Genomic DNA, 57,671 nt, shown 5'->3' with positions numbered 1-57,671 from the left:
GGACTCTTTTCGGGTGGTCAATGCCGAGGGCGACGGGCTGCCCGGCTTGATCGTGGACAAGTATGCGGATTTTCTGGTGGTGCAACTCGGCACGCTGGGCATGGCGGCGCGGCGCGAGCTGTTGTGCGAAGTGTTGCAGGAGGTGATTGCGCCACGCGGCATTTTCGAGAAGAGCGCCGGCCCGGCGCTGCTGGAGGAAGGCCTGGCGCCGACGGTGCAGGTGGTGCGCGGCGAGGCCCCGCCGGAGACCATCGTGATTCGCGAAAACAATTTGTGGTTTGAAGTGAATGTCAGCAGCGGGCAGAAAACGGGGTTCTTTTTGGATCAACGCGACAATCGCGCCTGGGTGGCGCGGCTGAGCGCGGGCCGCAGCGTGCTGAATGGTTTCGGTTACACCGGGGCGTTCTCCGTCTATGCCGCCAAAGCCGGCGCCCGCAGCGTCGTGACCGTGGATTCCTCCTCGGCCGCCGTGACGCTGGCAAAGGAGAATTTCCGGCGCAATAGCCTGGCGGTGCTGCCGGAAAATTTCGTCACCGCCGATCTTTTTCGCTACCTGCGCGAGACCACACAGCAATTCGATTTCATCATTCTTGATCCCCCCGCGTTCGCCCACCGCCAAAAAGAGGTTGACAACGCCGCCCGTGCCTACAAGGATATCAACCTGCAGGCGTTGAAGCTCATCGCGCCGGGCGGGTTGTTGCTCACCTGCTCCTGTTCGCAGCCGGTCTCACCCGAGCTGTTTCAAAAGATTCTTTTTGCGGCCGCGGTCGATGCCGGTCGCCGCGTGCGCATTCTCGGGCAAAGCGGACATGCCCCCGATCATCCCATCAGCCTGTATCATCCCGAAGGTCGTTATTTGCAGGCGGTGTTGCTGGCGGTGGATTGAAGGCCGGCGCAAAAGCAATCTGGAATTTTCCGTCGTGCTGCCTTCTGTTGGCGCATTGTCGGCAGGCCGCCTTTACCGGCTGCAACAACGGCCCGCCGGAAATCGGGAAGACGGTGAACCTGGCAGGGTTGGGTTTGCCCACTGGACAGCGTTAAGTTGGCACCTCCCCCCGCAATGTCATTCTGTAAGAATTTTTTTGAGTGTTTGGGATAATGTCAGAATAAGCATCGATCCCGGTACTCGGGAAGATTCCCACGAAAATACCGTAGCGCAGGCTTCCAGCCTGCTGCAGCCAAGAGGTCTGCGTTACATTTTCATTCCGATGGGTGTCCATACGGGCATGGCAAATTCCTCCGCAATGACAGTTTGGGGTTGCGGAGCGGATTTTAGAACTTAACGTTGTGGTATTACTTTCCAACCCGGACAAGCCGGGTCTCGCACTATTGCTCTCCCCAGGCGAAGGCCGGGGGGATTGTTCGGGCTGCATCGAAACCCCTGGCGTGACCTCCAGACCCCGCTTGGGCTGAAATGAAATCGCCTGGGTGACGAATGCCTGACTTTTTTCTCCCACGAAAATGAACTCCCCCGAAATGTTTTTCCGTGGGACTTCGCTTTCGTGGGAGATTTTTTACGTTTGATCCCGACACCGACATCCCTTCCCGCGCCGGAGACCGTCCGCAATGGGGCTTCGTGTGAAAGCGAGGGGCAACGCACCGGCGGAGCAGGCCGCTCAGAGGGGGTGAGAGGAGTGCAGCACGGTTGCGGGATAAACGGGGGTCGCGCGCGGGACTAATCGGCACTCTTCTTCAGGTGCGCGGCGAAAACAGCTCCAACGGCGCGAACGGTTCATCACGGCTCGACATTGCCGGGCCACGTGTGCAGTTGCAGCGCAGTCTCGCTGTCTTCCGGCTCCAGCCTGGTGAAGCGCTGGGTGTATTCGTACAGGGCTTCCTGTGAGCGTACCGGTTTGCCCTCGATTTTGCGGCGGAAGTTGGTGCCGTCGGGCAGGAGCACACGCGCTTTGACGTTGTCGGCCAGTTGCAGGTCGATGATGTCCTGCACCTGTTGCTGCAGCTCGGGGTCGAGCACCGGAAAGGCGACTTCCACGCGGCGGTCGAGGTTGCGTGTCATCCAGTCCCCGCTGGACAGAAAATATTCACGGTTGCCGTCATTCTCGAAGATGTAAACGCGCGCATGTTCCAGGAAGCGGTCGATGATGCTGATCGCCGAAATGTTGTCACTCAGGCCGGGGACGCCCGGTTTCAGGCTGCAGATGCCGCGCACCAGCAGCCGAATCGGCACGCCGGCGGCACTGGCGGCATAGAGTTCGTTGATCATGTCGGCATCCACCAGCGCGTTCATTTTGGCGATGATGCCGGCCTTTTTGCCGGCGCGGGCATTTTCGGCTTCGCGGCGGATGCGGCTGACGAAGGCACTGCGCAAATAATGCGGGGCGACGAGCAGATATTTGAAGGGTCGCGGCGTGAGGTCGCCGGTGAGCATGTCGAAAACGGTGGCGACTTCCTGAGTGATCTCCTCGCGCGCGGTGAGCATGCCGAGATCGCCGTAGATTTGCGCGGTCTTGTCATTGTAATTGCCGGTGCTGAGGTGGCAATACAGGCGGATCGCCCCCGCTTCCTTGCGCGCGACCATCGCCAGCTTGCAGTGGGTCTTCAAACGCGGCACGCCGTAGATGACGTGCACGCCGTGCTTTTCGAGTTTCTTGGCCCAGGAGATGTTGACCTCCTCGTCGAAGCGCGCCTTGATCTCGACGATGGCGGTGACGTGCTTGCCCTTTTTGGCCGCCCGCGCCAGCGCCCGGGCGATTTCTGATTTGGCGGAGATGCGGTAGAGCGTGATCTTGATGGACACCACGTTGGGGTCATCCGCCGCGCGCTTCAGGAATTTTTCGACGTAGGTGAACCGCTGGTAGGGGTGGTGCAGCAGCACCTCGCGCCTGCGGATGACGGCGAAGAGATCGCGGGTCCTTTCCAGCACCGCCACCGGCAGCGGCGGCAGCGGGGGATATTGCAGGTGCGGCGCGCTGAAACCGGGAAACTGCATGAAATCGGAGAAGGAATGATAGCGGCCGCCGGGAAACAGGTTGCTGGGGGAGAGCTTCAACTCATGCACGAAAGTTGCCAGCATGCGCTGGGGCATCGCCGGATCATACAGGAAGCGGGTGGCGGGAGCCTTGCGGCGCTGAATCAGGCTTTTCTCGATGGTCGCGAGCAGATCGTCGGCCTCCTCCTCCACGAAATCCAGTTCGGCGTCGCGCACGACTTTGACGGCATAGCAGCCCAGCACCTGCTCGCCCGGAAAAATCTCGTTGAGATTCAGGCGAATGATGTCATCCAGCCGGATCAGGTACTTCTTGTCGTTGTCCGAGGGCAGTTGCACGAACCGGCCCAGCGCCTGCGAGGGAATCAGCACCAGCGCCAGGCGCAGGGAGAGTTTTTTCTTGGATTTTTTGCGATGCGCCAGCTCCACGCAAAAATAAAGCGTCTTGTTGTGCAGGCTGGGAAAGGGATGGGTGTAGTCGATGGTGAGCGGCGTAAGCAGCGGCTTCACATTGGTTTGGAAATATTTGCCGGCAAACGCCACCTGTTTGGCGTTCGCACTTTGTTCATCGACCAGGATGATGCCGGCGCGGATGAGCTCCGGCATGATCTGGTCCCGGAAGCATTGACCCATGCGTTCGTGCGCCTGGTGCACACGTTCCGTGATCGCCGCCATCACCTGCGCCGGGGTCAGACCGTCCGGGCCGGGTGCCGTGACGCCCGCTTCAATCTGCCGCCGGATGGTCGCCACGCGCACCATGAAAAACTCATCGAGGTTGGAGGCAAAAATGGCGAGAAATTTCAGGCGTTCGAGAATCGGCACGCTTTCATCGCGCGCCTCCTCCAGCACGCGCTCGTTGAACTCCAGCCAGCTCAAGTCACGATTGTTCATGCGCGCTGGCGCCGGCAGCGTCGCGCTGACCGTGCTGGCGAGTTGGCCATTGTCCGCGGCCGCCGGCAACTTCGCGGCCACCGGCATGCTGTCGTCGTGCAGTTCAGTCCGTGATGAAGGGTTCATGGCAAAGTCAGCTCCCAGCGATTCCAGCCCGTCATTTTCCGGCAGCGCAGCTCCATAAAAACCAATTTCACGCTGAAAAGCAACCGGAAATCTCGTGGCGCAATAATCCCCCGGCAACGGATGAAGCGCGGCTGAAACAGTTCGCTCCGCTGGAATATTTCCTGGCGCTGCTTCGTGATGAAAGGGAGGACAAGCAACAGTTCCGCTCGGGAGGGCCTGCTCCTAGCTGCGCTGAGATTCAACCTTTGCTTGAAAAGCAACCTCCCAAATCCGCCCACGAAAGCGAAATTCCGCGAAAAAGGCATTTTCGTGGGAGGGTATTTTCTTGGGAGAAAACAAGAGTTGGTTTCGGCAGCAACCCAAAATACTCCGCCCACGAAAGCAGCACTCCCACGGAAAAGGGATTTGAGGGGAGGCCATTTTCGTGGGAGGAAAAAGATAACGCCTTCGACAAACGGCGAATTTCGCAGTCAGGGCCCCTCCACATTCGAAGCCATTTGCTCTGCCGCAGGTGGCCGGGCGTCGCGATCAAATCGGCGTTCCCTGCTGATGGGATCCGTCTGGGCGCTGGATTCAGGCGAATAATGGCTTTCATGACAAGGTACCGTTCTTCACGGATGTGGCGCTGCGCGGTATCACCAGGCGTTTGGCCTTTCCCAAAATCAGCGCATGAGGCAAGTCTGCCTGCGCTCCTCCACACGCGACTGAGGGATTGCCTGGCGGAAAACACCGCCGGGCTTGTGTTGGCGGAAAAAATTTGCTACACTAACGGCCATTTTCAGCCCTGCGACGCCATCGGTCGCACTCGTGCCGAACCAACAGAGAGAGAGACGCCATGCCCCCCGCGCAAACCATCACCTGGCGCAACGGTTTCCAACCCGCCTTTTGGATTGCCAATGTTCTGGAGTTGTTCGAGCGTTTTGCCTTCTATGGTTCGAAGGCTGTGCTCGCCGTTTATCTCGCCAACACCATCGGCTTGGGGGCGCAAGCCGCCGGCAGCCTGGCCGGGCTGTATTCCGGTCTCATTTTCTCGCTGCCAATTATTGCGGGTACTTTTGTCGATCGTTACGGTTTCCGCCCTACGCTCATGGTCTGCTTCGCGATGTTCGCCCTCGGCTATTTTCTCATCGGCCTGGCCGGCATGCCCGCCGGCCAGGGGCTGGTGCAGGCATTCGGCAAAACCGGCTACCTCACCGCTGTGCTGATTCTCACCGCGATTGGCGGTTCGCTGATCAAACCCTGCATCGTCGGCACGGTCGCCAAAACTTCCCATCCCGAGGTGAAGGCATTGGGGTACTCGATCTACTACACCCTGGTGAACCTGGGCGGCGCGATTGGCCCGATTCTCGCCCTGCAGGTGCGCGAGGGCCTCGGCATTCAGTATGTGCTGGTGATGTCCTCCCTGACCTCCCTGCTGTTGCTGCTGGCGACCTTTCTCTTCTTCAAAGAGCCGGAGGCCGGCGAAGCCGGCGACAACCGCCGAACGCTCGGCCAGGTATTCCGTGACATGCTGCTGGTGTTCCGCAATTTTCGTTTCATCAGCTTCCTGGTTATCTTCTCCGGCTTTTGGATCATGTTCTGGCAGATCTTTTATTCCTTCCCGTTTTATGTCACGGAGGTGCTGCACTTCCCGCGCTTCGAATTGCTGGAAACCATCGACGCCTGGACCATCATTGTGGTGGGCGTGCCCATGACCGCGCTGGTGAAGAAGTGGCGGCCCATCACCGCCATGACCCTGGGCTTTGCCCTGGCCAGTTGCTGCTGGCTGATCATCGCAGGCTGGCCGACCGTGACCGCCGCCATCCTTGGCATCGCCCTGTTTGCCTTTGGGGAGGCGACACAGGCACCGCGCTTTTACGAATATGTCGCCGGCCTGGCGCCCCGGGAGCAGGTGGGCACGTTCATGGGCTTCGCCTTCCTGCCGGTGGCCATCGGCGCGTTTGTCGGCGGGCCGCTCGGCGGCTGGCTGGTGCAGCAGTATTTGCGCGATACGCTCAACCCGGCGATGATGTGGTACATGGTCGCGGCGGTGGGCTTCGTCGCCACGGCTTTGATGTTGCTCTACAACAAATTTTTTACCCCCAAAAATTGAGACGCATGTGTCGGAATCAAACCGGGAGTGGGTTCATGCCGCCATTGTTGTCTGTGCTGCGCCCAACGGGCGCGCTGCTGTTGTTTGCCTTGCTGCTGGGGACGGGATGCAAACGCCTTGAAAAAGACCTGCCGCCGGCGGTCACCGCGGCGATCCAGAGCGTGCAGGAAAAGCACTGTCCCGACCGGCGGCTGTGTGTCTTCAATGTGCAGGTCGTGATGCTGGGCGCCAATCTCAAGCTCACCGGCGAATTGTCCGACCCGCGGGTGCGCAATGAGCTGGTGGCAGCCGTGAAAGAAGCGGCGCCCAATTTCAAAGTCGAAGAGGAAATCCGGTTGTTGCCGGACGAGACGCTGGGCGGCCGGCGCTTTGCGATCGTGCGCACCGCGGTGGCCAACATGCGCAGCGCGCCGGAGCACCCCGCCGAGTTGTCCAACCAGCTTCTCATGGGCAGCCTGCTGTCCTTGCTCAAGAAGGAACGCGGCTGGTATTACGCGCAGGCGGAAGACGGCTATCTCGGCTGGCTGCCCTCCAGCTCGCTCAAAGTCGTGACGCAGGAAGGCCTCGATGCCTGGCTTGCCGGCGACCTGGTGGCATTCAATCGCCTTGATGGTGTGGTGCATCACGAACCCCGGGCCGGTGCCCTTCCCGTGTCCGCGCTGGTCTGGGGGTGCACACTGCGGCGGCTGGAAACCCTCGAAAGCAAGACCGGTGCAGGCAAACAGAAATGGGTCCGGGTGGAATTGCCGGATGGCCGTCAGGGTTTCGTGGAAGCTGAACTGCTGAGTGAACGTGACAAAGTTTTCCCGACCACTCCCGGCACCACTGCGGGCGTGGTGGCAACCGCGCAGAAGTTTCTCGGTGTGCCTTATCTCTGGGGTGGCACGTCACCCAACGGCTTTGACTGTTCCGGCTTCACCCAGATGGTGTTTCGGCTGAACGGTGTGGCACTGCTGCGCGATGCCAGCCAGCAGGCGCGCCAGGGTGATGCCGTCGATGCCGGTCGTAACTTTGAAAATTTGCAACCTGCGGATCTGCTCTTTTTCGGCGAGCAGGAAGACCGGATCAGCCATGTGGCGATCTCGCTGGGCGGACCGCGTTTCATTCACGCCTCGGATTTCGTCGAGATCAACAGTCTGGCGGAGGAAGACGAGGACTATTCCGCCTATCGTCGCGAGACCTTCCGGTTTGCGCGGCGGCATGCCGCACTCCAACCCTCGCCGGCGCCCGCCGCCGGCAGCGATTGAACCGTGGTTGCCCCGGTCGCCCGTCATCTCATCCGGGGCGGTCGCGCCTGCGCCTCGCACAGCCCGGACAGCGCGTGCGCATGGGCATGCCGGTCCGGCTGCGTTCAGGCTGCTTCACGCCAGAAAAGCCCTGGTGGCATCGGCCAGCCGGTCGCCAGAAGGCGGCGCCATGACTGCCGCAATATTTATCCGTGCCTGCCATGATGCTGCACACCTTTCGCAAGATCTGCGCCCACCCGGTGTTTGCGCTCAGCGTCATCGTGATGTGCTACTCTGCCCTTGCTCTCTTTCCCCTGTCCTGGCGGGAGAAAGCAGAGGAGGCCGTGGTCGATCTGCAATTTCGACTGCGCGGTAACCGACCGCTTTCGGATAAAATCGTCCTGGTTTATCTCGGCGCTGAAGAGCTGCAGGCGCTGGGCGGCTGGCCGCTCACGCGGGATTATTATGGTCACCTGCTGCACGGCTTGCACCGCGCCCGCGCCCAAGTCGTGGGTCTTGACCTGTTGTTCGACCGCGCCGAGCGCCATCATCCCGACCGCGACAGCCTGCTGGCCGGCTTCCTGCGTTCCGCCGGCAACGTCTGCCTGCCGCTGGCGTTTGCCGAACTGACTCCTGCTGATTCCACCACCCCTGTGCGCCCCGGCTTGCCGCCCCGGCTCGCCCGCGGGCACGCGCCGCTCCTGCCGTTGCCCGCGTTTCGTCAAAATGCTGCAGCTTTGGGATTCAGCAATCTCGACGATGACGCCGTCATCCGCAAGACGCCGCTGGTGCTGCGTCATGACGATACGCTGCGCTATGCCTTCGGCTTCGAATTGGCGCGGCTGTATCTGGGGATTGCGCCCGACTCGGTGCAAACAACCGCGCGCACGCTGCGGCTGGCGGGGGCCAAACCGGCACGCCGGGAAATTCCGCTGGATCACCAGGGCCGGCTGCGTTTGAATCATTTCGGCAGTGTCGATGAGGTCACGGCCTGGAGTTTTGTCGAACTCCTGCGGCGTTTCAACCGCGCGCCTGACTCGCTTGACTTCAGCGGCAAAATCGTGTTGCTGACTGCCACTGCGCCGGGCCTGTCCGTGCTGACGGCCACCCCGCTGAGCGAGTCATTGCCAGCCGCGCTGATTCACGCCACCATTGCGGAAAATATCATCGCACAAAATTTCCTGCGCGAGTCGCCGATGCTGCTGCGGGTGGTAATGATCACGCTGCTGGTGCTGGCGGCCTCGTGGATCGGCCGTTCCCGGCACGCCGCGACAGTTCTGGTTCTCAGCGTGGCTGTGCTTGGGATCCTCGCACTGCGTGCCATCATTCTTTTTCGCACCGCCAATCTGGTTGTGCCGGTGTTGCTGCCGGCGCTGGCTTACCTGACGGCCCTGGCTTTTCTCCGCGTTCGGCGCCAGCAGGCGCACTAGCAAAAATGTGGCGGGAGGCACCGCTTGTGGCAGGAGCACATCGCCGCCGGGCAAGCCGGGCTGGCGTGCTTGCAGGAGGTGCAGCAGCAACTGCAGCACAAGCCGGCTGCTTCGGCACAAATGCGGCAGCCTGCCGAAGCACGCCAGCAAGCCCTCCCGGGGCCCGAAAAGTAGTTGCGCGATTTGCAGCATCACAGCACGGCGGCCGGAGCGGTGCGCGCCACACCATCCGCGAAGATCACTCATGTCTCCGGCCGTCCGTTGGCGTTCGTGCCGGCGGTTGCCAATTTTGCAAGCCCATCCCGGCCCGGCAGTGTGTGTACGCTGCAAAATGCCGTGTGCCACGCCGCGATTTTGCCCCACAGTGAAGGCCGCGATTTGATTCAAGCCCATGACCTGTCCCGTGAGCCTGCCGAATCCTTCGCGCGTCAGGTGCCGCTGTGATCTGCAAACCACGGGGCACAGATTACCCAAACAAATCAACTCAGAAGCTGTTTTCGCGGCCTTTGTTCTTGAGTATTTGGTTCAGGCAGGATTTGAGGTGGGGTGTGGTGCAGATCCTGACTTCCTGAATTTTTCCACCCAGATTGATCTCCTCCGCGAAAAACGCCGCTCTGATCGCGACGGCCAACCACCCAAGGGGTGGTGCATAAAAAATTTTGCAGGCAATCGTGCGGTCAACTCCGGTAGCAGTGAACTGTTTTTGGTAAAGCTGCACATCGCATTTCCTAAAACTCCGTCAGGATTGACCTGCTTAGCCCTCCTCAAAAAACCGCGCCCGATCATGGGAAATTCTACCGGCCACTCCTAACGGAGTTTAAAGACAGGCAAGATGCCCATGTCTACAAACAGTTCACTCCTGATGGAGTTTTGTGCACACCCCAATGCTTCCGGGCAACAGCAAGCCAGCATGCAAAATTCAGGGGCTTACAGCATAGATGAGCAATCGTTTTGCCGGGCGCGGGCGAAAAGCGAGGAGTGTTGAAGAACTTTCCTGCCGGCGTGATGCCGGGTGCGTCTGCTGCTTTGTTCCGATGCTGCCTCGAAAATACCGGCCTCATTTGCAGCAAGTGATCGAACCTCGCGGCCGTGGCAGGGAACCCGGTTGTGCCCCGAAAGTATCGACCCGGGTTGAGTCCAAATTTTTAAAATCCCAAAGGGCGTGAAAGCTTTGCGGATTTTCAGGCAGCGGCCAGGTCATTGGGAACATGTATTTGGAATTTTATAATCCCGCACAAACGCCGGCTAATTCCGCACCACCGCTTTGCCTGTCGGCGTTCGTGTGCAACCCCTTCTGTGGGAACTGCAATCTCAGGGCTTGCCCGCCAATATCTGCACCACGGCGCTGCGGCCGCGATGCAATAATCCCTCCTGCACCTCGCGTTCCACCTCGCGCGCAATGAGAAAGTCCAGACCGCGCAACTCCTCCAACAAGGTTGGAAGATCCATCAACAGCTCGAGGGATGACGGTCCGCCGGTTTTGAATTGCAACTGTGCCGGGGTGTAGGCCTCCAGCACAAACACGCCGCCGGGCTGCAAGCCTGCCACCACGCGACGATGCAGCGGGGCGCGCACCGCACGGGGCAGATGTGCGAAGATCGAGACCACCGCGCTCCAGGCCTCCCGCGCCATCTCAAAATCGGCCAGATCCGCACACACCGTTTCCACCTTCACGCCGCGTGTTTGCGCCAGACGCGCGAGTTTGGCCAACCCCACAGCCGAGGAATCCACTGCGACGACTTCAAAACCTTTTTCCGCCAGAAACACCGCATTGCGGCCCTCCCCTTCGGCCAGGCACAACACTTTGCCGGCCGGCAGGCGTGGCCACACGGAAACGAGAAAGTCATTGGCCTGCGTGCCGTAAACATATTCAGCAACACTGTAGCGTTCATCCCAAATGTTCATGGCAGATCCCCGGCTTCACGGTTAAAGACGAAGTGTTCCCCCTGCGGCGCTGGAAGCCCGGCTGCAAACCGGGAGCAAAAAATCCCGCCTGGAAGGCGGCACTCCCGCCAGAATGAGGGCAAATGCTTCCATGAGAGAAAGGCTGACGCAACGGTCAGGCGGGGGTCAATTTAGCAGGCCGGTCCCGGGATGCAAGCCATTTTTCGGTGTTGCATCATTAACGGGAGAAGCGCGCGGGCACCTTGCTTGCAATCGGGATGGCTGCGCGACGTTTCTCCCCTGTGAGTGAGGCAAAACGGCGCATTCCAGTGATCCGGCTGCCTCTTGCTAATTTCCCGCGGAAATACAATATTCCGACCGCCTTTGCCGTGCACCTCGTTTGGGTAGAAGAAAGCTTTCTCATTTTCAGAACCGGAGGTGTCTTATCATTCCGCTGAGCTTGATTCCGCACCTGCTGATGATCTGGCGCCTGCAGGATGAGCCGCGCGTCTCGCTGGCGCTGCTGCTGCAGATTCTCGTGTTTCTCGTCATTGTGATTGGCGGTGGCTTGCTGGCGAAAACCTACTTCAAGAAAGCCAAGGTGACGAAAGAGGACCGGGAGACATGGAAGAAGAACGCCATCGCCCACAACAAGAAGCTGGACGAGGCGCTCGCCAAAAAGGATGACAAGGCCTATGGCGAGTTTTTGCATCCCAAGGCGTCACGCTTTCAGCCCAAACTGCCGTTCCGCATCGATGGCTCCGGGGAGGTGCTCAAGCGGGTGAAGAGCCAGATGGAGCAAAGCATCGGTGCCATCAGCATCATCCACTCCAGCGCCGAGGTCTATCGCGAAGTTTTGCTGGTGACCTACAATTACATGACCGAGGGGAAGCTGGGCGAGAAATTCGTGGAGGGTTCCGGCAAAGTCACCCGCGTGTGGGTGTATGAAAACGGCTGGAAGCTCCTGCACGAACACATGAGTGAGAACTGAAGCTGGCAGCCCTTGACAGGCGACTTTGCGCGGCTGACGCCTGAAACCGGGCGCCGGAAACGCGAGAACAAAAGCCCGCTGCTTCATCTGAATGAGGCGGCGGGCTTTTGCATTGCTTCAGGTGCGGTGTGCGGAACGGCGGCGCTGCTGGCTCTTCTCGCGGCCGTGATGAATGTGGCAGCGCGTTTTGGGCTCGGTGCCTGCGCGGAAGATGGCGTAAGTCGTGCTGGGGCACTCTTCGTTGGCGAGCTCTTTGGAAATGGTGCAGATTTCCAGTTTGTAAACCGTCGGCGGCTGGTTGAAATCTTCCACCGGCAAGCCCAGGGTGTCATGTGCCGCCTTCATGAAGGGCGCCCAAATCGGCAGGCAGATCGACGAGCCGGTGCCCCGCTCGAACGACATGTCCTGGCGGTCGAAACCCACCCACACGCCGGTGGTGAGTTGCGGGGTGAAGCCGATGAACCAGGTATCGCGATACTCGTTGGTGGTGCCGGATTTGCCGCCGGCGGGCCGGGTGAAACCATATTTGCTGCGTGCGGCCACGCCGGTGCCGAAGCGTCCCGGACCGGCGTGAAAATCCAGCACCCCGCGCATCATGTCGGTCATGATGGTGGCGGTTTCCTTGCTCAAGACTTCGCTGCCGTGCGGCCGGTTTTCCTCGATGATGTTGCCATCCTTGTCTTCGACGCGCGTGATGAAAATCGGCTCCATGCGCACGCCCTGGTTGGGAAAGGCGGAATAGGCGGAGGTGATTTCAATCGGAATCACCTCGCCGGCGCCGAGCGCGATCGATTCGTAGGGCGGAATGTTGGTGGTCAAGCCCATTTTTTGGGCGTATTTCACCACCGTGGCCGGATTGGCAATCTGCTGCACCAGCCGCACGGTCGGCAAATTGAGCGAGCGCGCCAGCGCCTCGCGCAGGGTGACGTAACCGCCAATCGAGCCGTCAAAGTTCTGCGGCCGCCATTCCGTGCCATCAGCCTGTTTGACCACCACCGGCTGATTGAGCACTTCGAAAGTGGGTTGATAACCGTTGTCGATCACCGTGGCATAGACAAAGGGCTTGAAGGCCGAGCCGGGCTGGCGTTGCGCCTGGATGACGCGGTTGTATTTGCTTTCGTCGAAGTCACGGCCACCGATCATGGCGCGCACGTAGCCGGTTTTGGTTTCGATGCAAATGAAGGCGACCTGCACGGCGCGCTGACTGCTGAGAAAATTGTTGAGCAGGGTGGAATCGGCCACGAATTGCTGCAGGGTCAGACCCAGGCTGTCGAGCATCGCCGGCGTGATGAGCTTGAGGTGTTCCCGTTTGCGGATGAGATTTTTGTTGACCTGGCTTTGCACTTCGCGCAAATGCTGCTGGATGATGCGTTCCGCCAGATATTGCACCCGGGTGTCCAGCGTGGTGTAGATTTTGAAGCCCTCGGTGAGCAGGTCGCGGCCGTATTTTTGCCAGAGCAACTGCCGCACGTGTTCGGTGAAATAGCGCGCCGTGCCATAATACTCGTTGGCGAGGGTGGCATGCACGCCCAGCGGCGTCTCGGTCAGGCGCTGCAGCTCGGCGGCGGACAGCAGACCGGTGTGGTACATGTTGCGCAGCACGAGATTGCGCCGTGCCTGGCAGCCGGCCGGGTTGCGAATCGGCGAAAGCGGTTCCGGCCGCTGCACCAACGCCACCAGGGTCGCCGCCTCCTGCAGCTCGAGATCCTGCACGTTTTTGCCGAAATAACGTTGCGCCGCCATTTGCACGCCGTAGGCGCCATGCCCGAGATACACGTGATTCAAATACATCTCGAGAATTTCGTCCTTGGTGTAGGTCCGCTCGATTTGAATCGCGGTCATGATCTCCTTGATCTTGCGGGTCATGGTCTTCTCCGGCGTCAAATACAACAGGCGGGCGAGCTGCTGCGCGATCGTGCTGGCGCCCTGCCGTTTTTCCATGTAGATGAGATCGATGACCAGTGCCTGCAGCAGGCGCATGGTGTTCACCCCCCAATGGTTGTAGAAATTGCGGTCTTCGGTTGCCAGCAGGGCCTGCTGGAGATGCTTGGGGATCTGGCTGAGCGGCGTGAATGCCCGCCGTTCCTCGAAAAATTCTTTGATGAGCTTGCCGTCGCTCGAATATACTTCCGAACCGAGTTTGGGCTTGTAGCTCTCGAGCTGTCCGGGGTCGGGCAGATCGTGACTGAGATTGTTCAACCACAGTGCCAGCGGCATCCCGACCAGGAGAAGCAGGGCACCAAAAACCATCCAGGTCGTTTTCGACTGTAGCGTGCTTGCAGAAGATTGCATTGTGAGCCTCAACTCTGGTGAAGTTTGCGACAGGGGAATGAACAACGGTGCCTCAGGGCGGTGTCTCAAGGCGGCAATACCGCTGCCGGTGCGACGAGCGTGGCGGGCTGGCCGGCATCATGCCAGCGCAACAGCACCGGGCCGCGCTCATCAATGCGGCAATAGGTGAAATGCGTCATCCAGTCGCCGAGATTGATGAATGTCTTGCCGTGGATCTGTTCCACCTTGGGCTGGTGGGTGTGCCCCATCAAGACCACATCGAACCCCTCTGCGAGTTTGCCCGCGGCGTAATCGCGATAGTCGCGCTCCCAGCGGCTGTCACTCTGCACGTAGGTGCGGCTGGTGTGGGACATGCTCCTGGCGAGTGGCACGCCGAGATCGGGCGTGAGCAGGCGGTATAAGAAAATGTTGACCGGATGCTGCATGATTCGTTTGAGCAGGCGGTAACCCACGTCGCGTTTGGCGGTACCGTCGCCGTGGGTGATGAAACACCGGTAGCCGCAGAGGGTGCGCGCGATGCCGCCGGTGTGCACGGTGACACCGATTTGCTTGCGAAAATACTCTCCCAGCCACAGATCATGGTTGCCGGCCAGGTAGTCGATGGGCAGGCCGGCCTGGCGCAGCTCGTAGAGTTTGGCCAGCACGGCGAAGTGGCGGTTGGGCACAGCATGGCGATACTCGAACCAAAAGTCGAAGAGATCGCCTACGATGAACAGGCCGTCGCCATGCTGTTTGACATGCTGCAGGAAGGCAACGACCTTCTGCTCGCGCGCCGCATCATCGTCACGACAGGGGGCACCCAGATGTGCATCCGAAAACAGAAAATAACCCGGCATCACCGCGATGGCGAATGGTGAATCATCCAGTTGCGGGGAGATCAGTTCCCACCCGTGAGATCGAATGGTGGGCAATGTAAAAATTCCCGATTCAACATGCAACAAGCGTGCGCACCTGGTGGCACCGATGGCAAGCGCGCGCCGCTGACAGGTTATCGGACTTTGTGTGGGGTTCGCCGGATGGTCCGGAGAATGCCTCAGTTAAGTGTGGGGACGTAACGCAGACATCCTGTCTGCAAGCAGGGATGCCTGAGCTACTCCACACGTCACTGCGGGATTATTGGTCCGGGCAAAAATGAATTGACAACGTGTTATTTTTTTAGTAGATTTTTCGCGCTTTTTGCACGACTTACAGCTTTGTCTTGACGGGCCTTAACTCGCAAAGGAGTCCATTATCATGAGCCTTGATGCGCTGGGCATGATCGAAACCCGCGGGCTGGTAGGCGCGATTGAAGCGGCTGACGCCATGGTAAAAGCGGCTAAGGTCACGTTGATTGGCAAAGAAAAAATTGGCGGCGGCTACGTGACAGTGATGGTGCGTGGCGATGTCGGCGCAGTCAAGGCGGCTACTGATGCCGGCGCTGCCGCCGCTGAGAAGGTCGGTGAGTTGGTTTCAGTGCATGTCATCCCGCGGCCCCACGCGGAAGTTGAATTGATTCTCCCGAAACGCGCCGAATTGACCACGGAATCCTGAAACGCATGGCGGCGCGCGCCCTGGGTTTGCTTGAAACGCGCGGCCTGGTGGCCGCCCTGGAAGCCGCGGACGCGATGGTCAAGGCGGCACAGGTGGTCCTGGTGGGCCTTGAGACGACCGATGCCGCACTGGTCACCATAAAAGTCGTGGGTGAAGTCGGGGCGGTGCGGGCGGCCGTCGAAGCCGGCCGTGTTGCTGCAGCAAAAGTCGGTGAGGTCGTAGCAACTCACATCATCCCGAATCCACATTTTGAATCAGAGACGATTGTTTACTCGGCTGCAGAGCGAACAAAGTTGAAATAACCGAATTTTTTGTGCGAATCCGGCAATTGCTTTGGAATTTTTGGATCTTTCCCGGCCTTGCCCTCCTCGTGGCCAACCCATACCGGAAACCGGCTAACTCCTTGAACGGCCGCCTCCGCGTTCACTACACAAGAGAAATCTGCCGGGCGGCGGCGCAAGATACCTGTGCTGCGCGGCGAGCCGGCTCAATTCAGGACGGGGACCCGCAATGAAGGCTTTTCGAGTCCCGGCCTATGCCAAGATCAATGTCGGGTTGCGTATTCTTGGGCGTCGCGAGGATGGTTATCACAACTTGGACACCAATTTCCTGCAGATCAGCCTGTGTGATACATTGTTCTTTGAGAAGAAAACTGTTCCGGGTTTTGAACTGAGTTGCAATTGGCCTGAACTGGCAATTGGCGGATCGAACCTTTGCGAACGCGCGTATCAGCTCCTGGTGGAGGCCAGCGGGCAATCCCTCGGGGTTCGGCTTCACCTTGAAAAGCACATTCCGACGGGTGCAGGTTTGGGGGGCGGCAGTAGCGATGCAGCCGTGACTTTGCTGGCGGTCAATCAGCTGTGTCATCTCAATTTTCCGGTTTCCCGGCTCGCGGAGTTGGCTTTGCAATTGGGCTCGGACGTGCCCTTCTTTTTGCAGGGGGGATATTGTCGTGGACAGGGCCGCGGTGAGATTTTATCCATCATTGAGCAATTGCCTGAATATTGGATTCTTATCGTTACTCCGCCGGTATCTGTCTCGACCTCATGGGCCTATCAAAACGTGAAAATCGGCTTGACAAACGGACAAAAGAGTAGTACATTCAGCGCTTCGAAATTTAAAAAAAACGAGCTGTCAAACTCTGGAGAACAGGTTCACAACGATTTTGAGACGCTTGTCTTTGAGCACTATCCGGAGCTGGCGGTAATCAAACAGCAGTTGCTCGTCAGCAAGGCTTTGGCTGCCAGCATGAGCGGGAGTGGGTCGACCGTTTTCGGCTTGTATGGGACCCGGGAGGCAGCACAGCAGGCACAACGATTTTTCCAGCATCAGCATAAAACCTTTTTAGCGCGACCAGTGAAATGGGGCAAAAAGGAACTTGACCAGTATGTGTCGAGTTGCACCACAGACTCACAGCCTGACTTTGGGGCGGGTTGGTGAAATCAAAATTTTAAGGAGGGAGGAATGGAGATAACCGAAATCACGGTCAGTATCCGCGAGGAGGACAAGCTGAAGGCGTTTGTGAATGTGACCTTCGATGACTGCTTCGTGGTGCGCGGCATGAAAGTGATCAAGGGCGTTAGCGGTTATTTCGTCAGCATGCCAAGCCGTAAGATGAATGATGGAACTTTCCGGGATATCGCACATCCCATCACCAATGAATTTCGGGATCGGCTGGAAAAAGCGGTGCTGGAAAAATATCGGGAAGAATTGCAAAAGGGCGGCAAACCGGCCAATCCCGATGAATTCTTTTAGGCAGGCGTGTGATGCACTCTGGGGCGTCGCCAAGCTGGCAAGGCACAGGACTTTGGTTCCTGCATACGAAGGTTCGAATCCTTCCGCCCCAGCAAATCTCTAACCTTGGGTTCATGCTTCTGGGACCATTGCTCAAATGGCGAGTCTTCCGCTCAGTTGCCCGTCGGGTCGATGACGCAGGAGGCGGAACGGATCGTCATTTTTTTTGTCATTTATGAACGCCCTGCTGCAACATCCACGCTTGTTCTCCGGCAGAGCTCATCCCGAGCTGGCGCAGAAAATTGCCGCCTATCTCAACCTCGAGCTGGGCAAAAGCGAGTTTCGCGAGTTCAGCGATGGGGAAACCTGGGTCAAGTTTTCTGAAAATATTCGCGGCCAGGATGTCTTCATCATTCAGCCGACGAATTCGCCACCGCGCAACCTGGTCGAGCTGTTGATCATGCTGGATGCCGCCCGCCGCGCCTCCGCCCGGCGGATTACGGCGGTGATTCCGTACTTCGGCTACGCCCGCCAGGATCGCAAGGACCAGCCGCGTGTCTCGATCACCGCCAAGCTGGTCGCCAATCTGTTGACAACCGCGGGTGCGGATCGCATCCTCACCATGGATCTGCATGCACCGCAACTGCAGGGGTTCTTTGATATTCCGCTCGACCATCTTTATTCGGCCACGGTGTTCGTCGAGTACATCCAAAAAATCAAAATCCCCAACCTGGTGGTGGTGGCCCCGGATCTTGGCGGTACACACATGGCGCGTGCCTATGCCAAGCGACTGAATGCGCCCATCGCCATTGTGGACAAACGCCGCTCCGGGCCCAATATGGTCGAAGTCATGAACGTCATCGGCAACGTCGCAGGCAAGAACGCCCTGCTGATCGATGACATTTGTGACACTGCGGGCACCATCACCAATGCCGCTGCCCGCCTGAAGGACATGGGAGCGGAACACGTCTATGCGGCCTGCACCCACGCCATTCTGTCGGGGCCGGCAGTCACGCGTTTGATGAAATCGCCCATCGAGCAGTTGATCGTGACCGACACCGTGCAGATTCATCCCAACAAACTGATCGACAAGATCAAGGTTTTGTCGGTGGCGGAGCTGTTTGGGCGCGCGATTATGCGCACGCACAATGAAGAATCGATTAGTTCATTATTCGACTAGCAAGTCAGGAAAATTGCAATCCCTCACCTGAAGCAAAAGGTTGCCTTATGAGTTCAACACTGATCAATGTCGAGGTTCGCAATGAAACCGGCAAACAGGCGGCCAAGCGTCTGCGGCGCCAGGGCCGGGTGCCGGGTGTCTATTACGGTGCCGGTATCGACCCCGTGGCGTTGAGCATCGATGCCAAGGAATTGCGCGCCGCACTCGCGCACAAATCCAGCATCATGGACATGCGGCTGGGTTCCACCGAACCCGTCAAGTGCATCATCCGTGAAGTGCAATGGCATCCGGTGCATGGCACGCCGCTGCATGTCGATTTCATGGGTGTGAAACTGACCGAGAAGATCACCATGGAAGTCCCCATCCGCCTGACCGGAACGGCGGCCGGCGTGAAGGATGGCGGCACCCTGCAACAATTGCTGCGCACGCTCGAGATCAAATGCCTCCCGCTCGATATTCCAGATGCCATCGAAGTGGACGTCAGCCACTTGAACATTCATGACGCCATTTTCGTGCGCGATTTGCCCACGGACAAATTCGAAATCCTCAACGAGCCCGAGCAAATCGTGGTCTCGGTGCTGGCGCCGCGCCTGGAAGAGACGCCCGCTCCGGCGGCCGCACCGGAAGCGACAGAGCCGGAAGTGATCGGCCACGGCAAGAAGGCTGAAGAAGAGGAAGGCGAAGAATCCCAGAAGAAGTGACGACCCGTGGCCAGCCCTGCTGTTGTGCCCGCCCGTTTTCTCATCGCCGGCCTGGGCAATCCCGGCCGGGAATATGCCGGCACCCGGCACAACCTCGGCTTCATGGTTATCGATCATCTCGCCGAACGGCTGGGTGTGACGTTGTATGCGGGACGGGGAGACTACCGCATCTCCTCCCCCCATCCCATCCCCGGCAGTGACAGCGAAATCGTTTTGCTCAAGCCGCTGACTTTCATGAACAACAGCGGTATTGCTGTGCGCGAGGTGGTGCACTACTTCAAGTTTGAGTTGTCTCATCTGCTCGTGGTACTGGATGATTTCCAGTTGCCTTTTGGCAGAATCCGGCTCCGTGCCAGGGGCAGTGACGGCGGCCAAAAAGGCTTGCGGTCCATCATTTCAGCTCTGGGCACGGAGGACATCCCGCGCTTGCGCCTCGGCATTGGCCAGGTGGCGGAGCAAAATGCCACCGCCTTCGTACTTTCCCGGTTTTCCCCGGCGGAGCGTGAAGCCCTGCCCGGCCTGCTGGCTCATGCCTCGGAGGCGGTGCTGGATTGCTGCCGCCACGGCATCGCCTATGCGATGAATCGCTACAACACGAACAAGAATCCTGAGGATTGATCAACGGTGCGGTTGACAGCGGAGAGGATTCTGCTGTCAACGCCGGAACCGCAACCCTGTCACATGCAGAAAACAGAATTCTGAAGGAGGCTCATTGTCTGACGTCTTGATCCCCGGCATCGCGAGTTTGTGCGCACTCGGTTTCGTTGCCTACCTGGCGAGGGATGTCCTGCGCAAAAACCCCGGCAACGAAAGAATGGTTCAGATTTCCCGCGCCGTTCAGGAAGGTGCCAAAGCGTTTCTGCGGCGTGAATACCTCTACGTTTCGGCTTTCGTCATCGTGATCGCCGCGCTCATTGCCGCGGCACCGATGTTTTCCAGGGTCGATCTCAACTGGCAGACTTCCGTGGCATTCATGGCCGGCGGCCTCGCTTCCGCGATCGCCGGTTACATCGGCATGAGCATCGCCACCCGCGCCAATTCCCGCACCACGCAGGGTGCGGTTGAGGGCGGCCTCAAGGGCGCTCTCGGCGTCGCTGTCTCCGGCGGCGCCGTGATGGGGATGAGCGTGGTCGGCGTTTCCCTGTTCGGCTTGTGCGTGGTCTATCTGATTTTCGCAGGCAAGCCTGTCATTGTCAATGGTTATGCCATGGGTGCCAGCCTGGTCGCTCTCTTTGCCCGCAGCGGCGGCGGCATTTTCACCAAAGGGGCGGACATGGGAGCCGATCTCGTCGGCAAGGTCGAAGCCAACATTCCCGAAGATGACCCGCGCAACCCCGCCGTGATCGCAGACAACGTCGGCGACAACGTCGGTGACGTCGCCGGCTTGGGAGCGGACTTGCTGGAGTCCTATGTCGAAGCCATTATCGCCGCCATGGCGATTGCCGCGGGCATGACCCTGCTTGCCCCCGAGCACAATCACGCCCTGACCCTGCTGCCGCTCAACATTGCCAGCATCGGCATTTTCTCCTCGATTCTCGGCATTATTTATGTCAAAGCCGCCGGCCGTGGCAACCCCCAAAGCGCGCTGATGGGCGGCCTGTATGTCAGTGCCTTTTTCACCATCGTCGGCACCTATTTCATCGTGAAGCAGAGCGGGGTGGCGTTCGAGAATTATGATGTCATGGGGCCGTTTTGGGCCACCATCGCCGGCGTGATCTCCGGCGTCATCATCGGCTTCACCAGCGAATACTACACCTCCTCCAAATACAAACCGGTCAAAAATCTCGCGGATGAATCGCAAAGCGGCCCGGCGATTACGGTGACCGGGGGTTTGGCGCTGGGCATGGCTTCCACCGCGGTGCCGGTAATCGTTATGGCGATTGCTCTGATCATCTCGCACGAGCTGGCCGGCATCTACGGTGTGGCGATGGCGAGCCTGGGCATGCTGGCCACCACCGGCATGGTGGTGTCGGTCGACAGTTACGGCCCGATTGCCGACAACGCCGGCGGCATCGCCGAGATGTCGCATCTTGATCCCGGCGTGCGCAAGATCACCGACAGCCTGGATTCGGTGGGCAACACCACAGCGGCGATTGGCAAGGGTTTCGCCATCGGTTCCGCGGCCTTCGCCGCCATGGGGTTGATTGTGGCCTTCATGCACACAGTCAGGCTGGAGCGGGCGGACATTCAGGATCCCAAAGTGCTGGCCGGCGTGATCATCGGCGGCATGCTGCCGTTCTTTTTTTCCTCGATGCTGTTCAAGGCGGTGAGCAAGGCAGCATTCAAAATGATCGCCGAAGTGCGGCGGCAATTCCGGGAGATTCCCGGTTTGCGCGAGGGCAAGGTCATGCCGGATTCGGCGCGCTGCGTGGACATCAGCACCATCGGCGCGATCAACGGCATGTTGTTGCCCGGCGTGCTGGCGCTGCTGGCACCGGTACTGACCGGATTCCTGCTCGGCCCGGCGGCGCTCGCCGGTCTGCTGCTGGGCGCGCTGGTGACCGGGGTCATGCTGGGCATTCAGATGGCCAACAGTGGCGGCGCGATGGACAACGCCAAGAAGTACGTGGAAGAGGGCAATTACGGCGGCAAAGGCTCGGACACCCACAAAGCCACGGTGATCGGCGACACCGTGGGCGATCCGCTCAAGGATACGGTCGGGCCTTCGATCAATATTCTGATCAAGCTGATGGCGGTTATCTCGCTGGTGCTGGCGCCGTTGTTTGTCGAATAACACTTTTTCAATATATTCCCGCACGGAAGCCCGCCGTCCGCCCGCCGGCTATCAGAACGGTGGTTGCGACAACGGTGACGAACCGTCGGGCGGGGCGCGAGCAGGGAGGGCGGTGTGCCGCCTTCGTTTCCGTTTTCGTGCGGGAAAGTCGAGCAAACGTTGAACCATGCCATGGAGGTTGAAATTGCAGCTTTATGAAACCACTGTCATTATTGATTCGGCCCTGCGCGCCGAAGACCTGAAAAATCTCGGCGAGCGCATCACCAGCTTCATCTCCCACAACGGCGGTGAAGTGGTCCGGGTCGAAGAATGGGGCAAGCGCCGCCTGGCCTACGAGGTCAAAAAGAAGCAATATGGGTATTACCTACACATTCGCTTTCAGGCACCGCCCGCGCTGATCGCCCTCCTGGAAAAGGAGTATCGCCTGAACGAATCGATTTTGCGCTACCTCACCGTCAAGGTTGATGCGCGTGCGCTCAAGCGCGAGGAACGGGAACGCCAGCGCAAAGCGACAGCGGCGGCGGCGTCGGAAGAACCGGCCGCGGACACGGAAGGAAATTCAATCGTGGCGCCGGTGCTGGAAGAAGCACGCGAGGAAGTCTGATTCCGAACGGACCGGTCGCTCTTCATTCCGGGAGTGTGCTCTATGGCAGAATTAAAGATGCCCGATATCAATACCGTGATGATTGCCGGCAATTTGACCAGCGATCCCTCGTTCCGCCGAACGACGAACGGAACACCGGTGGCCAATTTCTATATCGCCTCCAATCGTCGCTTCAAGGACAACACGGGCCAATGGCGGGAGAATGTCTGTTATGTCGGCGTGGTGGCGTGGTACAAACTCGCGGAAAGCTGTGCCGAAAATCTCCACAAGAGCAGCGCGGTTCTGGTGGACGGGGAATTGCAGAGCCGCATCTGGAAAAACGAGGACGGCACCACGCGCAACGTGGTTGAGATCAAGGCGCGCCGGATTCAGTTTCTCAACCGCCGCAGTGAGGCCACGGAGGCCACGGCTTCGGATGACGAATTCGAATCGGCGCCGGAGGAGCACCACGACGCGCCAGCGCGCAACCAATCCGAAGCCACCCCGCCGCCGGCCAATCCGGCCGCCAAGAGTGAGTTCAATTTCGGCTACGATAACCTCAAATTGTGAGCACTCAGACCATGCTGAAAAAACGCCGTATTTGCCGTTTCTGTGAGGAACGCGAAATCTACATTGACTACAAGGACGAAAAGCGCCTGATGCGGTTCATTACCGAGCAGGGCAAGATCATCCCCCGGCGCACTTCGGGCACCTGTGCGGCACACCAGCGCATGCTGGTCACCGCCATCAAGCGTGCGCGCCTGCTGGCGTTGATGCCGTTCGTTTACGACCAAGTGCGCTGAGCGCGGGCCGGCGCACGCGCCGCCCGTTCTCACTTTCTTTGCAATCCGATTCAACTGAGGATCATACGCCATGAAAGTGTTATTGCGCCAGGATTTCCCGACGCTCGGGGAGGCCGGCAAGATCGTCACGGTCAAAGATGGCTATGCCCGCAATTTTCTCATTCCGCGCGGCATCGCGCTGGAAGCCACCGCCGGCAATTTGAAGTTTCTCGAGGAGGAAAAGAAGCGCGGGGCCGCCCTGCGACTGCGTGAGAAGAAGGCCGCGGAGACCCTCAAGGCCAAAATGGATGGCGTCTCCATCACCGCCGCCATGCCGGTCGGTGAAGACGACCGTATCTTTGGCTCCGTCACCGCGCAAGACATTGCCGATCTGCTGGCTGCCAAGGGGTACAACATTGACAAGCGCAAGATCACCCTCGAGGAACCGATCCGCGCGCTCGGCATCTATGAGATTCCCATCAAGCTGCATGCCGAGGTGGAATGTCGCGTCAAGCTGTGGGTGGTCAAACAATAAATTGGCTGCGCCGCCCTGCCGGCGGGGGAAAGGTGGAGCGCGCTCCACTTTTCCTGCCGCGCCGCGCCACCCTCTTGCAATTCCTTACCCGGTTCGCCCGCCTGCCCGGTTTTCTTTCAATGTTGACTTTTAGGCGCCACCGTCTTAATATTGCGCACGTTCAATCACCCTGACCGCAAGCGTGGTCGCAGAGCGGCGTTACTTTGTTGTCTTCCCGGTGCTCCCTGAAAGGCACGGCATGTGCCACCGGAAGAGCTGCCGGGTGTGCCGCGGCGCGCAATGCTCATTTTGATCGAGGATGCCCCCATGGCGAACCTGTGCCAAAAAACACGTGAGGACATCGAGTGGCGCCTCACCCTGAATGTGTTGCTTGGTGACCTCGATGAGACGGTCACCGAAGTCTGGCGGCAGGCTATTCGCAGTCTTGATGACCGGGACCTCGCCGCACTTATCCGCCAGGCCGCCGTGCTCCCCGAACGCCATGCCTCCGCGCTCACCCTGCGCTTCCTGATGGCGCGCCATTTCCCTTTCCGTGAAATGATCCTGTATCAAACGGATGACGCCTTCAAGCGCCGCATGGGTCTGACCGATCGTTTTGACTGAACCGGTGAGCCGTCCGCAAAACAGCCACGGGCGCGAATGAAGAAGTGCCGCGCAACAATTGCGAAAATAGGGCATCAGCCTTTGCGAAAGATTGCACGCACAGAGGGGACGGGCGGACGGCAGGTGCCCTATTTCTGTTGTGGAACGGAAGAATGCGCAACCCCCCATGACTCGTGCAAATCAACCTGTTTGAAAACTATCGTGTCAAGATCATCGTGCTGACCATTGCCACGGTATTTTGGTTCGCGGTGGTCACGGAAAATGTCTATGAGTATGATCTCGAAGTGCCGATCGTCATGACCAATCTGCCGCCCGGCAAGACCCTGCTGGGCAAACTGCCCGGCCATGCACGCGTGCGTTTTGAGGGTCGCGGCAAGGCCCTGTTCGCGCTGCTGTTTCAGCGCGATGCCAAGGTGGTGCTCGATCTGGCCGAGGCCGGCAGCGCACCCCGCCGCCTGCGGTTGCAGCGGGATTTGGTGCAGGTGGGACGGTGGGGCCTGCCGGTGGTGGCCAAGCAGATTCTTTCGCCGACCGAGGTCGAGATCGTGCTGGGCAACCTGCGGCATCAGCAGGTCGCCATCAAACCGGCGGCCGACATTCGCCCTGCCGCGGGATTCACCGTGGTCGGCAAAATCCGCAGTGTGCCCGATTCTGTAAAAATTTCCGGGCCGGAAAACTTCGTCAAAGGCATCACGCATCTCACCACCGTGCCCTGCAGCGCCCGCAATCTGCGCGCGAGTTTCAAACAGCAGGTGGCGCTGCAGGTGTTGCCCGATTCGCTGCACATCGACGTGCCGGTCAAAACCGTCACGCTCACAGCCGATATTCAAAAACTCGTTGAGATCACCCTGCCGGAGATCCCGGTGCAGGTGAAAAATGCCCCGCGCCATCTCACCGTGACCCCGCTGCCCTCGACGCTGTCGCTCACCCTGGAAGGCGGCGAGCAACTGCTGCTCGGCCTCAAGCGCGAAGACATCGTCGCCGTGATCGACTATCAACAAGTGCGGGAAATGCGCCCGCAGGAGGGGTACCAGCCGATCATCATGGTGCCGGAGGGGGTAAGTTATCGCAATCTCAAACCGTCATCCTTTAAACTGATGCTGGAGCGCAGGAATCATGCGGCTGCTCGCCATTGAAACCTCGTGTGACGAGACGGCGGCGGCGGTCATGGCCGAGGACCGGCTGCTGTCCAACGTGGTCGCGTCGCAGGAAATTCATCAGCTTTATGGCGGTGTCGTGCCGGAACTCGCCTCGCGGGCCCATCTCAGGCAAATTGCCACCGTGGTGGGGCTCGCGCTGGAGCGCGCTGGGCTGGCACCGCGCCATCTCGATGCCATTGCCGTCACGCGCGGTCCGGGCTTGATCGGTTCGTTGCTGGTGGGCCTCAATTTTGCCAAAGGTCTGGCGCTCGATCTGGGCGTGCCGCTGTTGGGCATCAATCATCTCGAGGGACATCTGGTCTCCAACAACGTGTCTCCCGGGGGGCCGCAACCGCCTTTTCTGGTGTTGATCGTTTCCGGCGGGCACAGCATTCTCGCGTTGGTGCGAGGCTGGGGGCAATATCGCATTTTGGGGGAAACGCAGGATGATGCCGCCGGCGAAGCCTTCGACAAGGTGGCGCGCATTCTTGGACTGCCTTATCCCGGCGGCCCGCAAATCGAGAAACTCGCCGCCACCGGCAATCCCCACGCCATTGCCTTTCCCATTGCCCGGCTGAAAGATGCGCCGTTTGATTTCAGCTTCAGCGGCCTGAAGACCGCGGTGCTTTATCATGTACAAAAGCCCGGCACGGTGGCGGGGCCGCAGCCGCACCACGCGACCGCCGATGTCGCGGCTTCGTTCCAACAGGCGTTGATTGGCGCGCTGGTGGGAACCACCGCCCGGGCGCTCGAACAGTTTCCGGTCACGGCGATTGCGCTGGCCGGCGGAGTGGCCTGCAACAAGGCCCTGCGTGCGGCGATGGCTGACATGGGCCGGCAGCATGGCGTCAAGGTATTCTATCCGCCGCCCACCTATTGCACCGACAATGCCGCCATGATTGCACGCGCGGCCATGTTCTACCTGACCGGTGGCGCCCCGCTGCCGGCGACGGTGACCGACTTGACCCCTGATCCCAGCCTGAAATTGACCTCCACCATGCCGGCGTCGTCTCATGCAGCTTGATTTGAACTTCTCCACTGCTACGGGCTACCCACTGCTGTTGCTGCTGCTCGCGTTGGTTTTTACTTTTTTCATCTATCGCGTTACCACCCCGGCAGTCGCCGCCTGGCTGCGGCACACGCTTGCCTTTCTGCGCGCGTTGACACTGGTTGCGGCATTACTGCTGTTGTTTGAACCCACCCTCAGTCTGGCGGTGCGGCGCATCGAAAAGCCCGCGGTGGCGGTACTGATTGATCGCTCCGCCAGCATGAATCTTTCTGATTCCCTGCACACGCGCGCGGAAGCCGTGCGACGGGCGCTGGCCCTGCCCTGGCTCGAGCAACTGCGCAAACGCGCCGAGGTTTTCCTGTTCAGCTTCAGTGACAGCCTGCAGAGTCTGCCGCCCGAGTCGCTCGCTGGATTGCGGTTCAACGGCGATGGCAGCAATGTGGCGCACGCGCTCAACGAGGCCAAACGCCGGCTCAGCAAGCACCACTACCAGGCGGCGATCCTGCTGAGCGATGGGGCCTATAACCTGGGCAGCAATCCCAGCCGGCTGGCGGAGAGCTATGGCCTGCCCATCGTGACGGTGCGGCTGGGCACGCCTCAGCGCACACGCGATGCCCTGATTCAGGATGTCGTGACCAATGAAATCGCGTATGCCGAAACCCGCCTGCCGGTGGAGGTGACGATTGCGGCCACCGGTTTGGCTGGCCGCACCACCCGCCTGCGCATTGCAGAGGGCGATCGTGAGGTCGCCGTGCAGGAGATCAAACTGCCGGCAGATCAAACGCAAGTCACGGCAACTTTGACGCTCACCCCCACGACGGTGGGCTTGAACCGCTACAGCGTGCGGTTGGAGGCGGTGGAGGGCGAATTGACCACGGCGAACAACCGCCGCACGTTTTATGTCAAAGTGTTGAAAAGCAAACTCAAGCTCTGGATCTTTGCCGGTGCGCCCTCCGCCGATTACACCTTTTTCAAACGCGCGGTCGGCAGTGACCCCAATTTCGCGGTGCAGGGTTTTGTGCAGCGGCCGGGCGGCAGCTTTTATGCAATCCCGGAGCAGCCTTTGCCGGCGTTCGAGAGTGAAACGGCCTGGCAGCCGGTCGATGCCGTCATCCTGATCGATTTTCCGCGGCGCGACAGCAACCGCGCCCTGCTCGACATGCTTGCCCGGCAATTGGCGGAAAAAGGCAAGCCGCTTTTTTATCTCCATGGGCCGGGCGTGGATTTGAATGCGTGGTGGCGGCTGCGGCCGGCGCTGCCGTTGGCGGCAATGCCCAACAGCATGAGCGAGCAGGTGATCTCCCTGCAATTCCTCGCGGCGGGCCTGTCACATCCCGTCACGCGGCCGCTCACCGAACGCTTTGTCCAGGCCGCGGGCGGAGGCACGGCAGCGCGCGGCAGTGATGAGCTGCCGCCGCTCTTTTGCAATCTCTACAATGTGAGACCGGCAGCCGGGGTGGAAGCGCTTGCGGGACCGGACGCTGGCAGCCGTGCGGAGCCGTTGTGGCTGGCGCACAAAACCGCCACGCGCAAAACCCTGGTGATTTTCACCTATGGCATGTGGCGCTGGAAAAGTTTGCTCACGGCGGTGGGTAAACACAGCGAGGCCTATGACGCCATGATGACCGGCCTGGTGCGCTGGTTGGTGACCCGTGAAGACAGCAAACTCGTGCGGTTTGAAAGCCACAAGGAAATTTACCGCGGTGGCGAACAAATCGAACTGACCGCCCAGGTCTATCATGAAGACTACCAGCCTTTTGTCGGCGCGCGTGTGCGTGCGCATTTGACCGGACCGCAATTCGATCAGGAGATCGTCCTGCAGGACATGGGCAGCGGCCTGTATCGCGGCCGCTTGCAGGTGTTGGGGGGAGGAGAATATTTCTACCGCGGCAGTGCGGAATTCGGCGGGCGCAAACTTGGTGAGGACAGCGGCCGCTTTTCGGTTGAGCCGTTCAATTTGGAATTTCTCGACACGCGCCTGCATGCGCCGCTCTTGCAGCAAATCGCGCACAACAGTGGCGGCGCATATCTGCCGCCTGACAGTTTGGCGGCTCACCTCGGCCGGCTGCCGCTGGAGCCGGCGCTCAGGCACGAATCCTACAATCTCGCGCTTTGGGGCCGGCCGGTGATGTTGATGGTTCTTCTGCTCACGCTCGCGGCCGAGTGGTTCATTCGCCGGCGGCAGGGCATGCTGTAAAAAAAGCGGCGCACACCTCGCGCGCCGCTTGTCCACGTTTCATCATTCCCGCCATGCGACCTCAGTCATCATCAGCGGGCTCGGGTGGATGCGGGTCGATGCCTTGCGCTTCGATGGTGCGCACCCGTTTGTAGACTTCGGCGGCGGCAGCCGCGCCGGCCGCCACCGCAACGCCGGCGAGCACGGCTTCACCCGCCTCCGAGGTCTGCGCCAACGCCGCCAGCCAGCCCGGGCTGTCCAGCGCGCCGATGATCTTGGAAGTCAGGTGAAACAGCACCCACACGATGTAGGCAATCAGGCCGCCCACAAAGGCCGCCAGCGCCACATTGCCGGTCTTGATCTCAGATTCGACGCGTAACAGCTTGCGGTCTGTGATCAGAACGTCCCGTTTGATCAGATCACTCAAGCGCTGTGCTGCCGCGCCCTGAGGATCCTTTCCGCGTTTTGCCATGGAGTTCCCTCGGGTTAATGGTTTTGAGCGATGCTTTCCGGTGGATTTGACGGCTTGTCGAACTGAATGTAATACGCATTGCCCACTGCCTGAAACGACGCCCAAAAATAGGGGTGGGGGTGGAAACGCATCACCGGGTCTTTGCGAATGCGCGCAATTTCCTCGCGTTGCGCGTTGCGCAGCGCGCCGGCCACGTGCTGCCCGCCGGTTTTCAGGTTGAGATAGAATTTTTCCATCACATTGCTGGCGGCGCGCGCATCCACCGCCCACATGGTGGTGAGCAGACAGGGGGTGCCAGCGCAAAAGAAGGCACGCGACAAACCCACGATGCCCTCGCCCTGGGCATACTGGCCGAGTGCCGTGTTGCAGGCCGACAGCACCACCAGCCGCGTCTGGCGCAGATTCAGACGAAAGACCTCATACATGCGCAAATGCTCGTTGCCCGCCCCGTCCGCCGGCGCAGCCATTGTCCCCGCCTGCGGTGCGGTCGCGAGATACAGAGTGGTATACAACGGGCTCTTGACATCCACGCTGCAATGACCGGCGAAATGGAGAATGTCATACGGCTCCTGCAGGCCTCGCAGCAGGGCCTCCTTGTATGCCTGCTCGCGCACCAGGGACTTCGAGCCGGCGGCGGAATGCTGCATGATCAATTGCGCGGTCTTCTCCGCCCAGGGCAGTGGTTTGAGTCGTCCGGAGCGATCCGCCGGGTTGGCGATCGCGAAGACCCGCAGGCCGGCGTGCCCGCGCTGCTCCCGTCCGCGCAGCAGGGTATATTTCAAAACCGCGGCACTGGGCGCCATGGCTAACGGCATCGCTTCCACCAAAAAACGGGTGGAGTCCGGCGCGGGCAGCGTGAGCGCGGCGAATGGCAGATAATGCAACAGATCATCGGGGATGAAATAGATGTTCTGGCCTGCCTGCAGATGCGGCCACACCGGCTTGATCAGCACGGCAGACAACCGCTGCGCCACGCGCAGAAAGTCCTGAAACGCGGCATCGCGGTCCCGCTGCCAGCGTTGGCTGAAGGCGGAGAAATTCTCTGCGCCTGCCGCCCGTCGAAATTCCCGCACGAGCTGTCGCAGCTCCTCGCGGCGGAGAGTGACCTGTGTGCTGGTCACTTGTTGCCGGTCCACCACCCAGATGGCGAGGCGGTCGGGCAGCACGCGATACTCGATGATCTTGTCGCGCCCTCCCAGTGCGGCCTGAATTTCCCGCGCCTCCGGGCGGGCGGAGACGGACAATGACAGCAGCGCCAGGCGGGGTTGGTTGGGATGAAGCGCGTCGACATGCCTGACAATCTCCAAACCGCCGTACAATTGATCCAAAAACGACCGTGCTTTGGCGCGTTCGACGAAGTTGTAGGACTGCACGGCATCTTTTTGTTCCTGCAGATGGGTCAGGATGATTTCATCATAGACATCCTGTTTCTCGGCAAAATAGCCGAGCTTGGAACCTTCCTCCTGCAAGTGACTCAGGGTGGCCTCGATGGTGTCTATCGCGGCCTGGAATGATTGTAACGCTTCCCCCACCCGGCCCTGTGCCTTGAGCGCCTGTCCCCGGCCGTAGAATCCTTTCCAAACATGGGCGGTGATGCCCGAGTTGCTGGCCAGGGCGATGGCCTGCTCGAACTCCCGCTCCGCTGCTTCCCAATGCCGCGCTGCGAGATGGAACTGGCCCAGGCCGAGATGATTGAGAATGAGAGTGGCGGTGAAACCCTTGGCGGCATTGATCTGCAATGCGCGTTGAAATATTTCCTGTGCCGCCTGCCAGTCCCCCTGTTTCAGCTTGAGATCGCCGAGCATTTGAAACATCTCGGCACGCACCGCGGCGTTTTCCGGGCTCTCCACCTGCCGCAGCGCCTCCTGCAGACAGGCATTCGCTTGCGGCAGGCTGTCCAAATACACCAGCGTTTCCCCCAGATTGGCGAGTGCCGCGGCAATATCCTCCGGCCGGCCGTGGCTGGCGATGAATCTTTCGTAGGCCGCGCGGTGGTATTTTCTGGCCAGGTCATGCTGGCCCAGGAGATTGTAGATCAGGCCGATGATGGTGTATTGCGCCGCTTCCTGCCTGGGTCTGGGGCGCGGCAAACCCTGCAACGTGGCCAGCGCCGTGCTTTGCAGTTGCAAGGCCTCGGCATAGTTGCCCAAATTGCGCTCGACCAGCCCCAGCATGCGCAACACCCGCGCCTTTTCGAATTCCTCCCCAAGGGCGTCGTAAATCGCGAGTGCGTCGTCCAATTGCGCCCGCGCCGCCAGCAGCCGGCCGCTTTCGTTGTAAATGCGGCCCAGTCCGCTTCTCGCAAGCGCTTCCAGTTTGCGGTGTTGCAGGGTCTGGCTCATGGCCAGCACACGCTGCAAGGCGGACTCGCTCGCCGCGTAATCCCGCAAATCCGCATGCACATTGCCCAGCACGAGCAGCGCCCACATGGCACGCAAGGGATCCGGCAGCGCCTGGGCCAGCTCCAGGCTGCGCTGCAACGCCTCGAGACTCTCCTTTTTCCGTCCGATGACGTTGTAGGAATCGCCCAGATCGAAAAAGGCCTTGGCCAGGCCGGGCCTGTCGCCCAGGCGCTGGTACAACTGCCGCGCCCGCTCATATTTCACGACCGCCTGTTGCTTGTCGCGCAGGGTGTCACCCACGAACATCAGATATTCTGCCGCCAGCTTCTGCAGCTTTTGTGCAAAAGTGAATTGCTTGATGAGCTGAAAGCGTTGCCATGCGGCCGGTTCCTGATGCACCTGCTGGAAAAGCAGCGCCAGCCGTTCGGCCTGTGCCAGGCTGAGTGGCCGGCGCTGCGCCGTGTGGGTGATGTCCGCCAGGAGAAAGTGATTGGCGAGCTCTGCAAGTGCCGGCCGCAATTTATCCCGATTTTGCGACACAAAGTGGCGCACCGCGACGGAATCCTCCGCGGGCAGCGCCGCAAAATCGCCCAGCAGCTTCAACTGGGCGGCGTCGAGTGGATGCGATTGAAAATGAGCAACCAGTGTGCGCTGCGTTACCCCTTCGGACTGGCAACCGCACAGCAACATGCCGCAGAAAAGCAGGAAGATTGCGGCCTCGCCCCGCAACAGACGTGTTGATCTTGAAGACACTGACACCTCGGGCAAAGGGTGGAAGTGAAAGTGGAAAAAGCCCCACAACCCGGCTGCCGGCAGCCGCACCGTTATTTCCGGCAGATTTGAAAGTGCCTCACAAAACATCCACCCCATCGCAAGCCTCTCCGGCCCACAGAACACGCGGGATGCCGCCCACGCAGTGCCGGTCTTGTGCACGTGTTCTGTGGTCCGGCCACCGCATTTTTACCGGCCGGGCGAGTCACTGCAACTGGTTCTCGCGCTCACTGGCCACCGCCGGCCAGTCGGCGTCCTGCTCCCGGCCCGCCAGCTTGCGATAGTTTTGCCATTGCTGGCGCGCCTGTGCGCTGCGGCCCAGCATCTGCAGCAAGTTCGCCTTGTTGAATTGCGCCTCGAGGCACGCCGGATTCTGCTGCAGTGCGCGCGTGAACCAGTCCAGGGCTTGCTCATTCTCGCCGCGGCACCAGGCCAGCACTCCCAAATCATTGAGCACCGTCGCCTCTGCCGGCGCGAGTGCATGGGCGCGCCGAAAATGCACCTCGGCTTGCGCCGTGTCTTTGCGCACGCGCAGGTAAAATCTGCCGAGAAGCTGTTCGGCCTGGTAGTTTTGCGGATCGGTTTGCAGTGCATGCTGCAACTTCTCCGGAATGACCGGCAGCGACGCCGTTTCCGCCGGCCCCATCACCGCGGTGAATTCATCATATTCGACATTGCCGGAGAGGCGCAGCTCCTCCCGCGAGGTGATGCGGTCGTGATGATTGAGCAGCGCGCGGGTTTCCGCCACCAGCTTCCGGCTTTGCCACTGGCGATATTGCGGCAGGCCGGCGAACAACACCAGCAGTGCTGCGGCGGCAGCAAGCAGCGGCCGCCAAAAGCCGGGCAGGCGCGGCCGCCGCGGCACAAAGGGCGCAGGCAGGCCGGTGAGTGACTTTCCGCCGGCCGCTTCGGCTGCCAGTTCTTCCGCCGTGTGCGGACGCAGCGCCTGGTCCAGCACGGTGCTGAACCATTCAAAACAATCGCGGCAGGAGCTGAGATGCGTTTCCACCTTCAGCTTGTCCTGCGGTTGCAGCGTATCTTCCAGGTAGCTCAGAATCTGGGCCGCGCTGAGGCAACTCGCGGGAAAGTTCCGGCCCTCGCGCATCGATTCGCCTGGGTGCGTCGCCATGATCAAATTCCCTTCAGGAATAAACAGGTGGCTCGTGGTTCCGTGGCTTCCTGGACACTTGCCAGGGTCTACCCTTTTCATCCTGCATGACAAGACACAGGTTCAAGGGAGTTTTCTCGGGAAATTTGGCGTTTGCTACCATTGTTTGCGCAGGCAATCCCGCACCTTTTGCAGCAGCAGTTTGAGCAGTCCATAAATTCGCTTGGCGGAGAGCTTGATGGCAGGGAGCTGGGCGAGCTGCTCGGCGGAGAAGTCCTTGAAGTAGTGCAGCTTGAAGACGAGCTTGTCCCGCTGCCCGTGCTTTTTGCCGACAAGAATGCGGTTGAGGCAAAATTCAATGGCGTCTTGCAGTTCGATCATTTCATGCTGGCGCAGCGCCTCCGGCGAGGGCAGGAATTCGACCAGGTTTTGGGGATGCTCCGGCGAGTCCTCCGGGAGGGACACGCGCTGGCTGGCAGGCGGGCGTTTTTTGGCGCGGTCATGGCGGATGCCATTCAGGACGACATTGATGGCAACGATCTTGAGATAATCGAAGATGGAATTTTCAAAGCGGCCGGTGAACTCCCGCAGGCGGTGATTGTCATTTTCCATCAGCTTCTGGTACACCTCCGCCACGAAGTCATCGGGTGTGGCGAGGCCGGCGTAGCTCTTGCGCTGGCACACGATGAAGATCGTGCGGCGGAGATGCTGGTCATAGCGATTTTTGAATTCCTGCCAGAGAAGATTGTCCCGCGGCTGCAGGGCGAGCTGCTGGATGAGTTGCCGGTGGGTCAGGTGGCTCGGGTCTGTGGTCGGGAGTGACTGCCGCTCGGTGTCGTTGCCAGGAAGAACGTAGGACATGCTGGCCCTCTGGGGTTCATCACGAGCATCCTGCGCCGGCACAACGCTGCCAGAGCACCTCCGGCGCTGGAATTGGAACGGGACGGCGATGCGGCTGATGGTCGACCAGGATCATCCTGATAGTGCGGGTCTGCACCCGGATGGTGATGGCGTTGTCCTGGAAGCGGTTGCAAGCAGATTGGGGGAAACACAAAGGCCGCGCGAATTCGATCGAAATTGAAAAATTATACATGTTCGCAGCTCAAATGTCAACATCTTATTCCAAATGACAGCCCTCGAACGCAGCCGCTGCCGGTTGCAGCAACCAGGCACGCCTCTTCGCCGGTGCGGCTGCACGCGCTGTTCTCCCTGCGCCGCATGGCGCAGCGGGGCCGGCAGAGCGGGGCCATGCGAGCGCGCCCACTTTGCGAAGGTATCCTGTGCGTTTGCGTTCGGGATTTTCACTTGCATTTGTCCGGCAGACGATTAAATTCCCAGCGTGTTTGTCAAGCAGGGGGGAGGCCGCCGGAAGGTTCACTCCACGGGAAGGAAGCGCATTCGCGTCAGACGACCCGGTTTGTCGCATACCCTTTCGAAATGGCTGAGTTCACAAACGTCGCATGATTTGAGGAGGCTTCATTGGATACCCCGAAGCAAAAAGCGTTACACATCATATCTCAGATGGCGGAGGACAGCACATGGCAAGACTTCATCGACCGCCTCCAGAAAGAAAAGAATGCCCACCACCATCTGAACGATGACAACATCGACTGGGACCGTCTGGTGCGCCATGTCCGCACCGTGCTCTATGACGAATTCCCTGATGCGCAGACGCTGAAGCTCGACATCGATCGGGAGGGGCACAAAGTAACCGGCTATTTTGTCTCACAAGACTTCGAAGGCATGGAGGATGCAGACCGGCAGGATCGCGTGTGGGATGCCCTGGAAAAAGGGCTCTCCGTGGAGGAGCAAAGCCGGATTCTGAGTGTCATCGCGCTGACCCCGACCGAGGGCATTGCGCAGGGCGTGGTGTCTTGACCGGCTGCCGGTCATTCCGGCCGATTGGTTCGCGACAATCATCAGGCCACTTGCCGCAGGGGAGTGGCCTTTTTGTTTGTTGGGCTGCCTCGGCCACCCCAGCCGCCAGCGCCGGCGGGGTTTCTTCTGCCGCCGTTGTGTGGCCACGCGCAGCAGGAACACCGGACTATTCCGGCAGCGCCTGGCGCTCCCGGCAATAACATTCATAAAGAAATGCCGCACACCAATCGTCCGGCGATGGGGTCCCGCCAGTTTGGGAACTTTCCTGCCACTCACCATGTCTTCCCCGTTGCACAGTGTAAAGGCCGGCCTCACCGGCGACTGCCAGCGCGCGCAAACCGCCGGCTGTGACGAGCTTTGCGGCGGCCGCGCTCAATTCCGCGTGCGGCCCGAGCGCAACGCGCTCACTCGGGAAGCCCGTGCAAAGTGCCAGCGCGGTTGCTGTGAGAAAAAGGTAGTCCACCTGCTCGAGCAGTGCGGGCAGGCCCGCGGTTTGGTGTGAGGCCGCAAGCTCACCGGGGAAGAGCGACGTGACCAGGCCGGCTGCTTTGGCACTTTGCAAAAGGGCGCGCGCCGGCATCCCGGTGTCATCCAACCTGCCGAGAGTGCCAAGCTGCGCCAGGTCATGCAGGTGAAACCAACTCGCCAGACAATGGCGGAAATCAAAATGCGCCAGATCGAGCAAAGCGTTGGCGCCGGGGAGGTGAAAGCTGGTGCGCCGGCCGCTGCGTTGTGATTGCAGCACCATGGCGCTGGCCGTGCGGGTCTGCTTATCGACGAGCAACTGAAAGGTGTCGACCTCCAGCTTGTGGCAGGCAGCGAGAATTGCGTGGCCATCTTCATCTTCGCCCAGCAGACCGAGGGCAGACAACGGCAAATCGGCATGCCGGCGCCGCAAGGCTGCCAACACCGCGAACACTCCGCCAATTTCTTTGGCCTCCCGTTTGACCAAGGCACGGCCGCCTTCCCCGGGAAATTGATCGATTTCATGTACGTGTTCGATCCACCACGGGCCGGCGCAGGCAACGCCTTCACGCAGGATCATACTCCCCTCCTTTCCCGGCCAACCGGTTCAATCCCGACAATTCGAATCATCGCCTTTTGTGCTCGCGGGACACGCACTGCGCTTGTGACCACGCTGCCGGCATACTCTTGCGTTCACGGTTTCATCTTCAATTCGACCGTCATGCCGGCTTAGGGGGCAGCAGGCAGCATTGCTGCTACTGCACTGTTACGTTAATTTTTGTAGCCTCGACTCCTTGCGGGTCGCTGCTGAAGCAGCAAAAATTCATTTTTGAACAGTCGCCCACGAGGGGGGACTGCAGAATTCACGTTTACATTGCACTACCTGAATTTTGCACCCAGATTGATTTCCTCCGCGAGAAACGCTGCTTTGATCGCGACGCCCGACCACCCGAGGGGGTGGTGCATAAAAGATTTTGCAGGCAAACGCGCGGTCAACTCCGGCAGGGGGCACGTCACACACGCCATCTCTTCCGGACAACCGCAAGCCAGCATGCAAAATTCAGGCAGCACAACAGCGATTCAACCCTCAGTGTCAGAATCAAACACAAACAATCCGCCCACGAAAGCAGAAAGCCCACGAAAAAAGCCATGTCGTGGGAGGCCATTTTCGTGGAGGGAAGCCGTGACGCCCCCGGCAAACGGGTGAATTTCGCAATCAGGGGCTCTTCACATTCGAGAAAGTTTTGCTTGATTTCGAACGGAATAACTGACGGAGTTTTGTGACCACGCCATTTATTCCAGGGGACGGCAAGCCAGCATGCCAGTTCAGGAAATCAAAAAAGGGGCTGAACTGTCACCGCGAAAATTTTTGACCCACGCAACCCCTCAAGGGCATGAGGGAAAACCTGGTGGTTTGTGCGATTTTTGTGGTGCTGAGGCTTGTTGTTTGGCAATTGCTGCAGAAAAACTTTGCACGGCTTTGCTTGAGAGTTTTTTGCTTTGTTTGAAAAATGAATGACATTGGGTGGCAGACGGACGGCATGGCATGACGGGCAAGGGTTTTTCAGTCGGGCAAAAAATGCCATGGTGTTTGCCGAAAGCATGAACCCTGGAAAAAATGTTTCCGCTCCGCCTGGCGGTTGCCTCAACATCAACAGATGGTCCACGGTGTTCAAAATTTTTTAAACCCCGGCCCGGCCTGGGGAACTTTCCCGGACAGTCACGGATGCTTGCCGGCAGGGGGCTCGCCCCGCATGAGTCGGTTGGCCTGCGCAAGCGATGCCAGCGGTTTTGGGATGCTCGCGTCACAGTTGCAGCCGGTAAAATTCATTTGTATCCTAGGCAATTTTTCACTATTTATCCAGCCAAATTTCAAAAGGATTGCTGTGCATGCACATACCCGCAGCCACACTGCCGGGCCTCAACCGGCTCGCCCTGACTTATCTGCAAGATTTCGATGCCGTGCGTGAGTTTTATGGAACAGATTATCGCACGCTGGACAATCTGGAGAGGCATGCACGAACCGTCACGCAGCACACGTATCCACGCGCGGCACTCGCCCAGGCGTTGCTCCGCCAAAATCATCACTGGGGTGCCGGGGAAAAAGTGCTCGCCAACATCGCAGCGCTGGCGCAGCCGGGCAGTCTGGCAGTGGTTACAGGGCAGCAGGTCGGCATCTTCGGCGGCCCGTTGTTCACGCTTTACAAAGCACTCACGTGCGTGAAGCTGGCCGAAGCCCTGCAGATTCGCCTGCAGCAGCCAGTGGTGCCGGTGTTCTGGCTGGCAGCAGACGATGATGATCTGGCGGAGATGAACCACGTGTTGCTCATGACGCCGGAGAATGAGCTGGTTTCCTTCTCCTGTCCGCTCGATACCACCACGCGCCGGCCGGCGGCGCAGGTTCATTTGGGCGCGGCCATGGCCGAATGCCATCGCGCGCTGGCGCAGGCTGTGAGCGACTCGGAGTTCAAAGGAGAAATTCTCGAAGCGCTGGCGCAGGCCTATGCCGCGGGCCGCTCCTTGCCGGAAGCTTTTGCGCGCTGGTTGCTTTATCTCCTGGGCGAGTGGGGCCTGGTGCCGCTCAATCCCACTGATGTGGCGATCAGACGGCTGGGGCTGCCGCTGCTGCTGCGTGAGTTTGAAGAAGACAGCCCCTCGACCAGGGCGGCTTTGCACGCCAGCGCCCGGCTGGAACAGGCGGGTTTCGGGGTGCCGGTGCCGCTGCGGCCCGGCCGCTTCAATGTCTTTTATGTTGATGATGTACGGCATGCCCTGGAAAAGCAGGCTGAGCGCGTGGTCAGCACGGACGGCCGGGTGGCATTTTCCGCGCGCGAGCTGGCACTCCGCCTGCAGGAAGCCCCGCAGCAGTTTTCCCCCAATGTGATTTTGCGGCCGCTGCTGCAGGATGCCCTGCTGCCCAATCTCGCCTACATTGCCGGGCCGGGTGAGATTGCCTATTTTGCGCAGTTGCGCGGGGTGTACGAGGCCCTCGAGGTGCCCATGCCGGCGATATTTCCGCGCAAATCGCTCACCCTGCTGGAAGGCCGGATCAAACGGGTGCAGGAGAAGTATCACCTGCCGCTCCCCGCCTTCTGGAGCCGTCCGGCGGAGCTGTTGTCACGGGTGGCGCGAGAGCATGCGCCGGAAGGCTTGTTCGAACCGGTGGCCGCAGCGCGCGATGCCCTGAGCCGGCGTCTCGATGAGCTGAAGCAGCGCGCCACCGCGCTGGACGCGCCTCTCGCCGGTTTCATCGACAAGGAACGCGGCAAAATTTTCCATCAGCTCGCCATCATCGAGAACAAACTGCTGCAGGCAGCCAAACGGCAGAATGAGACGCTGACGCAGCAGATTCTCAAAGCTGCCCACGCACTTTATCCCCGGCAGCAACTGCAGGAGCGGGAATTCAGCATCGTGCCTTTCTTGTGCAAGCACGGCAGGGGATTGGTGCGGCGGCTTTACGACCTAATGGAAGTGCAGCGCTTCGATCATCAAGTGATCGAACTGTTCTAAAAAGTCTCTGTCCGAAAACCGACGCCGGCCGCGCCCGGGTTTTCAAAACGCCGGGTGTTGGGAAAACCCCGCGCATCTCCGTGCCAACGGCCGGGCTATTGCCAGAGCATTGTCACCCACCTGCCGCAATGCAGGCCTCCAGCCTGCAGGCAGAGAGGAGTTCTGCGCGACATTTTCATCCCGATGGGTGCCCAGGCGGGCCTGGCAAATTATCCCAAACGCTCGCAATTTTGGACGGACATTAAAATCCAAAAATCTTCATCCCGGCATGCTTCAGGCCCGAGGCGATGTTGAAAGCACCGGAATGCTCGGTGGAATTTGATGCGGGAGCCAGACGGTGGCCGAACCGTGCCGTGAACATCCGGAAAGCAAATCCAAGATCCCGGGAGTTGATGCGCCGGGCGGTCCATTCCGCCTGCGGGAAATTCGCTTCACGTTTCCTGTTGGACAAACCCTGAAGGAGAAAGGCCATGTGGTCGCAAATGGAAGCCCCTCGTTGCTTTTGGTTGAGTTGTACGCTGGCTGTTTTGCTGAGCGGCACGGCAACCGGCCAGGACCTGCAGTGCTTCGTGCTGACGCCGCCGGATCAAATCCTCACCGGCGTCAAGCAAATTGCGATTGCTGATTTCAACGTGAGCTCGAGTTTTGGCGAGGATGAGGCGCCCGGCCGCAAGAACACGCTCGATAAAATTCTCGGCGCCGTGGAAAAGGGCGCGGCCGCGGAGCGCAACAAAGCCCGGTTCAATGATGCCGGCCGCAAATTGTCGGATTTGATGACCGCCGCCCTGGTCAAAAAAGACCGCGGCATCGGCGCGGTGAGCACCGGGTTTCTCGGGCTGGGTTCGAAGGAAGGCAGGAGTTTTCAAACCGGCGCCTATACCAACATCTTCCGTGTGGTCGAACGCTCCCAAATTCAGCAGGTCATGAATGAGCTGCAGCTTGCACAAACCGGCCTGGTGGATGAATCCTCCGCCGCGCAAGTCGGGCGGGTGCTGGGCGTCGACGCCATCATCATGGGCAGCGTGAATGTTGCCTATCAAAGCCGCTGGCTGCAGGAGGAGCGCGAGAAGGACAAGAAGAAATACCAGGTCAACTGCGAGAAGCGCAACGCCAACGTCAGCGCCAGCATTCGCATCATCAAGGTGGAAACCGGCGAAGTGATCGGCACGCACGACAGCCAGAACAAACAGGAGAAGAAAAAATGCGAGGGTGAATACGGCGATTTGCCGCTGCCCGAGACCATGGTCGATCAGTGCCTGGAGAAAGTCGCCGACGAGCTGGTGGATTACTTCGCGCCGGAATTCGTGCTGCAGAAGCTGAAGTTCGAGTATGACATGGGCGATGAGTACAAGCGCCAGACCGAGACGGCCAAACGCGCCATCAAAGATTACGATCTCGACACCGCCTATCTGCAATTTGCCGCCATCGTGGAGCAGGATCCTTACAATCACGCCGCCAACTTCAATTTGGGCGTGCTGCATGAAGCGGTGGGCAACTACAAAAAGGCGCAGGAGAAATACAATTTCGCCTTCAGTTTGAAGAGCGACGAGGGCAGGTATCGCGATGCGCAAAAGCGGCTGGCAAAACAAATGACCTTTTGGGATCAACTCAACACCCTGGGCATCGTGCTGGCCGAGCATGAATTCAATACGAACGCGGCGCAATTGGCCTCGGCGACGGTGACCAAAGTGGTCACCAAAGGGTCGACTTCGACGCGCCACGAAATCAAAACCGAGCCCAATGCGGCGAGTGCCACGCTGGTGAGGGTGCCGGGCGGCATCGAGCTGGAGCTGCTGGAAGCCTCCAAAGAGTGGTTCAAGGTGAAGCTGCCCGACGGCAAGCAGGGCTATATTTCAGCGAGTTTGGCGCAAGTTCGAAAGTAGGCGGCGGTGCAGGCGCGATTCTCCGAAGGCAGGAAGCGCGCCTCCCCCAACCCGGAGTGTGCAGAGCATGCGCTGTCCCGGTTGTGGCAAGGAAAATCCAGCGGCAGTGAAATGCTGCAATGCGTGCGGCGCGGCGATGTCGGCGCGCTGTGCAAACTGCGATTTTGAGAATCCGCCACAATTTCGCTTTTGCGGACAATGCGGCACGCGCCTGCCCGGCCCCGCGGCGGAGCCGGCGCCATTCGAGCGCCACCGGCCACGCGAGCCGGAACGCCGGCAAATCACCGTGATGTTTTGCGATCTCGTCGGCTCGACCGCACTCTCCACCCGGCTCGATCCCGAAGAACTGCGAGAAGTGGTGCGGCATTATCAAACTCTGTGCGCCGAGATCGTCAGCCGCCACGAGGGCCACATCGCCCAATATTTGGGCGATGGCATCATGGCTTATTTCGGCTATCCCGTGGCACATGAGGATGATGCGTGCCGCGCGGTGCGCGCAGGTTTGGAGATCGTCACGGCGATGCAATCGCTCAGCGCGCGCGGAAACGAAAGCCTGGCGGTGCGGGTCAGTCTGCATACCGGCCTGGTGGTGATTGGCGAAATGGGCGTCGGTGACAAACGCGAGCTGCTTGCGCTCGGCACGGCACCGAATATTGCCGCACGCTTGCAAGCTCTGGCGGCACCCAACACCGTCGTGATCAGCTCGGCCACGCATCATCTCGTGCAGGGCTTTTTCACGCTGCAATCGCAGGGCACGCATCTGCTCAAGGGTCTCAACGCGCCGCTGGCGGTTTATCGAGTTTTGTATGAAAGCGGCGTGCACACCCGCCTGGAAGCGGCGATGAAGTCGGGTTTGACGCCGCTGGTGGGAAAAGACCGGGAGCTGCAGGAGTTGCTGACCGCCTGGCAGCGCGTCACCGCGGGCGAGCCCCAGGCCGTGCTGGTGAATGGTGAAGCCGGCATCGGCAAATCGCGCTTGCTCCTGGCGCTCAAACAAAGCCTGGCAGGCACGCCGCATGTTTGGCTGGAAGCTCAGGGCTCGCCCTACTATCAAAACAGCGCGCTGCATCCCTTGATCGAAGTGCTGCAGCGCCTGCTCGATTTCTGCCGGGACGACACGGCCGAGCGCAAAATCACCAAACTCGAAGATTGGCTGCGGCAGCAAGAACAACCGGTGGCCGAGGCTCTTCCCCTGTTTGCCACTTTGCTGGCGGTGCCGCTGGCAGATGATTATGTCGCGCCCAACCTCAACCCCCAACGGCTGAAGCAGAAAACCCTCGAAGCCTGGCAGGCGATCTTGCTGCATATGGCGCAGCAGCAGCCGGTGGTCTTTGCAGTTGAAGATCTGCATTGGGCTGATCCCTCGACGCTGACCATGCTCGATAGCATGCTGCACCTGCCAGCGCCTGCCCGCCTGCTGTTGCTGTTGACTTCCCGGCCGGAGTTCGTGCCGGGTTGGAATGGCCATGCCCGAGTCACGCAGATCAACCTGAATCGCTTGACTCAGGAGCAGATCGAGACAATGGTGGCGCAGGTCACCGGCGACAAAACTTTGCCTGCGCCCGTGCTCAAACAGATCGTGACCAAGACGGACGGCATTCCGCTGTTCGTGGAAGAACTCACGAGAATGGTGCTCGAATCCGGCCTGTTACGCGAGGAAGACCGTCGATTCGAGTTGATCGGCCCGCTGCCGCCTTTGGCGATTCCGGCAACGCTGCAGGATTGGTTGATGGCGCGGCTGGATCGTCTGGCGCCGGTGAAAGAAGTGGCACAACTGGCAGCGGCCATCGGCCGGGAGTTTTCCTACGACTTGATCAACGCCGTCGACCTGGTCGAGGAGAGGACGCTGCGCCAGGGGCTGGCGCAGTTGGCCAGTGCCGGTTTACTGCAGTCCCAGAGCGACGCCGGCAGCCGCAGTGTGACCTATGCCTTCAAGCACGCATTGATTCAAGAGGCGGCCTATCAATCGCTACTGAAAAGCCGGCGGCAACAATACCATCAGCGTATCGCGCAAACGCTGGTGGAAAAGTTCTATGACACGGCCTGCGAACAGCCTGAGCTGCTGGCGCATCACTATACCGAGGCCGGTTTGTATGACACCGCGATCGCTTACTGGCAGTGGGCCGGTGAAAAAGCGATTCAGCGGTCCGCGCATCCCGAGGCGATCAGCCATCTCAGCAAGGGTTTGGAACTGCTGCAGCATCTCCCTGAAAACGCCCAGCACGACCAGTTGGAAGTCGAATTGCTGACTTACCTGGGCGTGGCGATGACCGCCAGTCAGGGATACACTTCGCCGGAGGTGGACAAGATCTACAGCCGGGCGCGCACGTTGTGCGAGCGCCTGAATCAAACCCCGCGGCTGGCCTCGGCGATGCTCGGCCTCTGGAAAGCCGCGTTGGTGCGCGGCGATCTGCGACAGGCGCACGCGTTGGCGCAGGAGTGCATGCTGCTCGCCGAAACCAAGCAGGATCTCGAGTTACTTTTGACCGCGCATCTGACCCTGGGCGTCTCTGCCGCCAGCACCGGCGAATTGCTCACCGCCCGGGAGCATCTGCGCGAAGCCATTCATCTCTACCTGCCCTCGGATCATCACACCGACATTTACGATTACGGCGAAGACCTCGGCGTGGTGGCGCTCATCTATCTTGCCCACGTTTCCTGGATGCTGGGCTATCCTGAGCAGGCGCTGAAATACAGCGAAGAAGCCCTGCAATTGGCACAGAAGCTGGCGCATCCGTTCACGCTTGCGATCGCGCTCCACTTCACTGCTGGCACGCATGAGCTGCGGCGCGAACGTCATCTCATGCATGCGCGCGCCGAGGCCTTGATCGCGCTCGCGGAGGAACAGGGTTTTCCGTTTTGGCGCGCCTGCGGAGAAATTCAAAAAGGCATTCTGCTGTTCGATCAAGGCCGGCAGCAGGAAGCCATTGGCATGATCGACAGGGCCATTGCCTCCCTGCAGGCCGGTGGCGCTCAGATCGGCGAGGCCGGCGGCAAGGCTCAGCGTGCCCTGGCCTACGGCAAAACGGGCCGTGTGCCAGAGGGCCTGGCCTTGATCGAGGAAGCGCTCGCCCTCACGCGCACCGGCAGGGAATGCCAGGATGAGGCCGAGCAGTGGCGGATCAAGGGCGAGCTGTACCGCATGCACACAGCGCGCGAGCCTGAGGAGAATGAGCGCCAGGCAGAAGCCTGTTTCCAGCAGGCTCTGGAGATTGCACGCAAGCAACAGGCAAAATCCTGGGAACTGCGCGCGGCCATGAGTCTGAGCCGGCTGTGGCAAAAGCAGGGAAGGAGCGGAGCAGCGCACGATCTGCTGGCGGGCATTTATGGCTGGTTCACGGAAGGATTCGACACTGCCGATTTGCAGGAGGCGAAGGCGCTGCTGGCGGAACTTGCCGATACAGGGTAGCATGGCGTGCGCCCACTCGGAAGAATGGCCGGCCAGTCACCGGGTTCATTAGACGATTCGGCTCTTGGCTTTAATAAGCGGCAGGCGTGTAAAAGATCTTTAATATGCGCTGTTCACGAAGTGGGCCACTGCTGAACGAGTTTGCAATGATCGCAGCTCCACAGGCTTCCAGCCTGCAAACGAAGGCAAGCTGGAAACTTGCGCTACAAGATCTTTGCGGTTGCGATAGTTCTTCGAGAGAAGTGCTCTGCACCGGATTTCAGCTTGTCTGAAATTTGGCGCAGATCGCAGATCTTTGAGAGGCAATTTTCGCCTATTTAAGGCTTGCCTCTCTTCCGTGCTTGTCAGGTGGTTTTTGTACATCGCCTTGCAGTGATCACCCCTGACCCAGTTAAACACAACGCACAAGTTCGAGAAGCTTCATTTGCACAGCCCTGAACCAAACCATGTCGATTGATTTCCTCGCTCTGGGCGCACATCCTGATGACATCGAGTTGGGCTGCGGCGGCACGTTGATCAAACTCGCCCGCCTGGGCTACCGCACCGCGGCCTATACGCTTACCCGCGGCGAAAGCGGCACGCGCGGCACCGAGGCCATTCGGGAGCAGGAATTCCGCGCGGCAGCCCAAATTTTGCAAGTGGCCCACTACGGCATGCTCGACCTGCCCGATGCCGGCATCGAGGAGACGCAGCTCAACCGCCTGAAGATCGTGCGCCTGCTTCGGCAATTGCGGCCGCGCCTGGTCGCGACCATGCACTGGGAAGCACGGCATCCGGATCACATTCACACCGCGCATCTCGTGCGCGACGCCGCCATGGTCTCCGGGCTGAAGAATCTCGACCTGGGGCCGCTGCGGGCCAACGGCGAAGCTGCTGCGGCGCCGGACCACTGGCGGCCGTTGCGCGTGCTCTACATGCCAGAACGCTACGAAGTTCCCGTGAGTTTTATCGTGGACATTTCGGATACCTTCGCAGAGAAGATGGCCGCGATTCGGGCGCACGAATCGCAGTTTCACGGCGAGCAGATGCACAAGTATGGCGAGGAACAGACCGTCATCTCGCGCCCCGCCTTTTTGGAATTCATTGCCGCGAAAAACCGCAAATGGGGTGCGATGATCGGCGTGCAATACGGCGAGGCCTTCGTGGTGCGCGAGAGCGTGCGTCTCGATGATCCGGTGGCCGCCTTTGGCGACTGGTGCGCCGAAACGATCCCCTGAGGCGGCAACCCGAAGCCACACGTTGGCGAGACGAGTAACAAAACCGGCAGGAGTGCGAATGATGCAACTTCCCCAGGGCGCCGGCGGCACCTCCGGTGGCGTCGGAAAATTTTTTCTGGGCATGCTCATGACGGTGGCCGGCGGCTACCTGCTGCTCAATCAGGTCACGGTCACCAGCGGTTATTGGATGATTTTTGGATACAACGCGTTCGGCTTGTCGTTGCTGCCGTTGATCGTGGGCATCGGCATGCTTTTTTTCAACGGCCGTTCGATGATCGGCTGGCTGCTGACCGGCGCCGGCTTCGTGATCATTATTGCCGGCATTTTGTCTCATGTTGACATTTACTTTCGTCCGACCAGCCTGTTCAACACCCTGATCATGTTGACCCTGCTGGCGGGCGGCATCGGTTTGGTGGCGCGCTCGCTGCGGGCGCAGTAATCCGCGCGCGTTTTTTTCATGGCCGGCATTTGCCTCCAGGAGATACGGGATGAAAATCGGCATGGTCAGTCATCCGACGCTGGGCGGTTCCGGCGTCGTTGCTTCCGAACTCGGCATGGCGCTGGCGCAGCGCGGCCATGAGGTGCATTTCATCAGTCATGCCGCGCCCTTTCGGCTGCGCGAGTTTCATCCGCGGGTTTACTTTCATGAAGTCGATGTCGTCACCTATCCGCTGTTCAAATATCCGCCCTATGAAATCGGTCTGGCCAACAAGATCGTGGACGTGGTGCAGGAATACGGCCTGGACGTGATTCATGCGCATTACGCCGTGCCGCACGCGACCTCGGCCTATCTCGCCAAGCACATTCTCGATTCAACCCGGCTGAAGGTGATCACCACACTGCACGGCACGGACATCACGCTGGTGGGCGCGGACAAGTCATTCTACAATGTCATCAAATTCAGCATCGAGCAATCCGACGGCGTCACCGCGGTCTCCGACTATTTGGTGCGGCGCACGCGCGAGGAATTCAACATTCAGCGCGAGATCCGGCGCATTTACAACTTTATTGACGTGAAAAAAGGGCGGCCGGCGAAGCCCGGGCCGTGCAAGCGCGAGATGTTTGCGCCCGCCGGCGAGAAGCTGCTGGTGCACGCCTCCAATTTCCGCCCGGTGAAACGGGTCGGCGACGTGGTGCGGATCTTCGCCCGCTTGCATGAAAAACTGCCCTGCAAGCTGCTGCTGGTGGGAGAGGGCCCGGAGCGCCTGTTCGTGCAGCAGCTCGTGAAGGAACTGGGGCTGCGCGAGCACGTCTGCTTTCTCGGCACGGTGGATTATCTCGAAGACATCCTGTATTGCGCGGATTTGTTTTTCCTGCCCACCGAACAGGAAAGCTTCGGCCTGGTGGCTTTGGAAGCGATGAATTGCGGCGTGCCGGTGATCGGCACCAATGCCGGTGGACTGCCGGAGGTGGTGCAGCACGGTCAAAATGGTTTCCTGCTGCCGGTCGGCGAAACGGCGGCCATGGCGGAAGCCGCCCTGGAGTTGCTGTCCAACCCCGGGCGGCATCTCGCTTTTTCCCAAAGCGCGCGCGCCCGCGCGGCGCTTTTTGACATCGAGAAGATCATGCCGGAATGGCAATCGCTCTATGAAGAGGTCTTGTCGGCACGTTGATCTCTATGGAAGCGTGCGCGGCGCCGCGTCATGCGGCTGTCAAACGGGAGAAGTGGGGTCTCTCTGAAAATTGTTCACCCGGCGCCGCTGGGGTTATCCAAACTTCGAGGGTCGTGGCAATTCCGAGGGTTTTGCGGCCACGACTAAACCGCGCAGGAGCATTTTCTCAAGCACTCACGATTTGGGACGGACGTGAAATGTCACGCGAGGCAGGCCATGACCAATCCCGCGGAACAGGATCTCATCTATGATTGGAACACCGTCGCCGGCGGTTTCAAGCCCGGCCAGCCGGTCGAATTCGATGATGAAACGCTGCGCGACGGGTTGCAATCGCCCTCTGTGACCGATCCTCCGATCACGGACAAATTGCGCATGCTGCACCTCATGCACCGCCTGGGGCTGCAGGCCGCCAACATCGGGCTGCCCGGCGCCGGCCCGCGGGCACGGGCCGACGTGCTGGCTCTGGCGCGCGAGATTGCCAACCACCGGCTGGCGATCTTTCCCAACTGCGCGGCACGCACGGTGGAGGCGGACATCATCCCGATCGTCGAGATTTCGCAGCAGGCCGGCATCGCCATCGAAGCCGCGACTTTTCTCGGCTCCAGTCCGGTGCGTCTCTATGCGGAAAACTGGGACATCCATTTCCTGCAGCACACGGTCGAAAAGGCGGTGTCGTTCGTCGTCAAGCACGGGCTGCCGGCGATGTTTGTCACCGAAGACACGATTCGCTCCCATCCGGACACGGTGGCGCTGCTTTACAGCACGGCGGTGCGCGCCGGTGCCACGCGCGTGGTGGTTTGCGATACTGTTGGCCACGCCACCCCGGCGGGCGTGCGCGCCCTGGTGCAGTTCGTGCGCCAAGTGGTGCACGCCATCAATCCCGCCGTGAAAGTGGACTGGCACGGCCATCGTGATCGCGGGCTGGCGCTGAGCAATACGCTGACAGCCATCGAGGCGGGTGCCGATCGCGTGCACGGCACGATACTCGGCATCGGCGAGCGCGTCGGCAACACGCCGCTCGATCTCATTCTGGTGAATTGCAAACTGCTCGGCTGGATCGACAACGATTTGACCGCATTGCAGGAGTATTGTGCGCTGGTCTCCCGCGCCTGTGGTGTGCCGGTGCCCGCCAATTATCCGGTGTTTGGCCGTGATGCCTTTCGCACCGGCACCGGCGTGCATGCCGCCGCCATCATCAAAGCCCGCAAAAAGGGGCAGGACTGGCTGGCGGATCTGGTCTATTCCGGCGTACCGGCGAGCTGGTTTGGCCGCCGCCAGGAAATCGAGATCGGCCATATGAGTGGTGAATCGAACGTGATTTACTGGCTCACCGCCAATGGGATCGAGCCGACCCGGCCGCGCATCGAGGCGATCTTTGCCGCCGCCAAGCGCATGAACCGCAACATGACGGATGAGGAAATCCACGAGGTGCTGCGATCACTCGAACATTGAAGCTCTACTTTTCCGCCGCCATCAGCGCCGGCCGGCAGCGCCAGCCGCTTTATCAGCGCATGGTGGCCTTTCTCGAGGAACTGGGCGGCGAGATCTTGACCAAACACGTGGCGCATCCCCGCGTGCTGCAGCAGGAGGCACAACACAGCGCGGTGGAAATCTTCTGCCGCGATCGCAGCCTGCTGGCAGCGTGCGATGCTCTGGTCGCTGAAGTCAGCACCCCCTCGCTGGGCGTGGGGTATGAGATTGCCGTGGCATTGCAGCAACGGCGCCCGGTGTTGTGCCTGTGCAAACAGGGAATTTTTCTGACGCGCATGCTTACCGGTAATCCCGATCCCAATCTCACTGTTCGTTTTTATGCCCAAGAGGCGGACTGGCAGGAGGAAATGCGCCGCTTTCACCGGCAGCTCCACGATATGCTTGTTTCGTCTCATCCTCTCCCGAGAGTTGAATCTGTTGAAAAAAGCAAAGACTTTTTCGACTGATAGAAAAACCCAACGGATAAAATTTCAACAGTTGGGTTCTTGCATGCGCGGGAAATTTTCTTTTTGCTTGTGGCCTGCTCACGTTGGGATTGGAATTCGTGTTTCGCAGGCTGCGCCGCTGCCGCTTGCATTTTGTGGGCTGCAGGGCGCGCCGCGCGAGCGGTTTTCCCCGCGCCCCGGGAATGCTTGAAAAACTCCGGGGCGCGAAGCAATCTCACAGCCGGGGCGGGGGCAGCAACCTGCCTTCCACCCGCAGAGATGAACCACCCGGGAGCTCCATGCGCGCGTGCAGCGGACAGCCCGACAGTTATGCTGTCCGCCCCGTGTCTATCGCCTGCAGGTTGAAATTGGTTCAGAGTGCACCGTTTCTGCTTTGCACTCCAGCGCAAAATAACTCCAAACGGATATCACCAACGCATCGTCTCAGGATGACTGCACGCAGCAAGGACGGCATGAAACGGTTCCAGGAATGCCATGCCCCGGTGTCACCTCTTGTAAGAACCCTCGTGCTTGCGGGCATTGTTGCCCCCGCCCTTCTCAATCTCGCGGGTTGCCTGAAACCCTACCCGCGCCTGCCACAATCGCGCACGCCGCAGGCGGACAGCCTTCAGGTTGCCGCCGTCGCGGACAGGGTGGCAGCGACGGAAAGTCCTGAGGCACTCCCCAGCAAACCCGACACGCTGCTGCCGGAGACTCTGCCCGGCGAGGATCAGATTGTTGCGCAATTCAAAGACAATCGCGTTTTCGTTTTGGTCAGGGTGAATGCGGCAGCCGGCTGGCATGCGGCGCTGGCGGACCGCATATTGTATGATCCGGCTGCCTGGCAAACGATTTCGCCGGTGCTTGCGCACACTGATTCGGGGGATTTTGTCGAGGTGCCGTTTGCGCTGTTGAATTATGAGTACAAGAAAAAAGCGTTGCAGCAGATTTTTCCCGCCAGCAGTGAAAATGAGGAAGGGTGGCTGCATGTGGTGCATTACAAAGGCGAGACCTTGTGGGCGATCGCCGAAATTTTCACCGGCGAGGGCAGAAACTACACGGCGCTGGAAAAGGAGAACAACCTCGCGCCGCATACGCCCCTGAGGCGCGGGCAGCGCCTTCGTATTCCTACCAGCCTGCTGGCAAAGTCACTGCGCAATACTTCGTTTCCGGAATTTGTTGCGCTGCCGCAAGACACGGTGGCGGCATCCGTTTCCCCGGCACGCGCCGCCGAACCGCCGGTTTCACGCGATCCGGCGTTGCAGTTTCGCAAGATAGCCGGGGAGTGGTTTGGTATTTACCGGCTGCAGCGCGGTGAGGCGCTGTACAGCGCGGTGGTGGTGCGCTTCACCGGCCGTGTCGATGCCGATGAAGTCAACCAAATCGCCCGCCAGCTCATGCGCGTGAACGGCATCCGTGATGAGACAGCCATTCCTGCCGGCACCGCCATTCGCATTCCGCTGCGGTTGGTGGATGAAGCGCTGCTGATCAAGGGCGGGCAGGAACCGGGTCCGCAACTGCCGCGGCGGCCGGGCAAGCTGCACGTGATCCTGGATGCCGGTCACGGCGGCAATGACCCCGGCACCATGGTGCGTGGCTGGCGCGAGGCCGATCTGGCGTATGATTTGATGCGCCGGTTGCAGCGGGAACTTGAAGCGGCGGGCGTGGTGGTGCATCCGCTGGTGGGCAGCCGCGCCCGCGCCACCGCCAGCGGCAACGGCGGCAGCGACCAACGCCACAATTACGTGCTGGTCACCCCGCCTTATTTCATCGAAGACAGCCGCGTGGCGTTGAATCTGCGCATCAATCTCATCGACGCTATTTACGAACGGTTGCTGCGCGCCGGCGTGCCCCGCGCCAACATGATCCTGATCAGCATTCATCTTGATCATCTCCATCCTGCCCTCAATGGCGCGATGGTGTATTATCCCGGTGCACGCGAGCGCCTGGAGAGCTACGGTGCCTGGTGGGACGGGGTTTATGACCGGTATGTCGAGAGCCGCAATCGCACGATTTCTTACACGGCGCGTGACAACCAGGAAGCGGAAGCCGCCAGTGAAAACTTTGCCCGTGGTTTGATCGCCGCCTTGCGGCGTGCCCGGCTGCCGGTGCACACCTATGAACCGATCCGGCAATACGTCTATCGCGGCGGCCGCAAATGGACCCCCGGCATCATTCGCTACAGCCGCGTGCCGACCTCCGTGCTGTTGGAGGCCGCCAATCTCGCCAATCCCGGGGATCTGATGAACATGCGCGCATCGCAGTTCCGGCAGCGTTTCGTCGCAGCCGTGGCGCAGGCGATTGTGGAAGGAAAGTGAGGAGAACAGCAGGCGCGCAGCGTGGTGCCGGCGGTTCAGCAGATGGGATCGAGGTGGTTGTCGTGGTCAGTTTGTTTAAGGAGACCGGCGTGCCAGTCGCCCGCGCAATTTGCTCACCTTCCCCCCACCAACCGCCAGATTTGCGCCAGGAAAAAGCAAATCACTACTCCCATCATGAGCGGCAGCAGGGCGGAAAACGTCGCCCACTTGGCGCTGCCGGTCTCCTTATAGATGGTATAGATCGTGGTCGAGCAGGGGTTGTGCACCAGGCTGAAGAGCATCAGGCAGACCGCGGTCAGCGTTGTCCAGCCCGCGGCATTGAAGATCGTCATGTAGGCGGAGGCGTCCTCCAGCTCGAACATCACCCCGGCGCCGGCGCCCACTCCCGTGAGCTTGGCGGTGAGCACCGACAGCATGAGAATGGTGGGCACGACAATCTCGTTGGCGGGAATGGCGATGAGGTAGGCCAGCAGAATGACGCCGTTCAAGCCGATCAACACGCCAAAGGGATTGAAGAAATCAATGATGTGCTCGGCGATGCTGGCCCGGCCGATGGAGAGGTTGCTCAACAGCCAGATCACCGCGCCGGCCGGCACCGCAAACACCACTGCGCGCCAGAGCACGAAGATGGTGCGGTCGATCAGCGAGGTGTACAGGGTTTTCAAGATTTGCGGCGGCCGATAAGGCGGCAGCTCGAGGCTGAAGGTGGACGCTTCACCCTTGAGAATGGTGCGTGAAAGAAACCAGGAGGTCACAAACGTCAAAAACACGCCGAGCAGAGCCACGCCCACCACCGCGGCCGCGGAAACGAGTCCCGCCCAGGCAGGCGGCACCGTCGCGCCGATGAACAGGGAGGCCATGAGAATCTGTGTGGGCCAGCGGCCGTTGCACAGGGCAAAATTGTTGGTCAGGATGGCGATCAAGCGCTCGCGCGGGCTGTCGATGATGCGTGTGGCGATGACGCCGGCAGCGTTGCAGCCATAGCCCATGCTCATGGTTAGTGCCTGCTTGCCGTGCGCACCGGATTTGCGGAAGAGATTGTCCAGGTTGAACGCGATGCGCGGCAGATAACCGAAATCTTCCAGCAGCGTGAACAGCGGAAAGAAAATCGCCATGGGCGGCAGCATCACGCTCACCACCCAGGCGGCGGCGAGATAGACGCCGTCGAACAGCAGTCCAGCGAGCCACCACGGCATGCCGATGGCTGCGGCCAGGTCTTTCAGCATCGGATGAATTGTGTCGATCAACAACCCGGCGATCAGACTGGAGGGCACGTTGGCACCCGCGATGGTCAGCCAGAAGACCAGCGTCAACAGCAAGAGCATGACGGGGACACCGGTCAAGCGGCTGGTGAGCAGGCGGTCGAGCGCACGGTCCCAGTCGAACTTCGGCTTCTCGCCGGCCGGGGTCACGACCTTCGCGGCGATGCGGGAGGCTTCCTGATAGATCGTGTCCATCAGGGAATCATGCAGATGCTCGCCGACCTCCCAGCGCAGTTGGTTGGCGGTTGCCAGAATGGCTTCGGAGGACACGGTTGTGGGTTTGTGGTCATGGCTCATGGGAATATCCCGGGTTAATGCAGGTTTCAGGCGGCCTTTGCCGTCACAAGGCACGTGCCCGCGACCGGACGTGTCAGAGTGGGCACCGGATTGCAGGCGTCTCAGGGGTTGGCCAGAGCGGCGGCGGGCTGCAGTTGCCGGGCCTGTGCCAGTGCCGTCATCTCGCCGCTGCGCACCGCTTCGATGATGCGCGGATCTCCCTCCAGCAACCGCAACGCCACCCAGCGCGCGTTCGCAAGGCCCGGGAATCTCGCGGTGAGCATGGTGGTCAGTTTTTCCAGCGCAAATTTCAGGCTGCGCGACTCGCCCTTGATGCGGCGCGGCTGGCAGACATACTCCCCGGTGGCGACAGCATGCAACTGTTGCAACAGTTCCGGAATGCCCAGGCCGCTGCGCGCGGCTGTCGGCACCACCGGCACGCCCAGTTCCCTGGCCAGCAGCCGATCATCGATGCTCAAGCGGTGCCGGCGCGCCTCATCAATGAGATTCAGGCAGACCACCGCGCGGTTGGTGATTTCCAAAACCTGCAGCACCAGGTTGAGATTGCGCTCCAGGCGGGTGGCATCCACCACGATCACAGTGACATCGGGCCGGCCAAACAGGATGAAATTGCGTGCGACCTCCTCATCGGTGCTGGTGGACAGCAGCGAGTAGGTTCCCGGCAGATCCACGATCTTGTAGCGCTTGCCCGTATAGACGAAACCACCCTCGGCGCGCGTTACGGTTTTGCCGGGCCAGTTGCCGGTGTGCTGCCGCAGGCCGGTCAACGCGTTGAACACCGTGCTTTTGCCGGTGTTGGGGTTGCCGGCCAGCGCCACGACATAGTCGAACGATTCCATGTTCACACCGAGCTTGATCAAGTTCCCGGCGTGATGTACCGGACAGCTTTCGCAGGCGGCTGGTGTGGCGGGCAGGTTCATGCCTCCTTCTCCTTGCGCTGAATGTAGATGTGGCTCGCTTGCTCTCTGCGCAGCGCGATCAGCGCGCCGCGAATGTTGTAGGCCATGGGATTGCCGCTGGGGCTGGAGAGCTCCGCCGTAACCGTGGTGCCCGGCACGATCCCCAGGTCCATCAAACGCCGGCGCTGCAAGCCGCGGCAGTTGCGCGAAATGCCGAGCACCACCCCGGTTTCCCCGGTCTTGAGTGCGCTCAGCGACTCGAACGGACCTTCCATTTCCTGGCCGTTGGTGAGCGGCACCACACTCACGTTGGCGGCAGCCACCGGTGCCAGTTTGAATTCCTCGCCATTGGCGATGAATTGAATGCGCTCGGGCGATTTGTCCAGCACGCGGATGATCATGCCGGGGTGCAGGCCCTCGGCGGATAATTGTGCATAGATCACCGCCGGCTCGTCTTCGATGTGCACGATGCGGGCAAGCTCGCCGACCGGCAGATCTGTGAGCGGTTGATCCTCCTGGGCCGGCAGCTCACCGCCCGAGGTCGGGATGGGATCGCCATGCGGATCGTGCAGCGGGTTGCTCATCTGCCGTGCCAGTTTTTCGGCCTCTTCGGCGGTGGTGATGTGCTCGCGCCTTTCCGCCTCATTGTGCCACTCGGTGGCAGCCAGGCCGGTTTCATCCGCAAAGTAGCGTTCCCACAAGCGATGCACTCGAATGATGCGCAGGGCATCGGAGCGGCCCTCGGCGGTCAGGCCGAAACCGTTTTGCTGGGAGATGATCAACCCCAGGCTTTCGAGCTTGGTGAGCAGGCGGGCGGCCTGATCGCGGCTGATGCTCAACGCGCCGGACAGGCTCTCCAGGGTTGCCCGCTGGCCCTTCTCCTCCTGGTGATAAAGATGCTTGAGCGCGTCCTCAATCAACACCTTCTGCGTGGTGCGATTGAGTTTCTGCCACTGGACAAGCAAGCCGTAATTGGGCCAAAGCACGATTGCTGCCAGCGCCAGCAAGCCAAACGCTGTCAACAAGGCCATTATAGGATCCACCATCTGTCTCGTCTCCGCATCGTTCTGTCTTTTACCAGCCAAACGAAGCAGGGTGGTGTGGCCGTGCCCCTTCAGAAACCGGCAACCAATTGACATGATGATGCTTTCGTCGGGGCACTGCCAATGTGATTCCCCAGAGCTGCATGCCGACTGGGTGTTTGCGCCTCTGTGCTCGTGGCGAGGACACCTGAAATCGTCATGCCTCCGCTCCATGTGGGGACGCAGGGCAGACCTCTTGTCTGCAGGAAGATCTGGGCTACTTCACACATCACCGCGGGATAACCTGCAATCCCGTGCACGACCACAGCGCGCGCACCGGTCAAATTGCGTTCGGCCCTCGTGGGGTACGCATCGATGTCGCTGAGTATGCAGTTTTGGAAATATTTATTCACAAGTGAAAGCAGCTTCGACGATCATATCTCCTAAAACAAAATTTAGGAACATCTAAAAATAATGTGTATCGCAGAAACAAACAAGACATTTTTTGCGCCATTGTCTGCAATCATCATGTTGTCAGTTGGAATGAGGGCGTGTGATCGACAGCCGTGGTGCAGTCTTGCCGGCCAGCGGCTGTGAAAACGGTTGCAAATTTCCGCTTGACATTGCGCCCTTGTCTGACTACATTTTACCGCCAATTTTAACATATCCTGCATCAGATTGCTGCTCCCGGCAGCCCGTCACATCAGACGAACTGTGAAAATTGCGCTATCCCGCGTGCGTGTCGCCTGTTTGATTTCATGTCTCACGCCAATATGTTGGTCAGCCTGCAGCGGCGACAGTCAGTCAGTTCCAACTCCCAAATCTGAAACAGTCGTTCCCGCGCCGGTCAAACCGGCGACGAGTTTCATCTATGGTCAGATTCATTTTCAGGGCGAAGCGCCTGCAGCGAAAGTCATTCGCATGGCAACTGATCCCGCCTGCAGGCAAGACGGTTCCTCGGTGGTTGTCTCAGACGAATTTGTGGTCAACGCCAACCGGACGTTGCGCCACGTCTTCGTTTATCTGGCCGAGGGGGTCGTGCAAAAATATCCGCCGCCCGGCAGCCCCGTGGTGTTGAATCAGATTGGGTGCCAGTATCAGCCGCACGTGTTCGGCATTCAGACTGGCCAGTCTCTGCTGATTTTGAACAGCGACGACACGATGCACAACGTTCACGCGGCCGCAAAACACAACCCACCTTTCAATCTCGGCATGACGCGTCACGTGAAACAGTTGACGCGCACTTTCATCCGGCCCGAGGTCATGATTCCCTTTCGCTGCAATGTGCATCCGTGGATGTCGGCCTATGCCGGAGTCTTGGAGCATCCATTTTTCCAGGTGACAGACACGACCGGCAGCTATCGCCTGGGCCCGTTGCCCGCCGGTGCCTACCAGGTGGTGGCTTGGCACGAGAAGTTGGGCCGGCGTGAGCAGCGGCTCGCGCTCGGCGACTCGGCGGCGCTGTGTCTCGATTTCACGTTTGTTGCACACTAAGCTGGTGCCCTTTCTGCCATCCGCTGTATTTCATCACTCAACCTTGCCAAGGGAGGAGAGCTGCAATGCTTGACTGGCTTCCGGAAAATGCTTCCACTTACGGCAGTAGAATCGACTTCATCTTTTACATCATCTACTACCTGACGGCCGCGGTCTTCGTGCTGGTGGCGGCGACCATGATCTACTTCCTCATCAAATACCGTCACCGCGAGGGCCGGCGCGCCATCTACAGCCATGGCAACACCACCCTGGAATGGGTGTGGACGAGCGCCACCACCGTTGCGATGTTCGCACTCGCGTTTGCCAGCAGGCCGCTCTGGGGTGAAATCAAACAGCAGCGGCCGCCGGCGGACGTGGAGGTGCGTGTTACCGGCAAACAGTTCAATTGGCAGATTCTCTATCCCGGACCCGACCGCCAATTCGACACCGCTGACGATTACCAGATTGACAACGACCTGCATGTGCCCGTGAATGCCGTGGTGCACGTGCATTTGAATTCGTTGGATGTGATTCACAGTTTCTTCGTGCCGCAACTGCGGTTGAAACAGGATGCCGTCCCCGGGCACAAGATCACCGCCTGGTTTCAGGCGACCAAGCCCGGCGTCTACGAAATCCCCTGCGCCGAGCTGTGCGGCTTCGGCCATTCCGGCATGAAGGGCACACTTTATGTCGATGCGCCGGCGGATTACGAAGCCTGGAAGCTGGCGATCTGGCCGGCGGCGGAAGAAACCGCACCGGGCGATACCACCGGCGCCGGCAACCAACTGTAATGACAACCCATCCACGATCTTTCCGAGGGAGAATTCAGAATGGCACATGCACACACCATCTCTGCCGATGAGCTGAAACAACGTCGGTTGTTCGGCGAAATTTTCAGCGCGATCATGATCGTCACCGGTGCCCTGTTCCTTCTGCTCACCCTGCTGATCCGGCCGGAAAGCGGCCTGCTGACACGTCTGGTATTCGGCGGGGTGGCACTTGCCAACGGTGTGCTCACCTGGCGGCGGCCGCACAAGTGGCTCGGCGCGCTGCCTCTGCTCTATGGCACTGTCTGGGCCGTGTGGGGATTGCTGCAGGGCATCACCACCCCCTCCCTGCTCGGCTTCTCCGACTTTCTCGTCGGCTTCTTCTTCATTATCGGCGGCCTGGGCAATCTCGCGGAGCAGTATCCTCACAGCTTCCTTGCCACCCATATCATCTCGATGGATCA

General features: G+C 60.0%; 48 protein-coding genes, 1 tRNA gene and 2 pseudogenes (2 of these 51 running past the window's edge). 37 read left to right on the top strand and 14 right to left on the bottom strand.

The features are described 5' to 3' along the window. Nucleotides 1–886 carry the 3' portion of a class I SAM-dependent rRNA methyltransferase gene (locus ONB52_14225; GenBank protein MDZ7417291.1) on the top strand. The gene continues 293 nt to the left of window position 1, outside the view, so 886 of the gene's 1,179 nt are visible here — the last part of the coding sequence; its start codon lies off the left edge, out of view; its stop codon occupies nucleotides 884–886. 849 nt (nucleotides 887–1,735) lie between these two features. On the opposite strand, the gene ppk1 is transcribed toward ONB52_14225, so the two are convergent. Beyond that, nucleotides 1,736–3,964: a polyphosphate kinase 1 gene (gene ppk1, locus ONB52_14220; protein ID MDZ7417290.1), complete on the bottom strand. Its 2,229-nt coding sequence runs from the start codon at nucleotides 3,962–3,964 to the stop codon at nucleotides 1,736–1,738. An 835-nt stretch (nucleotides 3,965–4,799) separates the two neighbouring features. Between ppk1 and ONB52_14215 the strand changes: the two genes are divergently transcribed. The 4 genes from ONB52_14215 to ONB52_14200 all read left to right on the top strand — a co-directional run bounded on the left by ONB52_14215 (nucleotide 4,800) and on the right by ONB52_14200 (nucleotide 8,886). After that, nucleotides 4,800–6,056 (top strand): MFS transporter, encoded by a 1,257-nt coding sequence (locus tag ONB52_14215; protein MDZ7417289.1) that lies wholly within the window; start codon nucleotides 4,800–4,802, stop codon nucleotides 6,054–6,056. Nucleotides 6,057–6,091: 35 nt separating this feature from the next. Beyond that, nucleotides 6,092–7,303 (top strand): C40 family peptidase, encoded by a 1,212-nt coding sequence (locus tag ONB52_14210; GenBank protein ID MDZ7417288.1) that lies wholly within the window; start codon nucleotides 6,092–6,094, stop codon nucleotides 7,301–7,303. Between the two features lie 200 nt (nucleotides 7,304–7,503). Then, complete coding sequence (locus ONB52_14205; protein ID MDZ7417287.1) at nucleotides 7,504–8,712, top strand: CHASE2 domain-containing protein; 1,209 nt, start codon at nucleotides 7,504–7,506, stop codon at nucleotides 8,710–8,712. A gap of 24 nt (nucleotides 8,713–8,736) precedes the next feature. Continuing rightward, the gene (locus tag ONB52_14200) at nucleotides 8,737–8,886 is read left to right on the top strand and encodes a hypothetical protein (GenBank protein ID MDZ7417286.1); all 150 of its coding nucleotides are present in this window, start codon (nucleotides 8,737–8,739) and stop codon (nucleotides 8,884–8,886) included. Nucleotides 8,887–9,196: 310 nt separating this feature from the next. Here the strand turns inward: ONB52_14200 and ONB52_14195 are convergent, their stop codons facing one another. Together ONB52_14195 and ONB52_14190 are read right to left on the bottom strand one after the other, a co-directional pair. Next, complete coding sequence (locus tag ONB52_14195; GenBank protein ID MDZ7417285.1) at nucleotides 9,197–9,430, bottom strand: hypothetical protein; 234 nt, start codon at nucleotides 9,428–9,430, stop codon at nucleotides 9,197–9,199. A gap of 593 nt (nucleotides 9,431–10,023) precedes the next feature. After that, nucleotides 10,024–10,611, bottom strand: coding sequence for a class I SAM-dependent methyltransferase (locus tag ONB52_14190; protein ID MDZ7417284.1), 588 nt, complete (start codon nucleotides 10,609–10,611; stop codon nucleotides 10,024–10,026). Nucleotides 10,612–11,056: 445 nt separating this feature from the next. Between ONB52_14190 and ONB52_14185 the strand changes: the two genes are divergently transcribed. After that, the gene (locus ONB52_14185) at nucleotides 11,057–11,587 is read left to right on the top strand and encodes a nuclear transport factor 2 family protein (GenBank protein ID MDZ7417283.1); all 531 of its coding nucleotides are present in this window, start codon (nucleotides 11,057–11,059) and stop codon (nucleotides 11,585–11,587) included. A 117-nt stretch (nucleotides 11,588–11,704) separates the two neighbouring features. On the opposite strand, the gene ONB52_14180 is transcribed toward ONB52_14185, so the two are convergent. Together ONB52_14180 and ONB52_14175 are read right to left on the bottom strand one after the other, a co-directional pair. Further along, nucleotides 11,705–13,879 carry a PBP1A family penicillin-binding protein gene (locus tag ONB52_14180; GenBank protein ID MDZ7417282.1) on the bottom strand — a complete coding sequence of 725 codons (2,175 nt, stop codon included), beginning with the start codon at nucleotides 13,877–13,879 and terminating at the stop codon, nucleotides 11,705–11,707. A gap of 65 nt (nucleotides 13,880–13,944) precedes the next feature. Further along, nucleotides 13,945–14,790, bottom strand: a complete 846-nt coding sequence (locus ONB52_14175) for a UDP-2,3-diacylglucosamine diphosphatase (GenBank protein MDZ7417281.1) — start codon at nucleotides 14,788–14,790, stop codon at nucleotides 13,945–13,947. Between the two features lie 322 nt (nucleotides 14,791–15,112). Between ONB52_14175 and eutM the strand changes: the two genes are divergently transcribed. From eutM to ONB52_14090, 17 genes are all read left to right on the top strand, one after another. Beyond that, the gene (gene eutM, locus ONB52_14170) at nucleotides 15,113–15,409 is read left to right on the top strand and encodes an ethanolamine utilization microcompartment protein EutM (GenBank protein MDZ7417280.1); all 297 of its coding nucleotides are present in this window, start codon (nucleotides 15,113–15,115) and stop codon (nucleotides 15,407–15,409) included. Between the two features lie 5 nt (nucleotides 15,410–15,414). Continuing rightward, nucleotides 15,415–15,711 (top strand): BMC domain-containing protein, encoded by a 297-nt coding sequence (locus ONB52_14165; GenBank protein ID MDZ7417279.1) that lies wholly within the window; start codon nucleotides 15,415–15,417, stop codon nucleotides 15,709–15,711. 208 nt (nucleotides 15,712–15,919) lie between these two features. Then, complete coding sequence (gene ispE / locus ONB52_14160) at nucleotides 15,920–16,849, top strand: 4-(cytidine 5'-diphospho)-2-C-methyl-D-erythritol kinase (protein ID MDZ7417278.1); 930 nt, start codon at nucleotides 15,920–15,922, stop codon at nucleotides 16,847–16,849. A 24-nt stretch (nucleotides 16,850–16,873) separates the two neighbouring features. Further along, entirely contained in the window at nucleotides 16,874–17,164 is a 291-nt protein-coding gene (locus ONB52_14155; GenBank protein ID MDZ7417277.1) for a SpoVG family protein, read from the top strand. A gap of 19 nt (nucleotides 17,165–17,183) precedes the next feature. After that, a tRNA-Gln gene (locus ONB52_14150) sits at nucleotides 17,184–17,256 on the top strand. A 122-nt stretch (nucleotides 17,257–17,378) separates the two neighbouring features. Beyond that, on the top strand, nucleotides 17,379–18,323 hold the full coding sequence (locus ONB52_14145; protein ID MDZ7417276.1) for a ribose-phosphate pyrophosphokinase: 945 nt from the start codon (nucleotides 17,379–17,381) through the stop codon (nucleotides 18,321–18,323). A 47-nt stretch (nucleotides 18,324–18,370) separates the two neighbouring features. Further along, nucleotides 18,371–19,024, top strand: a complete 654-nt coding sequence (locus tag ONB52_14140) for a 50S ribosomal protein L25 (GenBank protein ID MDZ7417275.1) — start codon at nucleotides 18,371–18,373, stop codon at nucleotides 19,022–19,024. 6 nt (nucleotides 19,025–19,030) lie between these two features. Continuing rightward, nucleotides 19,031–19,642, top strand: a complete 612-nt coding sequence (pth, locus tag ONB52_14135) for an aminoacyl-tRNA hydrolase (GenBank protein MDZ7417274.1) — start codon at nucleotides 19,031–19,033, stop codon at nucleotides 19,640–19,642. 94 nt (nucleotides 19,643–19,736) lie between these two features. Then, nucleotides 19,737–21,758, top strand: coding sequence for a sodium-translocating pyrophosphatase (locus ONB52_14130; GenBank protein MDZ7417273.1), 2,022 nt, complete (start codon nucleotides 19,737–19,739; stop codon nucleotides 21,756–21,758). 166 nt (nucleotides 21,759–21,924) lie between these two features. Next, the gene (rpsF, locus tag ONB52_14125; GenBank protein ID MDZ7417272.1) at nucleotides 21,925–22,362 is read left to right on the top strand and encodes a 30S ribosomal protein S6; all 438 of its coding nucleotides are present in this window, start codon (nucleotides 21,925–21,927) and stop codon (nucleotides 22,360–22,362) included. A 42-nt stretch (nucleotides 22,363–22,404) separates the two neighbouring features. Beyond that, nucleotides 22,405–22,911, top strand: coding sequence for a single-stranded DNA-binding protein (locus tag ONB52_14120; protein ID MDZ7417271.1), 507 nt, complete (start codon nucleotides 22,405–22,407; stop codon nucleotides 22,909–22,911). 11 nt (nucleotides 22,912–22,922) lie between these two features. Beyond that, complete coding sequence (rpsR, locus tag ONB52_14115) at nucleotides 22,923–23,144, top strand: 30S ribosomal protein S18 (protein ID MDZ7417270.1); 222 nt, start codon at nucleotides 22,923–22,925, stop codon at nucleotides 23,142–23,144. A gap of 70 nt (nucleotides 23,145–23,214) precedes the next feature. Then, nucleotides 23,215–23,658 (top strand): 50S ribosomal protein L9, encoded by a 444-nt coding sequence (gene rplI, locus ONB52_14110; protein MDZ7417269.1) that lies wholly within the window; start codon nucleotides 23,215–23,217, stop codon nucleotides 23,656–23,658. 279 nt (nucleotides 23,659–23,937) lie between these two features. Continuing rightward, nucleotides 23,938–24,261, top strand: a complete 324-nt coding sequence (locus ONB52_14105) for a hypothetical protein (GenBank protein ID MDZ7417268.1) — start codon at nucleotides 23,938–23,940, stop codon at nucleotides 24,259–24,261. A 173-nt stretch (nucleotides 24,262–24,434) separates the two neighbouring features. Continuing rightward, a complete protein-coding gene (locus ONB52_14100) occupies nucleotides 24,435–25,397 on the top strand; it encodes a hypothetical protein (GenBank protein ID MDZ7417267.1) in 963 nt (320 codons plus the stop codon). Then, entirely contained in the window at nucleotides 25,378–26,424 is a 1,047-nt protein-coding gene (tsaD, locus tag ONB52_14095; protein ID MDZ7417266.1) for a tRNA (adenosine(37)-N6)-threonylcarbamoyltransferase complex transferase subunit TsaD, read from the top strand. The genes ONB52_14100 and tsaD overlap by 20 nt, the downstream gene beginning before the upstream one ends. Further along, entirely contained in the window at nucleotides 26,414–28,606 is a 2,193-nt protein-coding gene (locus tag ONB52_14090; GenBank protein ID MDZ7417265.1) for a VWA domain-containing protein, read from the top strand. The genes tsaD and ONB52_14090 overlap by 11 nt, the downstream gene beginning before the upstream one ends. A gap of 61 nt (nucleotides 28,607–28,667) precedes the next feature. Here the strand turns inward: ONB52_14090 and ONB52_14085 are convergent, their stop codons facing one another. The 4 genes from ONB52_14085 to ONB52_14070 form a co-directional block, all read right to left on the bottom strand. Next, complete coding sequence (locus tag ONB52_14085; GenBank protein ID MDZ7417264.1) at nucleotides 28,668–29,057, bottom strand: hypothetical protein; 390 nt, start codon at nucleotides 29,055–29,057, stop codon at nucleotides 28,668–28,670. Between the two features lie 14 nt (nucleotides 29,058–29,071). After that, nucleotides 29,072–32,152 carry a CHAT domain-containing protein gene (locus ONB52_14080; GenBank protein MDZ7417263.1) on the bottom strand — a complete coding sequence of 1,027 codons (3,081 nt, stop codon included), beginning with the start codon at nucleotides 32,150–32,152 and terminating at the stop codon, nucleotides 29,072–29,074. 223 nt (nucleotides 32,153–32,375) lie between these two features. Then, nucleotides 32,376–33,299: a hypothetical protein gene (locus ONB52_14075; GenBank protein MDZ7417262.1), complete on the bottom strand. Its 924-nt coding sequence runs from the start codon at nucleotides 33,297–33,299 to the stop codon at nucleotides 32,376–32,378. A 135-nt stretch (nucleotides 33,300–33,434) separates the two neighbouring features. Beyond that, complete coding sequence (locus tag ONB52_14070) at nucleotides 33,435–34,139, bottom strand: hypothetical protein (GenBank protein MDZ7417261.1); 705 nt, start codon at nucleotides 34,137–34,139, stop codon at nucleotides 33,435–33,437. A gap of 618 nt (nucleotides 34,140–34,757) precedes the next feature. Here ONB52_14070 and ONB52_14065 point away from each other — a divergent pair. Continuing rightward, nucleotides 34,758–35,156: a hypothetical protein gene (locus ONB52_14065; GenBank protein ID MDZ7417260.1), complete on the top strand. Its 399-nt coding sequence runs from the start codon at nucleotides 34,758–34,760 to the stop codon at nucleotides 35,154–35,156. Between the two features lie 166 nt (nucleotides 35,157–35,322). Here the strand turns inward: ONB52_14065 and ONB52_14060 are convergent, their stop codons facing one another. Continuing rightward, a complete protein-coding gene (locus tag ONB52_14060; GenBank protein ID MDZ7417259.1) occupies nucleotides 35,323–36,201 on the bottom strand; it encodes a PfkB family carbohydrate kinase in 879 nt (292 codons plus the stop codon). Between the two features lie 738 nt (nucleotides 36,202–36,939). Here ONB52_14060 and ONB52_14055 point away from each other — a divergent pair. Together ONB52_14055 and bshC are read left to right on the top strand one after the other, a co-directional pair. Further along, nucleotides 36,940–37,140, top strand: a complete 201-nt coding sequence (locus ONB52_14055; GenBank protein MDZ7417258.1) for a hypothetical protein — start codon at nucleotides 36,940–36,942, stop codon at nucleotides 37,138–37,140. Nucleotides 37,141–37,511: 371 nt separating this feature from the next. Next, complete coding sequence (gene bshC, locus ONB52_14050; GenBank protein ID MDZ7417257.1) at nucleotides 37,512–39,131, top strand: bacillithiol biosynthesis cysteine-adding enzyme BshC; 1,620 nt, start codon at nucleotides 37,512–37,514, stop codon at nucleotides 39,129–39,131. Between the two features lie 241 nt (nucleotides 39,132–39,372). Here the strand turns inward: bshC and ONB52_14045 are convergent, their stop codons facing one another. After that, the gene (locus ONB52_14045; GenBank protein ID MDZ7417256.1) at nucleotides 39,373–39,672 is read right to left on the bottom strand and encodes a hypothetical protein; all 300 of its coding nucleotides are present in this window, start codon (nucleotides 39,670–39,672) and stop codon (nucleotides 39,373–39,375) included. Nucleotides 39,673–39,700: 28 nt separating this feature from the next. Between ONB52_14045 and ONB52_14040 the strand changes: the two genes are divergently transcribed. From ONB52_14040 to ONB52_14005, 8 genes are all read left to right on the top strand, one after another. Beyond that, nucleotides 39,701–41,014: a hypothetical protein gene (locus ONB52_14040; GenBank protein MDZ7417255.1), complete on the top strand. Its 1,314-nt coding sequence runs from the start codon at nucleotides 39,701–39,703 to the stop codon at nucleotides 41,012–41,014. Nucleotides 41,015–41,081: 67 nt separating this feature from the next. Then, nucleotides 41,082–44,423: an AAA family ATPase gene (locus tag ONB52_14035; protein ID MDZ7417254.1), complete on the top strand. Its 3,342-nt coding sequence runs from the start codon at nucleotides 41,082–41,084 to the stop codon at nucleotides 44,421–44,423. 446 nt (nucleotides 44,424–44,869) lie between these two features. Continuing rightward, nucleotides 44,870–45,640 (top strand): bacillithiol biosynthesis deacetylase BshB1, encoded by a 771-nt coding sequence (gene bshB1 / locus ONB52_14030; protein MDZ7417253.1) that lies wholly within the window; start codon nucleotides 44,870–44,872, stop codon nucleotides 45,638–45,640. A 58-nt stretch (nucleotides 45,641–45,698) separates the two neighbouring features. Then, a complete protein-coding gene (locus ONB52_14025; protein MDZ7417252.1) occupies nucleotides 45,699–46,079 on the top strand; it encodes a hypothetical protein in 381 nt (126 codons plus the stop codon). Between the two features lie 49 nt (nucleotides 46,080–46,128). Next, a complete protein-coding gene (gene bshA, locus ONB52_14020) occupies nucleotides 46,129–47,253 on the top strand; it encodes an N-acetyl-alpha-D-glucosaminyl L-malate synthase BshA (protein ID MDZ7417251.1) in 1,125 nt (374 codons plus the stop codon). 216 nt (nucleotides 47,254–47,469) lie between these two features. Further along, the gene (locus ONB52_14015; GenBank protein ID MDZ7417250.1) at nucleotides 47,470–48,705 is read left to right on the top strand and encodes a LeuA family protein; all 1,236 of its coding nucleotides are present in this window, start codon (nucleotides 47,470–47,472) and stop codon (nucleotides 48,703–48,705) included. Beyond that, a complete protein-coding gene (locus tag ONB52_14010; protein MDZ7417249.1) occupies nucleotides 48,702–49,190 on the top strand; it encodes a nucleoside 2-deoxyribosyltransferase in 489 nt (162 codons plus the stop codon). Before ONB52_14015 ends, ONB52_14010 begins: the two co-directional genes overlap by 4 nt. Before the next feature lie 452 nt (nucleotides 49,191–49,642). Next, nucleotides 49,643–51,487, top strand: a complete 1,845-nt coding sequence (locus tag ONB52_14005) for an N-acetylmuramoyl-L-alanine amidase (protein ID MDZ7417248.1) — start codon at nucleotides 49,643–49,645, stop codon at nucleotides 51,485–51,487. Between the two features lie 113 nt (nucleotides 51,488–51,600). On the opposite strand, the pseudogene ONB52_14000 reads toward ONB52_14005, so the two are convergent. The 3 genes and pseudogenes from ONB52_14000 to ONB52_13990 form a co-directional block, all read right to left on the bottom strand. Continuing rightward, nucleotides 51,601–52,971 (bottom strand): annotated as a pseudogene (locus ONB52_14000) (ferrous iron transporter B). Nucleotides 52,972–53,207: 236 nt separating this feature from the next. Next, nucleotides 53,208–53,966 (bottom strand): annotated as a pseudogene (locus tag ONB52_13995) (50S ribosome-binding GTPase). After that, nucleotides 53,963–54,976, bottom strand: a complete 1,014-nt coding sequence (locus ONB52_13990; protein MDZ7417247.1) for a DtxR family transcriptional regulator — start codon at nucleotides 54,974–54,976, stop codon at nucleotides 53,963–53,965. Before ONB52_13990 ends, ONB52_13995 begins: the two are co-directional and overlap by 4 nt. A gap of 912 nt (nucleotides 54,977–55,888) precedes the next feature. Here ONB52_13990 and ONB52_13985 point away from each other — a divergent pair. The 3 genes from ONB52_13985 to ONB52_13975 all read left to right on the top strand — a co-directional run. Next, nucleotides 55,889–56,461, top strand: a complete 573-nt coding sequence (locus tag ONB52_13985) for a carboxypeptidase regulatory-like domain-containing protein (protein ID MDZ7417246.1) — start codon at nucleotides 55,889–55,891, stop codon at nucleotides 56,459–56,461. 65 nt (nucleotides 56,462–56,526) lie between these two features. After that, nucleotides 56,527–57,231: a cytochrome c oxidase subunit II gene (gene coxB, locus ONB52_13980; GenBank protein ID MDZ7417245.1), complete on the top strand. Its 705-nt coding sequence runs from the start codon at nucleotides 56,527–56,529 to the stop codon at nucleotides 57,229–57,231. A gap of 39 nt (nucleotides 57,232–57,270) precedes the next feature. Next, nucleotides 57,271–57,671 carry the beginning of a cbb3-type cytochrome c oxidase subunit I gene (locus ONB52_13975; GenBank protein MDZ7417244.1) on the top strand. 1,747 nt of this gene lie beyond the right edge of the window, so the window shows 401 of its 2,148 coding nt (coding positions 1–401); the start codon lies at nucleotides 57,271–57,273; the stop codon falls past the right edge of the window.

Source organism: candidate division KSB1 bacterium (assembly GCA_034506255.1).
In the GTDB taxonomy this organism is placed as follows: domain Bacteria; phylum Zhuqueibacterota; class Zhuqueibacteria; order Zhuqueibacterales; family Zhuqueibacteraceae; genus Coneutiohabitans; species Coneutiohabitans thermophilus.
Note: the sequence above shows the minus strand (reverse complement) of the source record. Positions and strands in the feature narration are given on the sequence as shown.

Coding starts and splice junctions, on each gene's coding strand:
- rpsF (MDZ7417272.1), top strand. CDS start 21,925: ATGCCATGGAGGTTGAAATTGCAGCTTTATGAAACCACTGTCATTATT.
- bshB1 (MDZ7417253.1), top strand. CDS start 44,870: ATGTCGATTGATTTCCTCGCTCTGGGCGCACATCCTGATGACATCGAG.
- ONB52_14180 (MDZ7417282.1), bottom strand. CDS start 13,879: ATGCAATCTTCTGCAAGCACGCTACAGTCGAAAACGACCTGGATGGTT.
- ONB52_14165 (MDZ7417279.1), top strand. CDS start 15,415: ATGGCGGCGCGCGCCCTGGGTTTGCTTGAAACGCGCGGCCTGGTGGCC.
- ONB52_14140 (MDZ7417275.1), top strand. CDS start 18,371: ATGAGTTCAACACTGATCAATGTCGAGGTTCGCAATGAAACCGGCAAA.
- ONB52_14015 (MDZ7417250.1), top strand. CDS start 47,470: ATGACCAATCCCGCGGAACAGGATCTCATCTATGATTGGAACACCGTC.
- ONB52_14085 (MDZ7417264.1), bottom strand. CDS start 29,057: ATGGCAAAACGCGGAAAGGATCCTCAGGGCGCGGCAGCACAGCGCTTG.
- ONB52_14070 (MDZ7417261.1), bottom strand. CDS start 34,139: ATGTCCTACGTTCTTCCTGGCAACGACACCGAGCGGCAGTCACTCCCG.
- bshC (MDZ7417257.1), top strand. CDS start 37,512: ATGCACATACCCGCAGCCACACTGCCGGGCCTCAACCGGCTCGCCCTG.
- ONB52_14025 (MDZ7417252.1), top strand. CDS start 45,699: ATGATGCAACTTCCCCAGGGCGCCGGCGGCACCTCCGGTGGCGTCGGA.
- ONB52_14060 (MDZ7417259.1), bottom strand. CDS start 36,201: ATGATCCTGCGTGAAGGCGTTGCCTGCGCCGGCCCGTGGTGGATCGAA.
- coxB (MDZ7417245.1), top strand. CDS start 56,527: ATGCTTGACTGGCTTCCGGAAAATGCTTCCACTTACGGCAGTAGAATC.
- ONB52_14005 (MDZ7417248.1), top strand. CDS start 49,643: ATGAAACGGTTCCAGGAATGCCATGCCCCGGTGTCACCTCTTGTAAGA.
- ispE (MDZ7417278.1), top strand. CDS start 15,920: ATGAAGGCTTTTCGAGTCCCGGCCTATGCCAAGATCAATGTCGGGTTG.
- ONB52_14210 (MDZ7417288.1), top strand. CDS start 6,092: ATGCCGCCATTGTTGTCTGTGCTGCGCCCAACGGGCGCGCTGCTGTTG.
- ONB52_14090 (MDZ7417265.1), top strand. CDS start 26,414: ATGCAGCTTGATTTGAACTTCTCCACTGCTACGGGCTACCCACTGCTG.
- ONB52_14155 (MDZ7417277.1), top strand. CDS start 16,874: ATGGAGATAACCGAAATCACGGTCAGTATCCGCGAGGAGGACAAGCTG.
- ONB52_13985 (MDZ7417246.1), top strand. CDS start 55,889: ATGGCAACTGATCCCGCCTGCAGGCAAGACGGTTCCTCGGTGGTTGTC.
- ONB52_14055 (MDZ7417258.1), top strand. CDS start 36,940: ATGCCAGTTCAGGAAATCAAAAAAGGGGCTGAACTGTCACCGCGAAAA.
- ONB52_14035 (MDZ7417254.1), top strand. CDS start 41,082: ATGCGCTGTCCCGGTTGTGGCAAGGAAAATCCAGCGGCAGTGAAATGC.
- ONB52_14215 (MDZ7417289.1), top strand. CDS start 4,800: ATGCCCCCCGCGCAAACCATCACCTGGCGCAACGGTTTCCAACCCGCC.
- rplI (MDZ7417269.1), top strand. CDS start 23,215: ATGAAAGTGTTATTGCGCCAGGATTTCCCGACGCTCGGGGAGGCCGGC.
- ONB52_14145 (MDZ7417276.1), top strand. CDS start 17,379: ATGAACGCCCTGCTGCAACATCCACGCTTGTTCTCCGGCAGAGCTCAT.
- eutM (MDZ7417280.1), top strand. CDS start 15,113: ATGAGCCTTGATGCGCTGGGCATGATCGAAACCCGCGGGCTGGTAGGC.
- ONB52_14205 (MDZ7417287.1), top strand. CDS start 7,504: ATGATGCTGCACACCTTTCGCAAGATCTGCGCCCACCCGGTGTTTGCG.
- ONB52_14075 (MDZ7417262.1), bottom strand. CDS start 33,299: ATGGCGACGCACCCAGGCGAATCGATGCGCGAGGGCCGGAACTTTCCC.
- bshA (MDZ7417251.1), top strand. CDS start 46,129: ATGAAAATCGGCATGGTCAGTCATCCGACGCTGGGCGGTTCCGGCGTC.
- ONB52_14120 (MDZ7417271.1), top strand. CDS start 22,405: ATGGCAGAATTAAAGATGCCCGATATCAATACCGTGATGATTGCCGGC.
- rpsR (MDZ7417270.1), top strand. CDS start 22,923: ATGCTGAAAAAACGCCGTATTTGCCGTTTCTGTGAGGAACGCGAAATC.
- tsaD (MDZ7417266.1), top strand. CDS start 25,378: ATGCGGCTGCTCGCCATTGAAACCTCGTGTGACGAGACGGCGGCGGCG.
- ONB52_14105 (MDZ7417268.1), top strand. CDS start 23,938: ATGCTCATTTTGATCGAGGATGCCCCCATGGCGAACCTGTGCCAAAAA.
- ONB52_13990 (MDZ7417247.1), bottom strand. CDS start 54,976: ATGGCCTTGTTGACAGCGTTTGGCTTGCTGGCGCTGGCAGCAATCGTG.
- ppk1 (MDZ7417290.1), bottom strand. CDS start 3,964: ATGAACCCTTCATCACGGACTGAACTGCACGACGACAGCATGCCGGTG.